Origin of the sequence: Aliagarivorans marinus DSM 23064 (genome assembly GCF_000429485.1) — a bacterium.
Classification (GTDB): Bacteria; Pseudomonadota; Gammaproteobacteria; order Enterobacterales; family Celerinatantimonadaceae; genus Aliagarivorans; species Aliagarivorans marinus.
On sequence record NZ_KE386908.1, the window covers coordinates 229,847 to 287,517 of the forward strand.

Here is a 57,671-nt window from a genome sequence, read left to right on the forward strand (position 1 = left end):
TCGTTGGCCTCTACTACTCCTTGAGCCAAAGTTTGCAAGCCGACAACAAGCTCAGCCACTATCAGGCGCTTAAGCTGGAATTTAGTCGCGACCTGATGAGTTCGATCCACTCCTACCTTGATACTGGCGATGCTATTAAGCTCAGTCAGGCAGAAGATCTGGCCATCTCGCTTGGCGAGCGCAGCCGCGACATGGGGCTTATCGAGCTGAGTGTGCTGCTTAATGAATTTGTTGAGGCCCTGCAGCAGCGCTACCGGGCGCTCGGAAAACTCAGTGGTGATGAGCAGGGCTTGCTGGTGAACGCGGAACGTGAGCTGGTCGCATGGACTGACAGCGCACTGGATTATGCCCAGCAGGCCGACCACCCCAAACGTATCGATTACTTTAGTTCGGCCGGTAAACTGCTCACCGAGCTGGCTATGTTAGCGCAGCAGCGTCAGCGCTATTTCGATAACCCCGGCGAGGCAAGTCAACAAAGCTACTTGGCGACCGTTAAACGGGTCGAGCAGTTGGCGACCAAGCTCTCCAATCTACCCTTACTCGGGGTATTCGCAGAAGCGCCGGAAGATGACTTTGTTTTAGGTGAGCCAGAAGAGCCGGAAGACTTGGCTGAAGAGATCCAAGCCGAGCTACGTTCATTGGCGCGCCGCTACCCCATGGAGCTAGATAACTCCCTGCAGTTGATTGCCCAGCGCGAAAGTCTGCGCGAGGCCTTGCGCGATGAAGTGGCCAACTTGAGTCAACGGCTAGACAGCGCGGCGGCTGAGGTTGAAGTGTATCGACAAGAGGTGAATCAGCGCACCGAATGGAGCCTCTACTCTATCGCTGCGGTGCTGTTTGGTTTGGCAATCATGATTTGGGTGGTGACGCGCTACATCGTATTGCTGCCACTGCGTAACTTGCGCGATGGCTTTCGTGAGTTAGTGGAAAACGACCGGGTCGAGTTTCTGCAGGTGCGACAAAAAAACACCGAGCTAGGCGAGATTGCCAACTACTTCAACCACTTACTCAATGGCCAGCTAGAGCAGCAGCAGCGACGCAACGAGCAGTTGTCGGTGGTGTCTGACTCGCTTAGTCGCGTGACCACGCAGATCCAGTCCCTGCAGCAGCAGTCCCAAACAACTGATGAGCAGATGAGTGCATCGCAGTCGTTGATGGGCCAGCTCGAGGCCTTAGCGGCTCAGCTGAACCAGATCGCCACCAACCTGGAAGACAAAGCCCACGCCACCGAGCAGGCGATGGTCGATAGCTTGCAGGATGTGGAGAAGGTAATGGATGCCAGCAGCCAAACCCAGCAAGCGGTGGCTGCTGGACGAGAGTCTCTGGCTACCTTAGTGACCGCTGTGACCGACGTAAGCGCTATTTTGGATGTGATCCGCAGCGTCGCCGAACAGACCAATCTACTGGCCTTGAACGCGGCAATTGAGTCGGCGCGCGCTGGCGAGCATGGCCGCGGCTTTGCTGTGGTCGCCGATGAGGTGAGGAATCTGGCGATGAAAACCCAAGGCTCGCTGGAAGAGGTTACCGAGATCCTCAGCCAACTGAGCGAGTCCTCAACGAGCCTGCAAGGGCACATCAATGGGATTGGCGAAGCCAGCGAACACCAACGTGAGATCTCAACCCGTTTACTGCAGACCAGCAGCGACGTACGCGCGCAGGCGCAAAGCTCGGCCGAGGTGTCCGAGCAGGCCTCTCAGTGCATTCGTGAGCAAAGTAGCTGTATGGCTGATTTTGGCGGGCAGATGGCGCGGATGAAAAGCCAGATCGATTCCGCTTGTCGCTTGGCGGTGGATATTGAAGCAGATGTTTCCTCTCAGGCCAGCAATATCGTGAAAACCCTGCAGGTGGCCTAAAATGCGTGCTCTGCTAAAAAACACGGTTAGCTGAAAAAATACTAAAATCCAAGCATGTCGGGGCGGCTCTTGTTAGAATGCCGCCTTTTCCACCCCTGCTAATCGAGAGTATCGCCATGCTTGAACTCGGCCGAGTTAACCGTCTTCCTCTAGTCACTGACCCATCTGGTCAACCTTGTGTTGATGCCGGAGAGCTGGGGCTATTGAGCATTAAGCCCGAGGAGATGGAGCGAGTGAAGCCTGATAGCGACAGTGTCGATGCTTTCCTGTATCGCGATAATGACGCCGGTGTCGTTGCCACCCTCAAGCGCCCTAAGGCGCAAGTCGGTGAGTGTGCCAACCTGCGCGTTACCAGCATCACCCCGGTGGGCATCTTTATGGATTGGGGTCTGGATAAAGAGCTGTTTGTGCCCTACAACCAGCAGCAGCAACCGATGCAGGTTGACCACAGCTACGTGGTGCACCTTTACCTGGACAACGAAGAGCGTGTGGTAGCCAGCGCTAAGCTGGACCGCTTCCTCGATAAGACCGAGCACGACTACCGCGATGGCCAGCAGGTGAATATTTTGGTCGCCGGGCGAACCGAGCTCGGTTACAAGGCCATCGTTGAGAACCAGCACTGGGGAATACTTTATTACGACCAAGTGTTTCAGCGGGTGCGTGCCGGTGAGCAGCTAAAAGCCAAGATCGCCAAGGTGCGCAGCGACGGTAAGTTAGATCTGAGCATGGGCGCGGGTGGCAAAAAGCAGAGCGACGAACTGGGTGAACGGATTCTGGCTAAGCTTCGCCAAGAAGATGGCTATCTGGCGATTAGCGACAAAAGCTCGCCTCAGGTGATCTCGGCGGTATTTGGCGTGAGCAAAGGGGCCTACAAAAAAGCCATTGGTGCGCTCTACAAACAAGGCCTGATTACTATCAGTAAAACAGGCCTTGTGCTGAACGACGAAGACTAAGCAGATCTCAAAGCGAGTAGCGTAGCCTCAGTGCCATCGGGTGCGGGTTGAGATAAACCTGCGCCGAGAGATAGTCGTTGGGGTGCTCGCGCAGATAGTGTTGCAACAGCACCACCGGTGCGAGCAGCGGCAGCATTCCCTTCTTGTAGTTAATAATGTGATCGGCCAACTCTTGGCGCTGCTCACTGCTAAGCTGCTTCTTGAAATAGCCCTGTAGGTGCTGCAGTACATTGCAGTGATTCTTACGGCTAATGTTGTGCTTCATAATCGCCATAAACTCAACGATATAGCGCTCAAACCCAGCTTGGTCATTCTCGCTAAGGTTGGCAACCACCGGCCCTAACTGGCGGTAACGCTCGGGGTTATGCGCCATCAGCAAGTACTTGTAGCGTGAGTGAAACAGCATGATCTTGGAGACGGTCAAACCGCTTTGCTGCATGCACTGCCAATCGTGGTAGGCGTACACCCGGCTAATAAAATTCTCTCGTAGGATGGCATCGTTGAGCCGACCATCTTCTTCGACGGGTAGCAGCGGATTGTTGGCCATCAGCTTGGCGGTGAACAGGCCGACGCCGTCGCGCGAGGCATTGTTCTTCGCGGGCGAGTAGACACTGACTCGCTCCATGCCGCAGCTCGGCGATTTTGCACAGACCACGTAGCCACTCAGATGGCTCAAACGCTTGGTTTGCTGCTCGCTAAACGCTTCCATGGATTCAGTCACATCGATACTGCCATCGCTGGCCTGCAGGCGGATGCGCTGGTCGTCTTCGACCAGGCGGATGGTTTTACGCGGCGTGCCCATGCCGATGGCCAACTCCGGGCAGATCGGCTGAAAGTCAAAATACTCGGTAAGCTCATAACGGCAGAAACGGCTCTGTTTATGGCCGCCATCATAACGAACTTCCTGTCCTAGCAGGCATGCACTGATGCCCACTTGAATGCGCTGCGATGAAAACTCAGACATTGCTACCTCGACTCTGTCGTGAAGGGTTAACAGGGGGCTTGAAGGATGTGTCCCAGCTAACATGTAACTCATTTAAGCATAGTAGAAGTCGCGCGGTAGCTCGGGGCAACTGCAGTTCCGTTTGCTCGAAGAGTGCTTGTCTTCTCATCGCCCTGTGACGGGGGAGCCATCGAAACTACCTGCGCAACATTTTCATACGCTAGCGAAGAGTGAATCGATCACGGCGCATATTTTTCTGCGATTTTCTGGCACAGATACTCGCCGATGGGGATCGCCGACGTGGCTGCAGGGGAGGGGGCATTGCACACATGCAGGCTACGTGGACTTTCGGCAAACAAAAAATCGTGCACCATCGCACCGTCGCGCATCACAGCCTGGGCGCGGATACCGGCTGGATAGGGCTTTAAGTCTCTGAGCGTGAGGCTGGGGCAATACTTGCGAACCAGTTGCAGGTAGCCGGGCTTGAACAGGGAGTTTTTCGCCTCGCGCAGCCCTGCACTCAAGTGGCTGCGGGTAGTCTTCCAGAAGCCTTCGAATGAGAGCATTTCACAAAGATCGCTACGATTGATGCTCAGCTTGCGGTAGCCCTCGCGTGACAGGCCCTGTACCGCGTTGGGGCCAACGGTCACGCTGCCATCAACCATCCGAGTCAAGTGCACGCCTAAAAATGGCAGTTTGGGGTCGGGGATCGGATAAATAAGGTGTTTGATTAACTGGTTGCGCGATTCGGGGAGCTGATAGTACTCGCCGCGATAAGGGATGATCTGAAACTCGGTAGGCAGGCCATGTAGTTTGCATAAACGGTCGGCTTGCAGCCCGCCACATACCACCAAAAACTGGCAGCTAAGCGCCTGCTCTTGGCATTGGACTTCTACCTCCTCGCGGCGCTCTTTGATGCCGACGACTTGCTGGTTAACTAGGATCTCGCCACCGAGTTCTCGGATCAGTTCCGCTATACGTTGGCAAATCGCCGGATAATCAGCAATGCCGGTATCAAAGACCTTAATCGCGCCTAAGCCAGTGATATTCGGTTCAGCCTCGGCCAGTTTGGCCGCATCCCACAGCTCGCAGGCAATCTGGTTATGTTTGCAGCGCTCGAAAAGCTGCTCCATCCGATCAAGCTCCTGATGATCGGTTGCCACCAGTAGCTTGCCGCATTGTTGATAGGGGATCTGATGTTGTTCGCAGAACGCGATGGTGGCCTTTAGCCCACGCTTGCAGAAATCAGCCTTAAGGCTGCCCGGCTCGTAGTAGACCCCGGCGTGGATAACCCCGCTGTTATGACCGCTTTGGTGCTGGGCGAGCTGGGATTCTTTTTCGAGCAGGACTAAGCGCTTACCCGGGTATGTTTGAAGCAGCTGCCATGCCGTGGACAGGCCAACAATACCGCCACCCACAACAATAAAATCAACATCTTGTCTCATTGACATCCTTATCCGAGCTTGTTGATCTTGAGTGTAACAGGCGAACAAGAAGATTTGGATAGTGGTGACAAGGATGCAATACAGATGACGGTGCTAGAGATAAGCGCATTGCTGGTGCTCGGGCTACTTGCTGGTGGTATCAACACCCTTGCAGGTGGAGGCTCCAACCTGACGGTTCCCGCGCTGATGGTCATGGGCATGCCTGCCGAAGTGGCCAATGCCACTAACCGGGTTGGGATCTTCCTGCAGTGCCTGACCGGAACCTTGGGCTTTAAACGCCACAATCAGCTGGATACTCAGGATCTCTCCGGTATTCTGTGGCCGATGTTTGTCGGTGGTCTGGCGGGCTCAGCGGCAGCGGCGTTCGCTCCCAGTTACTTGATCAAATACTTGCTGTTGGGCGCCATGCTTAGCGTCACCGGTTTGATGTTGCTGCGCAGTGAAGTGATGTCGCCGCAAGCGAATGAGCCAGTCAAGCGGGTCAATGACACGCCATCGGCTTGGCCTGCGCTATTGTTTGCGGGCTTCTATGGCGGCTTTGTGCAGGCGGGTGTCGGCTTTGTGCTGCTGGCCGCCCTGGTGGGCAGCCTGCGCTATGACCTGATAAAGGCTAATGCTCTTAAACTGGTCTGTACCCTCGGTTTTACCGCCGTCGCGCTGGTGATGTTTATCTGGCAAGGGCAAGTCAGCTGGCTGCCGGCGCTGGTATTGGCGGCCGGCTATATGGTCGGAGCACAGTTGGCCGTGAAGTTGGCCATTTCTGCTAAACCTCAGACTCTTAAGCGCTTTTTGTTTGCGATGACGCTGGTGGCCTGTGTTGCTGCCTTGTTCAGTGAGTGACTATGCTTTAGGTCAACGATCATTTGTTGCAACGATTTAGGGAGACGCTATGTGGGTGACGGGCAAGGTTAGGGAACGCATCGATTGGAACGACAGCCTCTTTACCATCAAGATCGAGGCGGACATTCCCCGCTTCAAGGCCGGCCAGTTCATCAAACTGGCAGAACAGCGCGATGGAAAGCGCTTGGCGCGCGCCTACTCTCTGGTCAATGCCCCCGATGACCCCTTATTGGAAGTGTTGGCCATCAAGGTGGAAGACGGTCAGCTATCGCCCCAGCTCCACCAACTACAGATCGGCGACAGCATCGAACTATCCAGTAATGCCGCCGGCTTTATGGTGGTCGATGAGGTACCTGAGTCCCGCGACCTGTGGCTACTGGCTACTGGCACTGGCGTCGGTCCCTTTCTTTCCATGATTGACGACCCGCTTACCTGGCAGCGCTTTGACAACGTGGTGCTGTGTTACGGGGTGCGCTTTGGCGAAGACCTCTGTTATCTGGAACGGATCCATCGGCAGGGGCAAGCCAAGCCCGGACGCTTCCACTTTGTGCCGCTGGTCACCCGCGAAGCTCATCCTGACAGCCTGCAAGCGCGCATTCCTCCGGCTTTGCTATCCGGTGAGCTAGAGTCTTTCGCCGGTCTTAGCCTTAGCGCCGAGCACTCCCATGTGATGCTGTGTGGTAATCCGCAGATGATCAGCGATGGCATCGAGGCGCTGCAGCAAAAAGGGCTACGCAAGCACCTGCGACGAGAACCCGGGCATATCACTGTGGAGCGCTATTGGTAGCGCTAACGCAAATCGGGCCAGGCCCACGGCGGTGTGTTCAATAGATCCTGTCCTTCAATTTCCGTCTGACCAAACTGCTTGCGTAGGCGAATGGCGTTGCATTCCGCTTGCTGCTCGAGGGCATCGATTAGTGCGGGTGCATGCGAGACCACCCACACTTGGGTAGCTTGGCTGGCTTTGATAATCAGCCGCGCTAATGCGGGAAGCAGTTCCGGGTGTAGGCTGGTTTCCGGTTCGTTGATGACCATCAAACTGGGCGGGCGAGGAGTCAGCAGGGCGGCCACCCACAGCAGGTAGCGTAGGGTACCATCGGAAAGCTCCTTACCGCTTAGCGGTCGCAGTAAGCCATGTTGGTTAAATTCTATATTAAATAGACCATTGTCAGAGACTTGTATGGTTAAGCGGGCGCCGGGGAAGGCATCTTCGATGGCCTCTTCAAGCCCTTGCTCGTCACCGATCTCGATAATAGTCTGCAGGGCCGCGGCTAAGTCACTTCCATCATGACCCAGTACCGTGGTGCGGGTACCGAGTTGGGGTAAGCGCGCTGGTGCCTCGGAGTCGGTTCGGAAATGGTCGTAGAAGCGCCAGTTCTTGATGAACTCCCGCAAGTTCAAAACTTCTGGGGTGTGCTGTGGGTCGGCGAGCTGAGTGAAGATGCTCTCGAACATCGGCATATGCTGAGTAATCACCTGCCATTGGCGTTTATCTCTGGCCTTCACCAGGCAATCCGTGCGCTCCACCAAGGCGGACGCCGGGCGGTACTTGCTACCTTGCCAGATGCTCTCGCGTTTCACTTCTGGGTCTAACTCAAAGGCGCTGGGGTAGGGCAGTGGCGGGGTAATCCCTAAAGACACCGAGTAGCTAAACTCACTTGCGGCAAAACCCAGGCGAAGGCGCTTGACTGCCTGCGAGTTGGTGGCTTGAATATCCTGCTCACCGTGGCGCATTGCCCGGGATATCTTTGCCGGGCCCGCCCAAAACGTGGATTCAATCCCACCTTCTTTAGCCAGCGAGTTAACCACACCGCCGCGCGCGGTTTCGGCGAGCAGCCTAAGCGCTTTGTAGAGGTTTGATTTGCCACTGCCATTGGCGCCAGTGATGAGATTCAGGTTGGCCAATGGGATGACAATGTTTTGCAGTGAGCGGTAGTTACTGATTGCCAGAGTTTCAATCAAGGTCGTGTCCCTACGAGTAACAAGTTGGCGGATTCAAGGTTACCAGTTTGCACTCAGGGCTTGAAGTTCAAGCCCACCGCGCGAGGCTAGGGACGGTTTACCGCCATAAACCAAAGGCTTCCCGAAGGAAGCCTTTCTATCAAGCTGTGCAGCACAGGATTAGTTTATACGCTTGTACTTAATGCGGTGTGGCTGCAGAGCGTCTTCGCCGATGGTTTCCTTCATCCAGGCTTCGTACTCGGTGTAGTTACCTTCGTAGAAGTTGACCTGACCTTCATCGCGGTAATCGATGATGTGGGTGGCGATACGATCCAAGAACCAACGGTCGTGCGAGATAACCAAGGCACAGCCAGCAAACTCCAACAAGGCGTTTTCCAGGGCGCGCAGGGTTTCTACGTCCAGATCGTTGGTCGGTTCGTCGAGTAGCAATACGTTGCCGCCGGCTTGTAGTAGCTTGGCCAGGTGCAGGCGACCACGCTCACCACCGGATAGTTCGCCAACCCGTTTCTGCTGGTCGGTGCCTTTAAAGTTAAATCGGCCAACGTAGGCGCGGCTTGGGATTTCAATGTTACCGATGCGCAGGATGTCCTGACCGCCCGATACTTCTTGCCAAACGGTGGCAGAGTTATCCATGGCATCACGGAACTGATCCACGCTGGCCAGCTCAACGGTATCCCCCAACTCGATGCTACCGCTGTCAGGCTGCTCTTGACCGTTTAGCATGCGGAACAGGGTCGATTTACCCGCACCGTTCGGGCCGATAATACCGACGATGGCACCTTTAGGAATACTGAACGACAGATCGTTAATCAGCACGCGGCCATCGTAGGCTTTGTTTAGGTTGGTTACATCGATAACCTTATCGCCCAAGCGCTGAGCTGCTGGGATAAACAGCTCATTGGTTTCGTTGCGCTGCGAGTAGTTCTGGTTGTTAAGCTCTTCAAAGCGTGACAGACGCGCCTTGCTCTTGCTTTGACGACCCTTGGCGTTGCTGCGTACCCATTCCAGCTCTTTCTGGATGGATTTCATGCGGGCTTTCTCTTGGGAGGCTTCTTGGGCTAGGCGAGCTTCTTTTTGCTCCAGCCACGACGAGTAGTTGCCTTCCCATGGAATACCTTCACCACGGTCAAGCTCGAGGATCCAACCGGCCACGTTATCCAGGAAGTAACGGTCGTGGGTAACCGCCACAACGGTGCCTTCGTAGTCGTGCAGGAAGCGCTCCAGCCAAGCTACTGATTCAGCATCCAAGTGGTTGGTCGGTTCGTCGAGTAGCAGCATATCTGGCTTTTCTAGCAGCAGGCGGCACAGTGCCACGCGGCGGCGCTCACCACCGGAAAGCACCTTGATCTGGGTGTCCCACTCAGGCAGGCGCAGCGCATCGGCGGCGCGTTCCAGTTGTGACTCCAGGCTGTGGGCGTCGTGGGTGGCCAGAATCGCTTCCAGCTCGCCTTGCTCTTGGGCTAGTGCGTCGAAGTCGGCATCCGGTTCGGCGTAGGCGGCGTAGACTTCATCCAAACGAGTCTGGGCGTTTTTTACGATGGCGACGGCTTCTTCAACCACTTCGCGAACGGTTTTCTCGAGATCTAGCTGAGGCTCCTGTGGCAGGTAGCCGATCTTGGTGCCCGGATGGGCGCGGGCTTCACCTTCAATCTCGGTATCGATGCCGGCCATAATCCGCAGCAGGGTAGATTTACCCGCACCGTTAAGACCCAATACGCCGATTTTAGCGCCGGGGAAAAAGCTCAGTGAGATGTCTTTTAGAATGTGTCGCTTGGGAGGAACGATTTTCCCTACGCGATTCATGGTGTAGATGAACTGGGCCATTTGGCTCACTCCTTAAACGTTGGCATTGGCAGGCGTTATCAATCGACACTTTAGTGTAGCGTGGCTGAATTTACGGCTGCCGGAAATTTGCCGCCAATCATACTGAGTAAGTGGCCGCTTTACAGCCTCTTTACCGCGTGAGTGGTGAGAAAACCCCCATAAGCTTTGAGCTGCAGCACATTTTTTGTTCGCTAAACAAATTTTTTTCGCTGTTAAGAGAACTTTTGCCAGAACCCTAACTCATAAGGGGTAGTAAACAATTGAGGTAGCAGGGAAGGAAGCTACCGATTCAGGAAGAATTTTAGGGGACAACATGGGATTTCACTGGCTTAGTTTGATCGTATTTATCTGGGGCGCACTCACCTACCTAGTTGGCGTTGCTGGGATCATCTAACACACCCGACTTAACAGTGGCGGGCGACAGTGCTATGTTGGTGGCATGTATCAACCAGCTCACTTGATCCAATGTTAAAGTTCGTCGCTAGTGCGCTAGCATTTTTAAGCACTTCCGTTTTTGCTCTCACCTACCAGCTACCGGACGATGCGTCTCGAGTGGTCGGCTATAACCAGCAGCATATCGTCGAGTCAGGCGAAAACATGGCGATGATCGCCGAGCGCTATGAAGTGGGCTTTTTACACCTGCTCGCCGCCAACCCCGGTATCGACCCCTTTGTGCCCGGTGCAGGTAATACCCTACTGATTCCCACCCAGCTGCTATTACCCGATGAGCCTCGCGAAGGCATCGTCATCAACCTCGCTGAGCTGCGCTTGTATTTGTACCGCCCAGACGCCGGTGAGGTGGATGTCTTCCCGATTGGTATTGGTCGAATTGGCCGAGCCACCCCCGAGATGACCACCCACATCAGCCAGATGCGCGAGAATCCCAGTTGGGTACCGACCCAGAAAACCCGCGATGAGTATGCCGCGCGCGGTGAGCCACTGCCATGGAAAGTCCCACCCGGTCCGGATAACCCACTCGGCCTGTTTGCGATGCGTCTGGCTTACGGGCGGGGCGAGTACCTGATCCATGGCACCAATCAAAGTTTTGGGGTGGGCCTGCGGGTGAGCGCCGGCTGTATCCGCTTGTTCCCAGAACATATTGAGTATGTATTTGGTCAGGTGGGGGTTGGCACGCCGGTGAAGATCATCAATCAGCCGGTTAAATACGCCAACGAGCCCGATGGTCGGATGATGCTGGAGATCCACGAGCCGCTGAACCGCAGCGAAGAGGAACGTAGCGAGCCGAGCAACCTGCGCCTTAGCCGCGAGCAGGTGCAGTTTATCTCACAAGATGGGGTGGACAGTCGCTTGGTTAATCAACTGCTTAGACAGCAGCAAGGTATTGTGTTTGAGGTGGGCGCCCAAGGATAGAGACTTGCGGGGCTGATGTGCAGACAACAAAAAGCGATGCCAAGGCATCGCTTTTTTACATCGCAGCTTTTCTTATTTAGAGAAAGAGCTAGATGCCATGTTGTCAATGCGCTCGTTAGCACGCATAGCTGCAGACAGAGCTTTGTCAGCAGTAGCTTGAGCTGCGTCTACGTCGCCCTTGATAGAGCTGTGCTCAGCACGTAGAGCTGCAACTTCGCTAGAAAGTGCGTCAACTTGACCTTGTAGGGTGCTTACTTCGTTTTCCAGCGCGGTAGTGTTACTACAACCAGCCAAAACAACAGTAGAAGCGATGGCGCCAGCAACTAAAAACTTTTTCATGTGGATGTCCTTCATTGTGATCATGCAAACAAGCGTATGATTATGTTCCGATTTGCAATTACTCTGTGAGTCGCAGTAATGATTATGGCGTATTCATTCTTGACTGCAAGCCTTTGCATGGCAAAAGTGACGAAAAAACCAACATTTTCAGTGTGGTTGCTTTGATATTGATTAGATAAACACTAAAGGTTTGCTCATTCGAGTGCCGTGGGCTGGGCATCGAGCTGACAGTTCGCAGTATTGTGTGAAATATGTCCCCATTGCTGAAATTGCCGTTGCGGGTCGACATATTGAATAGGCAAGGCCTTCACCACCAGTAAGTATTCACCCCGCAGTTGCCGCTGGGCTAGATTCAACTCGCGGAATTCTTGCTCAGTGACCACCACTACGCTGGCAATCGATAGGCTTGGATCACGCCATTTAACCCGTGCATACGTACCTTGGCGATAATCGCTGTGGAAGTTGCCCACGGTGAGTACCACCAATGAATGCTGCTCGGCTTGCCTTACCACCGATTCGGCCATGGTCTCGTCCCACACCAGCATGGCCTGAAAGTGACGCTCTTGGCTTTGATCGTTTGGCTCGCCGCCATGATGGCCGTTGCCCAGCAAGCGGCTGCGATACGCTTCATCGTCCATGAAAAACTCAGAGGCCACCCACGCCCGCTGCTCATCGCTTAGCGTGTCTAAGTAATCGAGCCCATGTTGTCCCACACAGCGGGTCGCCAGTGTTGGTGCATTGGCCGCAATGACGGGCTGGCGTTGTGCTTTAGCAAACTCTACCAAAGGGCGGTAGCTAGATGGGTAGTTGCCCCAGGCATCGGCTTCGTGGCGGAACCACGCCTCACCTATCTCACCACGTAGATAGCTGTCGACGGTGGCTTGATGGTTGCGGCTGAACTGCTCCATCGCCAATACCCAATCTGGCTGTGGGGCTGTCAACCCCACCAACAGCTGCATCTGCGCCAGATGAATCGCTGGGTGGCCGTGTAGCTCGCCCAAGATCACTACCTGATGATCGGATAACTCAGCGGCGGCCTGCTCTGTAGTTAACTGGCGTTGATCGGCAGTGCTATAGAGCCGGTATTGATAGTAATGAGCAAGCTCTGGTGCTGGTTGCTCCTTTATGGGGGCGTCGCTGGGGGAGGCGGAGTTCGCGGGATCGGCTATCTGACTGCAGCCCAGGCAGAGGCCACAACTCAGGCTAAAGGCGAGCAAAGGTTTCATTGAGGACTCCTGCAAAAGGTGCGCTGTTTAAGTCTAACGAATTCAAACCTTAGTCAGGCTTTTTTAGTTGCAACTTTATTTTCACATTGGGGCTGAGTTATCTGGGTAACTGGGGTAGAATCCCTGCTTCATCACCCACCAACATGATTTACAGGTACAGGAGAGACTGATGTTAAAGCGTGATTTGAATATTGCCGATTACGATGCCGAACTATGGCAGGCGATGACCGATGAGACGGTTCGCCAAGAAGAACACATCGAGCTGATTGCTTCAGAGAACTACACCAGCCCACGAGTAATGGAAGCGCAGGGCTCTCTGCTGACCAATAAATACGCTGAAGGCTACCCGGGCAAACGCTACTACGGCGGTTGTGAGTATGTCGATAAAGCGGAATTCCTGGCTATCGAGCGTGCTAAGCAGCTGTTCGGTGCCGACTATGCCAACGTGCAGCCACACTCTGGCTCGCAAGCTAACTCAGCCGTATACATGGCACTACTGAACGCCGGCGATACCGTATTAGGTATGAGCTTGGCCCACGGTGGCCACCTGACCCACGGCGCCTCAGTGAGCTTCTCCGGTAAGATCTACAACGCCGTTCAATACGGTATCGACCCAGAGACTGGCAAAGTGGATTACGCCGAGGTTGAGCGTCTGGCCCTTGAGCACAAGCCGAAGATGATCATCGCTGGCTTCTCCGCTTACTCGGGTATTCTTGACTGGCAGGCCTTCCGTGATATCGCGGATAAAGTGGGTGCTTACCTGTTTGTCGATATGGCGCACATTGCTGGCTTGGTGGCTGCTGGCCTTTATCCAAACCCAGTACCGGTGGCTGACGTGGTTACCACTACTACTCACAAAACCCTAGCGGGTCCTCGTGGTGGCTTGATCTTGGCGCGCGCCAATGAAGAGATCGAGAAGAAACTGAACTCTGCGGTATTCCCGGGCGGTCAGGGTGGCCCTCTGATGCACGTGATTGCTGCTAAAGCCGTGGCCTTTAAAGAAGCCATGGAGCCTGAGTTTAAGACCTACCAGCAAGCGGTTATCGACAACGCCAAAGCGATGGTAGCAGTCATGCAAGAGCGCGGTTACAAGATCGTCTCTAACGGCACCGACAACCACCTGTTCTTGGTCGACCTGATCGATAAAGACATCACCGGTAAAGATGCTGATGCTGCCCTTGGCCGTGCCAACATCACTGTGAACAAGAACTCGGTACCGAACGACCCGCGTTCACCGTTTGTGACCTCTGGTCTGCGTATTGGTACGCCAGCGATCACTCGCCGTGGTCTGGACGTTGCAGCGGTTCAACAGCTGGCCTCGTGGATGTGTGATGTTCTGGACAATCTGGAAGATGACGCGACAATCGACCGTGTGAAACAGCAAGTTTTGGAACTGTGTAAACGCTACCCGGTTTACAAATAAAACCAGTTTGAAACTTTTCCGTCGGTAAGACGGTCTGAATATAGGAGGCTATGCCTCCTTTTTTAGTATTTGCAAAAGGAAGTGCGGTGTTGAAATAATCGTCAATACTGGCATCTAGATTGCTTGAGATCAAAGGATTGAATAACAGGTCAGTTAGACTCTGCGCAACCTCAAGGGCTTGGCGCGATCTGACCGACAACTCTGATGGAGTGTGTAATGAATCCTTTAAGTAATGCCAAGCGACTGCTGTTTATCCAGGTAATCGTCTGGGGCAGTGTGGCAGTTGTCGCCATCACCTAAGCTAACTTGCCGCAAGGCTGCCGATGCGCAGCCAGCGTAACCGCGGTCTTTGAACCATCGTGACGGCAACTCGCCGCCGTTAAGCGGCGCGTTTTCTCCGTAATTTCTGATTTAGCAGCGGCGGAAGTTGTGTCGCCCCCCGCTAACCAGCTAAAATTCCGACATATTCACTAGTGGGTACCCCTGATGTATTGTCCTTTCTGTGCCGCACACGAAACCAAAGTAATCGATTCGCGATTGGTCGCTGATGGCCATCAGATCCGTCGCCGTCGAGAGTGTCTGGAATGTCATGAGCGCTTTACCACCTTCGAGATCGCCGAACTGGTAATGCCGCGGGTAATTAAAGGCAACGGTACCCGTGAGCCCTTCAACGAAGAGAAGATGCGCGCCGGGATGATGCGAGCGTTGGAGAAACGCCCGGTTAGCGTCGATGACGTCGAGCAGTGCGTCAACAAGATCAAGTCTGCACTGCGGGCAACCGGTGAGCGCGAGGTGGAAACTGGCCTTATTGGTAATCTGGTGATGGAACAGCTCAAAGCGCTGGATAAAGTCGCTTACGTGCGCTTTGCCTCGGTATATCGCAGCTTCGAGGATATCCGAGAGTTTGGCGAAGAGATTGCCAAGCTGGAGAAGTAATGGCCGAGTTTTCCGCCCAAGATTGTCGCTGGATGGCCCGCGCCATCCAACTCGCTAAACGGGGTCGCTACACCACCGCACCTAATCCCAATGTGGGCTGTGTGATTGTCCGTGATGGGCAGCTATTAGGCGAGGGCTTCCACCGTAAGGCCGGCGAAGGCCATGCCGAGGTCAATGCCATCGCTGATGCCAAAGCCAAGGGCCATTCACTGCAAGGCGCCACCTGTTACGTCACCCTTGAGCCCTGTGCTCACCAAGGCCGAACCCCTTCTTGTGCGCGAACGCTTGCGGCTGAACAAGTGGCCGAGGTGGTGATGGCAATGGTTGATCCCAACCCGCTGGTGGCCGGAAAGGGTGTGGCGATACTGCAAGAAGCGGGAATTGCGGTGCGCAGCGGGCTAATGTCCGATGCGGCCCGGGCCCTTAACCCCGGTTTTTTAAGTCGGGTTGAGCGAGCGCGTCCCCAAGTTAAGCTAAAACTGGCCTGCTCCATCGATGGTCGAACTGCGCTGGCCAATGGCGAAAGTAAATGGATAACCGGCAACTTGGCGCGCCAAGATGTGCAGCGCGAGCGCGCTTGCAGCCATGCGATTCTTTCTACCGCCGCGACGGTGATCCGCGATGACGCCTCGCTCAATGTCAGACATGGCGAGCTGGGCTCTTTGCGCGAGCACTACTCAGAGCAGTCGCTGCGTCAGCCGGTGCGGGTGATCATCGACCGCCAGGGGCGACTGGCGCAGGCGGGAAGTGAACTTAAGTTGTTCAACAGCCCCGGCGAGGTGTGGCTACTAAGCTATGCTGAGCAGGCGCTGCCCGCCGAGATGAGCGCCAAGGTTAAGCAACTGATAGTCCCAGCCGGTGACAACTGGCTGATGCGGGCGATGCAGCTGCTGAGCACACATGAGATCAACGATTTGTGGGTGGAAGCAGGCGCAGCCCTGGCGGCCGCGCTGTTAGACGCCGAGCTGGTGGATCAGCTGATTAGCTACCAAGCGGGTGTATTGATGGGGCAAGATGCTCTGCCACTGTTTGCCTTGCAGGGGTATACCGAGATGGCCAGACTGAGCCGCTGGCAGCTTTGCGAGCAACGGGTGGTCGGCCCGGATATCAAGACCACCTGGCGGCAACGCAGCTAGCTTAAAAGGCCCTTGGCCCAATGCATGCCTACTTAGCTAAGTGGGTTTAACCGAATAGAGTATTAGAGCAACGCGACATGTTTACCGGAATTATTGAGGCCTGTGGCCAGATCAGCGAGATGCGTCGGGTGGGTGGAGATATCGCCCTGTCGATCAGCTGCCCTGAGCTGGATATGGGCGATGTCAGGCTCGGCGACAGTATCGCTGTCAACGGCGTATGTCTGACTGTGGTCCGCTTTGATGCCGAAAGCTTTGTGGCTGACGTGTCCCACGAGACCATCGCGCAAAGTGCCCTGTCCAAACTCAAGGTGGGCGCTAAGGTCAATCTGGAAAAGGCGATGCTGGCCAGCTCGCGTTTTGGCGGCCATATCGTTAGCGGTCACGTGGATGGCGTGGCAACCGTGGCGCGCATCGAAAAACAGGCGCGCGCCATCGATTTGTGGATTAAGCCACCGGCCGAGCTGCAGCGCTACATTGCCCACAAAGGCTCCATCACGGTGGATGGTATCAGCCTGACCGTGAACCAGTTAGACGGCGATTTGTTCCGGCTAACCATTATTCCGCACAGCGCGGAGCAAACTACCATCGTCCAGTGGCGCCAAGGTGACCCGGTGAATATCGAGGTCGACGTATTGGCGCGTTATCTGGAGCGTTTGATGCAGTTTCCTGCGCAGCCCGATGCACCGGCCAGCGGTGGCATCGATAAACAGTTTTTAGCTCAACACGGCTTCTTTAGATAAATCAGCCTACAACACAGGTGAACTATGGCGCTTAGTAGCATAGAAGAGATTATTGAGGACATCCGCCAAGGTAAAATGGTGGTGTTAATGGATGACGAAGATCGCGAAAATGAAGGCGATCTGATTATGGCCGCGGATCTGGTCACGCCGGAGGCGATCAACTTTATGGCCACCTATGGCCGCGGTCTGATCTGCATGCCGATGACTCAGGCGCGCTGTGAGCAGCTCAAGCTACCGCTGATGGTGGAAAAGAACACCGAGCAGTTCCAAACCAGCTTTACCGTCTCGATTGAAGCGTCCACCGGGGTGACCACCGGTATCTCGGCAGCCGACCGTGCACGCACCGTACAGGTGGCCGCTTCGGTGAATGCCAAGCCAGCTGACATCGTGATGCCGGGCCATATCTTCCCGCTAATGGCTAAAGAAGGCGGGGTATTGAACCGCGCTGGCCATACCGAAGCGGGTGTCGATTTAGCGCGTCTGGCCGGTCGTGAGCCTTGCGGGGTGATTGTTGAGATCCTCAACCCCGATGGCACCATGGCCCGCCGCCCGGACCTGGAAAAGTTCTGTGCCGAGCATGGCCTGAAGATGGGCACCATTGCCGATCTGATTGAATACCGCAATCTGCACGAAACCACCATTGAGCGGGTTGCTGAGTGTCAGATGCCAACTCGCCATGGCGATTTCAAGCTGATCACCTACCGTGACACCATCGACAACAAGGTGCATTTCGTGATGCAGGCTGGTGAGGTGCAAGCTGACCAAGCCACCGCGGTGCGGGTGCACCTACACAACCCGTTTAGTGACCTGCTGGGCAGTGACCGCCTTGGTAAGATGAGCTGGCCGTTGGACCAAGCGCTAAAAAAGATCGCCAATGAGAAGGGCGTGCTGGTGCTGCTGAGCACCGATGACAGCGCCGATGCGCTGATTGAGCAGGTTAAAGCCTTTGCCCGGGCAGACCGTGGCGACACCATCAAGGCCAAAGGCGCCGAGCCGGTCTCGCGCACCGTCGGTGTAGGCTCGCAGATTCTGGCCGACTTGGGCGTGGGCAAGATGCGCCTGCTTAGCTCACCGAAGCGCTACCATGCGCTGTCGGGCTTTGGTCTGGAAGTGGTCGAGTACATCGATTGCGACGGCTGCTAAGCAGCCACTAACAGAAACTCAACCATCGCGCCAAGCTTGTGATAGAATGGCGCGTTTTTATCGAATAACTAGTATTAGTGCGTAACTAAGCGAATATGATAACAGAGCAGAATATGAAGGTAATCGAAGCTAGTCTTGCGGCCCCCCATGCGAAGGTCGCCATTGTAATCGCCCGTTTCAACAGCTTTATTAACGAAAGCCTGCTGTCTGGTGCGGTTGACACCCTGACTCGTCAAGGTTCAGTGAGCGAAGATAACATCACCGTTGTTCGCGTACCGGGCGCGGTAGAGATCCCACTAGCCGCCAAGCGTTTGGCAGCCAGCGGTAACTACGATGCCATTATCACTCTGGGAACCGTTATCCGTGGTGGTACTTACCACTTCGAGATCGTATCTAACGAATGTCACAAAGGCCTGGCGCAAGTAATGATGGAGTACAACGTGCCAATTACCTTTGGTGTATTGACCACCGAGTCTATCGAGCAAGCCATTGAGCGTGCCGGCACCAAGATGGGTAACAAGGGTACGGAAGCTGCACTGAGTGCCTTGGAGATGATCAATCTCGTACCACAGCTTGACGCCTAATTGAGGAGACTCCAGTGAAACCAGCTGAGCGCCGCAAGGCCCGTCAATTTGCTACTCAGGCGATCTATCAGTGGCAGATGACCAACGACAATATCGCCAACATTGAACACCAGTTCATGACCGATCACGACATGAGCAAGGCCGACGTGCCTTACTTCTCATTGCTGATCGCCGGTGTGGCTGCCAATGCCAACAAACTCGACCAAGCGATGGCTTCATCGCTGTCTCGCAAGCTTGAAGAGCTGGACATGGTTGAGCACGCTATCCTGCGTATCGGCATGTATGAACTGCTGATGGTTGATGGCATTCCACCGAAAGTGGTAATCAACGAAGCCATCGAACTGGCTAAGTCGTTTGCCGCAGAAGACAGCCATAAGTTCATTAACGGCGTGATGGACAAGGTTCTGCGCCTGCAAGATCTTAAGTCAAAACCAAACTAATATGAGCAGCGTCCCCCTCGATGAGTTCTCGCTCATCGAACGCTTCTTTACCCGTGAAGAGCAACGCGCCGATATCGCCCTCGGTATTGGTGATGACGCGGCGCTGCTAACGCCACCAGATAACCATCATCTGGTGGTGTCCACCGACACCTTGGTGGAAGGCATCCATTTTCTCCCCGATATTCCTGCCCACGCCCTTGGACATAAGTCTTTAGCGGTTAACCTCAGCGATCTCGCCGCGATGGGTGCAGAGCCGCGCTGGGTAACGCTGGCCTTGACCTTGCCCGAGGTGGACGAGCAGTGGCTGAGCGAGTTCAGCCGTGGCTTCTTTGAGCTGGCCGAGTTCTACAACGTTAGCTTGGTAGGCGGTGATACCACCCGCGGGCCGCTGAGCATCACGGTGACTGTACATGGCGTGGTGCCGCTGGGTAAGGCGCTGACCCGCCATGGCGCAGCGGCTGGCGATGGCATCTACGTGACCGGTACGCTGGGCGACTCGGCACTGGGATTTGCAGCCTTGCAGCAGCGGCTATCGCTGAGTGAAAGTGCTCGGTATCTGCTGATTGAGCGCCACTACTACCCTCAGCCTCGGGTGTTGGCCAGTTATGGTCTGCGCGATGTGGCCAGTGCCACCATCGATATCTCCGATGGCCTGCTGGGCGATCTCGGTCATATCCTCAAGCGCAGCAATTGCAGTGCCAATCTGGAGCTGGAGCGCTTGCCGCTCTCTGACTTGATGCGCGAGCTGGTCTCGGTGGAGCAGGCAATTCATTTCGCGCTGACCGGTGGTGAAGATTACGAGCTGTGCTTTACCGTACCGGAAGCCAACCGCGGGCAGATTGAAACCGCCTTGTCGTTTAGCGGTGTGCCGTACCACTGTATTGGCACGGTGGGAGTGGGCAGCGGAGAAGTGAACCTGCAACTGAACAACAAGCGCTATCAGTTAGAGACGAGCAGCTGGAACCATTTCGAGTCCTGATTGTGAGTTGGCGCTAAGACCCCTAATTCGAGTGAAGAGTACTATGTCAGAGAGCCCTCGCGCCGCCCTAAAAGCCCTTAACCTAAGCAACCTTTGGCACCTTAGCGCCGTGGGGTTTGGCAGCGGCTTAGCGCCCAAGGCGCCCGGCACCTTCGGTACCGTGGCAGCCATTCTGCCTTACTTCCTGATTGCCCAGCTGAGTACTCCTTGGTACTTGTTGGTGCTGGCACTGACTACTTGGTTTGGCATCGTCTGCTGTCAAAAAGCCACCGATGCCATGGGGGTACACGATCATGGCGCCATTGTGTGGGACGAGTTTGTCGGCTTTTGGATCACCATGCTGTGGGTGCCCTTTAGCTGGACCAATTTGCTGCTGGGCTTTGTGCTATTCCGCTTTTTTGACGTACTCAAGCCATGGCCAATCAAGGCCATCGACAAGAAAGTGGATGGCGGCTTAGGCATTATGCTCGACGATGTGTTGGCGGGGGTATTTGCCTGCGCCAGCTTGCATTTAATTCTGCACCTTCTGGGCTGATTCCGGCCCGACCAGACAATCCTGCCTGACAAGCTCAGCATTCCCCCAAATCATGCTGAGCTTATGCCATTCTATTTGCCATACAAAATGAATAGTTATATGAAAAATATGAATTCACTTTCATATTTTATCTCTTCAAAGCTACGCTCATTAGCTTAAAGCAGCAGAGAAGCTAGACATTTTCAGTTAAAAATACTAATTTAACCCTCGCAGTAGCGTATCCTGCTAAGCGGTGTTTGAATAAATATTGCTATCGATCAAGGCTTTGATCTCGGGCTTTCGCTTAGCAAGTAGTGCACGGAACACGCAAACTACAACATATGGAATGCGATAGATAATCGCATACGACACGATGTCATTACGGAGAAACACAATGAAAAAAGGACTGACCAAGCTGTCTCTGGCTTTGGCGGCCAGTGCTTTCGCGATGAGCGCCCAAGCACAGACCTTCGTTTTCTGTTCAGAGGGTAGCCCTGAAGGCTTTAACCCATCTCTTTACACCGCCGGCACCACCTTTGATGCCTCTTCAAAAACCATCTTTAACCGTCTGGTTGAGTTTGAAGTTGGTACCACCAATGTTGAGCCGGGTCTGGCTGAGTCTTGGGAAGTATCTGAAGATGGCCTGGAATACACCTTCCATCTGCGCAAAGGCGTGAAGTTCCACTCTCAGAAGAAAGGCTTTAAGCCGACCCGTGACTTCAATGCCGATGACGTAGTGTTCAGCTTCTTGCGTCAGGACGACCCAGAACATCCTTACCACAAAATCTCTGGTGGCTCTTACGAGTACTACAACGGCATGGGCATGCCTGAGCTGGTTAAGGAAGTGGTTAAGGTTGACGACTACACCGTTAAGTTCGTACTGAGCAAGCCTGAAGCGCCGTTTATCGCCAACCTGGCGATGGACTTTGCTTCTATCTTCTCTGCCGAGCAAGCCGACGCGCTACTCGCTGCTGGTACCCCTGAGAAACTGGACCTAGACCCTGTGGGCACCGGTCCGTTCCAAAAAGTGCAGTACCAAAAAGATTCAATCATTCGTTATTTGGGTAACCAAGATTACTGGAAGGGCGCACCTCAGATTGACCGTCTGGTATTCTCTATCACCCCGGATGCCTCAGTACGCTACGCCAAGCTAAAAGCTGGCGAGTGTCATGTAATGCCATATCCAAACCCTGCTGACGTGGCGCAAATGGCCGAAGACAGCGAGATCAACCTGATGAGTCAGGAAGGTCTGAACGTGGGCTACCTGGCATTCAACACCCAGAAAAAACCGTTTGATGACGTACGTGTTCGTCAAGCCCTTAACCTGGCCCTGAACAAGCAAGCGATTATCGACGCGGTATTCCAAGGCGCAGGTAAAGTTGCCAAGAACCCACTGCCACCGACAATTTGGTCTTACAACGATGCGACCGTTGACTACCCATACGATCCAGAGAAAGCCAAAGCGATGCTGGCCGAAGCGGGTGTTACCGACCTGAAGACCAACATCTGGGCGATGCCAGTACAGCGTCCTTACAACCCGAATGCCCGTCGTATGGCGGAAATCATTCAGGCTGACTGGGCCAAAGTGGGCGTAGACGCAGAGATCGTTAGCTACGAATGGGGTGAGTACCTCAAGCGTTCTAAAGAAGGTCAACACGACACCGTACTGCTGGGTTGGACCGGTGACAATGGTGACCCGGATAACTTCCTGTCAGTACTGCTGAGCTGTGATGCAGTAGGCGGTGGTAACCGTGCAATGTGGTGTAACGAAACCTTCAGTGACCTGCTAGAAAAAGCCAAGCAGATCAGCGACCAAGGCGAGCGTGCCAAGCTGTATGAAGAAGCACAGCTGGTATTCAAAGAGCAAGCGCCTTGGGTAACCGTTGCCCACTCAGTGGTATACAAGCCAGTACGTAAAGAAGTACAAGGCTTCAAGATCGACCCTCTGGGCGGTCACCACTTCTATGAAGTTTCACTCAAAGACTAGTGTGAAGACAGGGGGCAGCTCGCTGCCCCCTATATTCGCTGACAAGCACTCCTATGTTTCAATTTATATTTAAAAAGCTGATGTTGGTGGTACCGACCTTCATCGGTATTACTTTATTGACCTTTACCCTGATTCGCCTGATTCCCGGTGACCCGATTGAGGTGATGGCCGGTGAACGCGGGGTGTCGCCTGAGCGACATGCCCAGCTGCGCGCTGAGTTAGGTTTGGATCAACCGCTGCTGATCCAATACAAAGACTACGTGGTCAATATTTTCCATGGTGACTTGGGTAAGTCCTTGATCACCAAAACGCCTGTAATGGAAGAATTTGCCAGCCTGTTCCCGGCAACCGTGGAACTGGCGACCTGTGCCGCGCTGTTTGCAGTGCTGGTGGGGCTGCCTGCGGGGATTATCGCGGCAGTCAAACGAGGGTCGATATTCGACCACTCAGTGATGACCTTTTCGCTCACAGGCTACTCCATGCCGATCTTCTGGTGGGCGCTGCTATTGATGCTGGTGTTCTCGGTTAACCTCGGCTGGACCCCGGTCTCCGGGCGGCTCGATGTGACCTATTGGATTGATGAAGTCACCGGCTTTATGTTGATCGACACCCTGCTCTCGGGTGAAGAGGGGGCGTTTGCCTCTGCGCTGCACCACTTGGTGTTGCCAAGTATTGTGTTGGGCACCATTCCGATGGCGGTGATAGCCCGAATGACCCGTTCGTCGATGCTGGAAGTGCTCAGCGAAGACTATATTCGTACCGCGCGCTCCAAAGGCATGGCGCCATTGCGGGTGATTGTGGTGCATGCCCTACGTAACGCCTTGATCCCGGTGATTACGGTGATCGGCTTGCAGGTCGGCATCTTGCTGTCTGGTGCGATCCTGACTGAGACGATCTTTGCCTGGCCGGGCATCGGCAAGTGGCTGATTGAGAGTATCGCCCGCCGCGATTACCCCGTAGTACAGGGCGGCATCATGATGGTGGCGACCATTATTATTGTGGTCAATCTGATCGTCGACATCCTCTATGGCGTGGTGAACCCGCGCATCAGACACAACAAGTAGGGGGCGATATGTCAGATTCTACTAATACCGAAACGCTGAGCCCCGAACAAGTTGGGCCTCAGCCACAGACTCCGCTGCAGGAGTTCTGGAGCTACTTCTCTGCCAACACCGGTGCGGTAATTGGCTTGGTGTTTATTGTCACCATGATTATCGTGGCGCTATCGGCCAACTGGCTGGCGCCGCACTCGCCGATTGAGCAGTACCGTGATGCGCTGCTGATGCCGCCGGCCTGGGTTGAGGGCGGCAGCTGGACCTATGTGCTTGGCACCGATGATGTGGGCCGCGATATCTTATCGCGACTGATGCATGGTGCGCGCCTGTCGCTGTTTATCGGCTGCTTGGTGGTCACCTTGTCACTGGGCATGGGCATTTTGCTCGGTCTGGTTGCCGGTTACTTCCAAGGCGCCGTCGATACCGCAATTATGCGTGCGGTAGACATTATGCTGGCGATGCCCAGCCTGCTGCTGGCGATTGCGATTGTGGCCATCTTGGGCCCAAGCTTGATCAATGCCTCGATGGCGATTGCGATCGTCTCCTTGCCACACTACGTGCGCTTAACCCGCGCCTCGACCATTGCCGAGCTAAGCAAAGACTACGTGGTGTCCTCGCGGGTAGCTGGTGCTTCGCACCTGCGCCTGATGTTTATCACTATCTTGCCGAACTGTTTAGCGCCGCTGATCGTGCAAGCCACCCTCGGCTTTTCCAATGCCATCCTGGATATGGCGGCACTGGGCTTCTTGGGCTTAGGTGCTCAGCCACCTACACCGGAGTGGGGCTCTATGCTGGCCGATGCGCTGCAGTTTGTGCAACGCGCTTGGTGGGTGGTGACCTTCCCCGGCTTGGTCATCCTGCTGACCGTACTGGCCTTTAACCTGATGGGTGATGGCCTGCGTGATGCCCTCGACCCCAAACTAAAACAATAGGAGGACGCTGATGGCCTTATTAGAAGTAAACACGCTCAGCGTCGAGTTTGGTGACGGACCGAATCCTTTCCGCGCGGTTGACCAAGTCAGCTACAGCGTGGAAAAAGGCGAAGTGGTGGGTATTGTTGGTGAGAGTGGCTCGGGTAAGAGTGTGAGCTCGCTGTCGATCATGGGCTTGATTGAATACCCCGGCCACGTAAAAGCCGAAGGGCTGACCTTTGATGGTCAGGATCTGCTGTCGATGCCGGTGAAAAAGCGCCGTGCGCTAACCGGTGCCGATATCGCAATGATCTTCCAAGAGCCGATGTCGAGCCTTAACCCGTGCTATACCGTTGAGTTCCAAATCACTGAAGCACTCAAGATCCACCAAGGCGGCAGCAAGAAATGGCGTCGCGAGCGGGCTATTGAGCTGCTTGAGCAAGTGGGCATTCCTGACCCAACTTCACGCCTCAAAGCCTATCCGCATCAGTTATCCGGCGGGATGAGCCAACGAGTGATGATCGCCATGGCAATTGCCTGCGACCCGAAACTGCTGATTGCCGATGAGCCAACCACTGCCTTGGATGTGACCATTCAGGCACAGATCGTGGACCTGCTGCTCGAGCTGCAACGCGAGAAGAACATGGGGCTGGTGCTGATTACTCACGACCTGGCCTTGGTGGCCGAAGCCGCCGACCGGGTGATCGTGATGTATGCAGGTCAGGTGGTGGAAACGGGCCCGGCGGAAGAGATCTTCTCAACTCCGCGCCACCCCTACACCCAAGCCTTGCTGCGTTCACTGCCTGAGTCCTCTCAGGGTAAAGAGCGCCTTGAAGCGCTGCCCGGTGTAGTACCCGGTGCCTTCGACCGGCCTAAGGGCTGTATGTTAGCGCCGCGTTGTCCTTATGCCAGCGAGCGTTGTCAGCGTGAAGTGCCCATGGTAAGTGGCGATAGCCTGCGTCAGGTGCGCTGTTTTACCCCCCTCGATTTGCAAGGAAAACCCGCAGCATGAGTGAAGCGAAGTTAACATCATCGACCGCAGCTGGGCAGGTGGAATCCTTGCTGAGTGTGGTGGATATTAAGAAACACTATCAGGTGAAAACCGGCTTTATGAAGCCCGAGGCCAATGTGAAGGCCCTCGATGGCGTCAGTTTTAACCTGGATAAAGGCAAGACTCTGGCCGTAGTAGGGGAGTCGGGCTGTGGTAAATCCACCCTGGCTCGGGTTCTGACCATGATTGAGCAGCCCACTGCCGGCGAGCTGCGCTTCGATGGCCAAGACGTGCTGGGCCTCGGCGCGGAAGCGGCCAAGGTGCTGCGCCAGAAGATCCAGATTATCTTCCAAAACCCCTACGGCTCGCTCAACCCGCGAAAGAAGGTGGGCACCATCTTGGAAGAGCCCTTGGTGATCAACACCAGCTTGAGCAAGCATGCGCGCAAGCAAAAGGCGCTGGATATGCTGGCCAAGGTGGGGCTGCGTCCGGAGCACTACGACCGCTACCCGCATATGTTCTCCGGCGGTCAGCGCCAGCGTATTGCAATTGCCCGCGGCCTGATGCTCGACCCTCAGGTGGTGGTGGCCGATGAGCCGGTATCGGCACTGGACGTATCGGTACAGGCTCAGGTACTGAACCTGATGATGGATCTGCAACAGGAGATGGGGCTGAGCTACATCTTTATCTCCCACGATTTGTCAGTGGTGGAGCACATCGCCGATGAAGTGATGGTGATGTATCTGGGCAAAGCGGTGGAGTATGGCAGCTGTGAGGCGATCTTTAACGATCCCAAGCATCCCTATACCCAAGCGTTGCTCTCCAGTACTCCGCGTCTTGACCCGGCCCACCGCCGCGAGAAGATCAAGCTGCAGGGCGAGCTGCCATCGCCGCTCAACCCTCCACAAGGCTGTGCCTTCCACGCCCGTTGCCGCTACGCCAACGAGCGTTGTGCCCAGCAGCAGCCGCAGTTGGTGAACGAGTCTGGCACTCAGGTGGCCTGTTTTGCTCGGGAAGAAGGGCGGCTCTAAGCGCTCTACTTACCCCTGTAACAACCAAAGCGAGCCCTCTACTAAGGCTCGCTTTTTTATTACCAGTGGAGACTGTGCCCTGTTTAGCCCGCTGGCGAATATGGTAAGCTTGCGCGGTCTTAACACAGGGAGAACCGGGTGAGATCACAACTGTTTGCGCTGCTGCTGCCCCTTCTATGCAGCTTTTCCCCCAAGGCCGAACAACTCGTTTGGGGCACCGCCTATCCCTTGGCGATTCATCCGGTGGTCGACCCCAGTGTGCCCGGCAGTTTGCTGATTGGAAACCTAGCCTTCGACTCATTGTTTCGCTTTGATACCGAAGGCAAGCTGGAGCCGCGGCTGGTGGAGAGCTGGCAGGCTGAGTCGCCCACCCGCTACCGTTTTCGCCTGCGCGAAGGCGTGAAGTTTCACTCCGGAAATCCCCTGACCAGCGCCGATGTTGCCTGGACCTTTGAGCAGCTCAAAGCCTCGCCCAACTTTGAGCGCTGGTGGTCACCGATTACCACGATTGAAGCCCTGAATGAGCGCGACTTTGTGGTGGTTACCGACTATCCCTTCTCAATGCTGTTTGTCAGGCTGAGTTTTCTGTTTCCGGCCGATAGCCAGTTTGTGCCGAACGCGGCGCAGCGCCTGTCTGGCACTGGCCCGTTTATGCTCAGCGACTACCTGCAAAACCTGCATGCACGCTTTGAGCAAAACCCCCAGTACTGGGGCGGGATCAGCGGCAATGTCGAACAGCTCAGCTTGATCCCGATTGCCAACAAAGAAGCCCGCGTTGCCAGCTTGTTCTCCGACGATGTGCACTTGGTCGACCATGTTCCGCTGGAGTACGCCCACCTGTTTAACGAAAAACAGCATGTGTTACTGCACCCGGTTAACGGCCAAGACTGGACCGCAATTCAGCTCAATCCTCGCAGACCTTATATTGAGCAGGTGTCGGTGCGCCAAGCGCTCAACTTTGCTATTAACAATCAGGCCTTGGCAGAGTCGATGGGGCCGATGGCCGATACTGCCACCCAGCTTAGCGATCCAGCCTTTCCCAGTTACAACAAGAGCCTGACGCCGCGTTACAACCCCATAGTCGCCAACCAACTGCTGGAAGAGGCAGAGGTGCCCGATGGTACCCGCTTAACGCTGATCTTGCCGCAAAGCTATCAAGAGAAGTACCGGCGATTGGCCGGACAACTGCAAAAGATGCTGCTTAGAACCGGCTTCGAACTGCAGGTCGAATGGCTAGATGATAGTGGCTATGTGCAAGCGTTGGAGAGTTGTCGCTACGATATGGCGTTGGTGTCACGCCACAGCCTCTCAGGCGATGTAATGACCTTGATGCGGACCATGAAGGTGAGTGACAGCCTCTATCCTCATGTAGGCCGCTGTGGGCCCTATGTTAGTGAGCGCGGCGAGGTGTTGCTGCGCGCTGCTGAGGCTGAATGGCGCTCAGCGGAGCGTGACTTACTGATGCGACAGCTCGAAGAGCAGCTCTATGATGACGCCCTGCTGGTCCCTCTATACTGGGAGCAGCGGCTGTGGGCTGCCAGCGCTGAGGTGAGTTTGGGCCCGGTCGGTTTTGCCATGGCCTATCCGCATTTCGATAAGCTGTCGCTGCGCCAAGCTAGCGCAGCGGACAAGGCTGACTAGTCGGCTTTAACTTTCAGTGGGGTAGAGTGGCTGGGCGCGCTAAAGGCGCGGGCAGTGGCGGTGATACCAGCAGTATCAAGGCCTAAACGCGCGTGGATCTGCGCTTGCGTGCCCTGTTCGACAAAACGATCCGGCAGGCCGAGGGCCTTAAACTTCACTGCTAAGCCTTGCTCGAGGATAAACTCCGCTACCGCAGAGCCTGCACCGCCCATCACCGCATTGTCTTCCACGCTGATAAAGAGGCTGTGGCTTTGCGCCAACTGAACAAGCAAGGCCTCATCCAAAGGCTTCACAAAGCGCATATCCACCAAGGTGGCATCGAGCTGTTCGGCTGCGTTACGCGCTTCGGTGAGCAGGGTGCCAAAGCTAAGGATGGCCAGCTGAGAGCCTTCGCGTAGCACCCGCGCCTTGCCGATTTCCAGTGCCTGCATCGCTTGCTCGATAGGGGTGTTATCCGCACCGCCGCGAGGGTAGCGCACCGCGGCGGGCGTAGTCATCTGATGGCCAGTGAACAGCATCTGGCGACACTCGTTCTCATCCGCCGGACACATAATCGTCAGGTTAGGAATTGGTCGCAGGTAGCTTAAGTCAAAGGCCCCTTGGTGGGTTTGCCCATCGGCGCCCACCACGCCCGCACGGTCAATGGCGAACAGCACTGGCAGGTTCTGGATCGCTACATCGTGGATCAGCTGATCGTAGGCGCGTTGCAAGAAGGTAGAGTAGATCGCCACCACCGGGTGATAGCCACCAATTGCTAAGCCAGCGGCAAAGGTCACCGCATGTTGCTCGGCAATCGCCACATCAAAGTATTGCTGTGGGTACTCTTTGGAGAAGCGCACCATGCCTGAGCCTTCGCGCATGGCCGGGGTCACCGCCATCAGCTTCTCATCTTGGGACGCCATATCGCACAGCCAGTCGCCAAATACCTTGGAGAAGGTGGGAGCAGTGGCTTTGGCCTTTGGCAGGTCATGCTTGCTTGGATCGAACTTGGATACCGCGTGGTAGCCAATCGGGTCTTGTTCGGCGGGGGCATAGCCCTTGCCTTTTTTGGTCATCACATGCAGTAGCTGCGGCCCTTTCAGGCTGCGCATGTTCTTCAATGTTTTGACCAGACCTTTTACATCGTGGCCATCGATGGGGCCGATGTAGTTAAAACCGAATTCTTCAAACAGGGTGCCCGGCACCACCATGCCTTTGAGGTGCTCTTCGGTGCGTTTGGCCAGCTCTTTCAGTGGCGGCATGCCGCTGAGTACCTTCTTGCTGCCTTCGCGCAGGTTTGAGTACAAGCTGCCCGAGAGGATATTGGCCAGAGAGTTGTTCAGTGCGCCAACGTTCTCGGAAATCGACATCTCATTGTCATTGAGGATGACTAGCATGTCGTTATGGATATCACCGGCATGGTTAAGCGCCTCAAAGGCCATCCCGGCGGTCATCGCGCCATCGCCAATGACTGCGGCAACCTTGCGCCCTTCGCCTTCTTTTTGCGCAGCGATGGCCATACCCAAAGCGGCACCAATCGAGGTCGACGAGTGGCCTACGCTCAGCACGTCGTACTCACTTTCGTCGCGCCACGGGAAGGGGTGCAGGCCATCGAGCTGGCGAATGGTCGACATACGCTCGCGGCGGCCGGTGAGAATTTTATGTGGGTAGGCCTGGTGGCCAACATCCCATACCAGCTTGTCAAACGGCGTGTCGTAGACATAGTGTAGGGCCACGGTCAGCTCGACCGCACCCAAGCCTGATGCCAAGTGGCCACTGGATTGGCTAACACTGTTGAGCAAATAACGGCGCAACTCCTCACACAGCTCTGGGAGTTGTTGTTTAGATAGTTTTCTAAGTTGCTCCGGGTAATCCACCTCGGCGAGCAGCGGGTAATGCTTAATGTCCAGTGTCATAAATTGAGATATGGCTCTTACTGTGATTTTTGCTTACTTATCGCGGTATACGATGTAATCGGCCAATTCGGCGAGCATGGCGCTATTGTAGGGCAAAGTCTCTAAAGCTTGAAGCGCCACAGCCCGCAAACTCTGGGCTTTATCGCGCGCGCCATCCAGTCCTAGTAGAGCAGGATAGGTGCTTTTCTGGAGCTCTGCATCGGAACCTTGGGGTTTGCCTAAGGTTTCGGTATCGGAAGTCAGATCCAGAATATCGTCTTGCACCTGGAATGCCAGCCCAATCGCTTGTGAGTAACGCAGCAAGGCTGCACGCTGGTCCGCTGGCAAATCAGCACTGATCGCCCCCATGGCAACCGCGGCACTGATTAGCGCACCAGTTTTATGGCGGTGTATCTGCTCCAAAGCTTCCAGGCTAACCTGCTGCTCGGTGGCGGCCATATCCAAGGCCTGACCACCCACCATGCCCGCATAGCCAGCGGCTTTGCTTAAGGTGGCAACCAGCTCAATGCGCAGCTCAGCGCTCAGGGGCGCTTGGCTTAGCTGCTCAAAGGCAAAGCTTTGCAGGGCGTCGCCGGCCAAAATTGCCGTGGCTTCATCGAAGGCGATGTGACAGGTCGGCTGGCCGCGGCGCAGCTCGTCGTCGTCCATCGCGGGCAAGTCGTCGTGGATCAGCGAATAGGCATGGATCGCCTCGACTGCTGCCGCAACCGGGTCTAAATAGGTCAGCTCCAGTCCCGCTAACTCTCCCACCATATATACCAGCGCCGGGCGCACCCGCTTACCACCCAGCAACAGGCCGTGATGCATGGCGGATTTTAGGCGCGGTTCTAGGTCTGGCTGGCGTGTTAGCTGCTCAGCCAAATAGTCGTTGATCCGCTGCTGGTAGGCACCGAGGGCGTCAGCGAGAGAGGCGTGCACAGATTACTCCTGTTCGAATGGGGCTAAGTCTTCGCCGGCTTGTCCCTGACGAAGTATCTTGATCTGCTGTTGGGCGGTGTTCAGTTTACTCTGACTGGCATTGGCCAGACTGATACCTCGTTCAAAACTTTTCAGTGCTTGTTCGAGACTGAGCTCTCCTTGCTCGAGTTGCGAGACAATCTGTTCAAGTTCGTTGAGGTTTTCTTCGAAGCTCATGTTTTCGGGCTTTTTGGCGGCCATCAGTTGATCCTGGCGTGATGATTGCTGGCGCCACGTTAACTCAGGGCGGTATACAGGTCAAACTCGCCACTCAAGTATTTTTTTATTGGTCGATATAAAGTACAACGAAGAGATTCATCTCAAGGTCTTGAATCTTTGAATATAATCACCTTCAACTCCAGCGCTGTACTGGAGTAGTATTAAGGTTTGGGTGGGTTTATCTTTCGGGTTCAAATTATGTTCAGGTTAGACACCGCCAACCTGCGCTTTACTGGCTACAAGGATTAGATTGTGGATTTAGCAACGCTGATAGGCCTGCTTGGGGCTTTTGCCTTCGTCGTGATGGCGATGGTAATGGGGGGAGGAATCGGGATCTTCATCGATATCCCCTCGGTACTGATTGTATTCGGTGGGTCACTGTTTGTGGTGTTGATGAAGTACAACATCGGCCAGTTTATTGGCGCCGTGAAGATTGCGGTGAAAGCCTTTATGTTTAAGGCCGACAAACCGGAAGACTTGATCCAGCGCTCGGTTGAAATGGCCGACTCGGCGCGTAAAGGTGGCTTCCTGGCACTGGAAGAGGCAGAGATCACCAACTCCTTTATGCAAAAGGGCATCGACATGCTGGTGGATGGCCACGACGCCGATGTGGTGCGCTCCACCTTGGAAAAAGACATCCTGCTTACCTCCGAGCGCCACGAGTTCGGTGCCGGTATCTTCAAAGCGCTGGGCGATGTGGCGCCGGCGATGGGGATGATCGGTACCCTGATTGGTCTGGTAGCGATGCTTTCCAACATGGATGACCCTAAATCGATTGGTCCCGCGATGGCGGTGGCCTTGTTGACTACCCTTTATGGTGCGATGTTGGCAAACATGGTGGCGATCCCTATCGCCGACAAACTGCTGCTGCGAGCCGGTGAGGAAAAGCTTAATCGCACCTTGATCCTCGATGCGGTGCTGGGCATCCAAGATGGCCAAAACCCGCGTATTATCGAAGCCATGCTGAAAAACTATCTGCATGAAGGCAAACGTAGCTTGGGTACCGCTGAAGAGTAATCGCTATGGAAGAACCCTGCAAATGTCCCCCTCCCGGGGCGCCGTTATGGCTGGCAACCTTTGCGGATCTGATGTCGCTGCTGATGTGCTTCTTCGTACTGCTGCTGGCGTTCTCAGAGATGGACGTATTGAAGTTCAAGCAGATCGCCGGCTCGATGAAGTACGCCTTTGGTGTGCAAAACCTGCTTGAGGTAAAAGACATTCCCAAGGGCACCTCGGTGATCGCCCAAGAGTTCCGTCCGGGGCGCCCAGAGCCGACCCCGATCGAAACCATCATGCAGCAAACCATCGATATCACCCAGGCCAAACTGGAGTTCCAGGACGGTGAAGATGCCGATGCCGGTGGCGAGCAAAAAGACTCTGGCGATCAAAGCGGTGGCCGCTCACAAGCCCAGTCGAGCAGTCAAAGCCAAGAGTCGCAAGCCCAAGAGATCCAGAACCAGCAAGCCAAGCGGATTGCCGAGCAGTTGCGCGATCAGGTGGAAGATGGCGCCATTGAGGTGGAATCGCTAGGCCAGCAGATCATCATTCGTATCCGTGAGAAAGGCGCATTCCCGGCCGGTTCGGCCTTCTTGCAGCCGCGCTTTAGACCAATTATCTACCGGGTTGGCGAGTTGATTAAGGATATCCCCGGGGTGATTACCGTATCGGGTCACACCGACAACCAGCCAGCGCTGTCTGAGCTGTATCGCTCCAACTGGGATCTCTCCAGTCAACGTGCTGTTTCGGTGGCTCATGAGTTGGTCAAGGTGCCCGGGTTTGAGCAGCAGCGACTACGGGTGCAGGGCATGGCCGATACCCTGCCGATTGCGCCGAATAATACTGCGGCAAACCGCAGTAAAAACCGCCGTGTAGAGATTGGCATTATGCAGGGCGAGGCGATGATGTCTCAGGAGGTCTCGGTGCAGCCTCAGGCTGATGCCAACTAATACCACCTATATCACGTAGCAGGGAGGCAAAGGCCTCCCTCTTTTTTGCATCAAGCTTTCTCTGAACCATATGTATTATCTCGGTTGACCTACCCAAAGCGCTGCAAAAGTCTACAGGCGTAGCAGGCAAACTAAACTCAGGGTATAATCCGCGGCCAAATTTACCGGAGCCGATCCCATGAAGTTTAAGTTCATCGTTAAGTTATTCCCCGAAATTACTATGAAGAGTAAGTCGGTGCGCAAACGCTTTAGCAAGATCCTGCAAAGCAATATTCGCAATGTGCTGAGCAACTTAGAGATGGATATCCGGGTAAAACTGGAATGGGACCGACTGATCGTTACTGCCCGTAATGTAGAAGAATCGGACCGCGAACCGCTGGTGGATGCGCTGGGCTGTATCCCGGGTATCCAACACTTCTTGGAAGTGAGCGAGTTCGAGTACACCGACTTGCACAACCTCTATGAGATTACCCACGAAGTCTGGAAAGATCGCCTGCAAGGCAAAACCTTCTGTGTGCGCGTCAAACGCAGCGGTAAGCAGGACTTCACCTCCATCGAAGCAGAGCGTTATGTGGGTGGCGGCATCAACCAGTACTGTGAAACGGGCGGCGTGAAGCTGAAGAACCCAGACGTAACCATCCGTTTGGAGATCGAAGACAACAAGGCCTTCTTGGTGAAACACCAGCATCCGGGTCTGGGCGGCTTCCCTATCGCCACCCAAGAGAGTGTGCTGTCGCTGCTATCCGGCGGCTTCGACTCTGGGGTATCCAGCTACCAGCTGATCAAGCGCGGTACCAAGGTGCACTACTGCTTCTTTAATCTGGGTGGACGTGCCCATGAGATCGGCGTGAAGCAAGTGGCCCACCACCTGTGGAAACGCTATGGCTCCTCGCACCGCGTGAAGTTTATTGCGGTGGACTTCGACCCGGTTGTCGATCAGATCCTGCAAAACGTTGAGAACGGCCAAATGGGCGTAGTGCTTAAGCGGATGATGGTGCGCGCCGCATCGAGTCTGGCGCAGCGTTTGGATATTCCTGCCTTGGTCACTGGTGAAGCTGTGGGTCAGGTCTCCAGTCAGACCTTGGTAAACCTTGGAATGATCGACAAGGTGTCAGAGACGCTGATTCTGCGCCCACTGATTGCCACCGATAAGCAAGATATCATCGACACCGCCCACCACATCGGCACTGGTGACTTTGCCGAGACCATGCCGGAGTACTGTGGCGTAATCTCGCAAAAGCCTACGGTTAAAGCGGTTGAATCGAAGCTACTCGAAGAAGAGCAGAAGTTCGACTTTGGCGTGCTGGATAAGGTGGTGGAAGAGGCGCGGATTATCGATATTCGCGATATTGCCAATGAGAGCGATGAGCAGGTGCATCAGGTTGAGACCGTGACCGAAGTGCAGCAAGAGCATGCGGTAGTACTGGATGTGCGCGCTCCGGAAGAGGAAGAAGTTGCGCCTCTGGAGCTCGACGACGTGGAAGTGGTGCATCTGCCGTTCTTTAAACTGGCTACCCAGTTCGGCGATCTGGACCAAAGTAAGCAGTACTTGCTGTACTGTGATCGCGGCGTGATGAGCAAGCTACAAGCCTTGTACCTCAAAGAGCAGGGCTTTGATAACGTTGGCGTTTACCGCCGCTAAGCCACCTTACCTGCGCTCTGTTATCGGGGTGTTGCGGCGATGTTTAGGACTCGCTAGTCAACACTCCGGGTTTAGCCAACTGGCTCAAGCTTTTAGGGATTTCTCCTGCCGCCCTCCAGCCCTCGGGTTACACTTTTAAGTGAACCACACTGCCAAGTGAACCATATTTCGCGTGAACCATTAATTCGTGTGAGCTAGGAGGGACTGGACTATGAGTGCAATGTTTATGGTAACCGTCAGTGGTGCTGAGCATCCTGAACGACTGCGAGACCTCGCCACACTAACCCACCAGCACCAAGGAAAGTGGGTCAACAGCCGGGTCATTAATCTCGATGGCTATTTTGCCACCATCTTCAAGGTCGAACTGCCCGAAGACCAAGCCGAGCCGCTGCAAGACAAGCTAATCGATTTCCCCGATGTGAACCTGCAGATCCTCCCTTGCCTGGATACCCCAGAAGTGGCCCGTCATACCGTCGCACTGCATGTCGATGCCGAAGACCGCGCCGGTTTGATTCAGGACATCACCTCCTGTTTGGCGCAACACGATGTGGTGGTGGACAAAATGGAGTGCCATCGCTTTCAGGTCGCCGATGCCGCGAGTCTGGTGTTCTCAGCAGCGTTCGAGTTATCGGTACCAGCAAGCCTGGATATCGGCATGATCAAATCCGAGCTGGAAGAGCTCGATGCGGGGCTGAAAGTTAAGTAGCTCAGTGAAACCGCCAGAGCTGGAAGATAGAGCCGCGCTGAGTCGGCTCTATGTTGTGTTAGGCGAGAGAGCTTTCGCTATTGAACTGGGTCACCGCTTTTAGGATGCTGCGGGCGCTGTATTGGCCGACAAACTTGCCATTCTCGACCACCGGGATGCGGCGGCGTTTGTCTTTTAACAGCTTCTCTGCCACCGCCAGAATGTCCACATCGGTGCCTAAGGTGTCGACTTCTTCCGTCATAAACTGACCTACATTGCCACCCAAGTGACCGTGATAGGTGCCTTTCAAGATGGCCTGCAGGCAGTCAATCTCGGAGATAACGCCCACTACCTCTTTTCGCTCATTCAGTACCGTCGCGCCCGACACCTTGGCTGTGATCATCAGGTCGATCGCTTCGAACAGCGACGTCTTTGGAGTAACCGTGACCGGGTTAAGGGTCATGTAGTCGATCGCTTTGATAGAACGCAAGGGCATAGTTGCCTCGGCTTTTTGTTGTTAGTGATAACTAATGGTATGCAGAAGAATCGGGTGCTTGTCCAGCAAGTTGTGAAGAATTTGTTATTTTTCTACCGTTTTCAATATGGTTAGGAACATGAAGTGGGTTGGGGTTGTGGCTTGGGTATCACGCTACACTAAAGCCAACGCCTCGTAATGCACGCTCAATCTGCAAGGATCGACAATGAGTTTAGGGAAGCTACAACGCTTGTTCGCGCCACGCTCGGTGGCGGTTATTGGCGCTACCAGCCGGGCCAATAGCGCCGGACGCTTGGTGATGTCAGGCTTGATGAACGGTGGTTTTGCTGGACCGGTGATGCCAGTTAACGCCAAAGAGAAGGCGGTGCTGGGCGTTTTGGCCTACTCACATATCTTGGAGCTGCCACTCACTCCCGATTTGGCGATTGTCTGTTCTGAGTCTGAGCAAGCCAAAGCGGAGTTGGCGCTACTCGGTCAGCTTGGCTGCAAAGTGGTGGTGCTGTGTAGCCGCCTCGATGAGCGCGATAAAGCCGAGGTACAGGAGCTGCTGCAGCGCTTCGACTTTCGCCTGTTAGGGCCCGATTCCATCGGGTTAATGATTCCGGCGATTGGCCTGCACGCCTCGCTCGCCCACTGTCCGGCCAAGCCCGGTAAGATTGCCTTTGTCTCGCAATCTGCAGCGGTGTGCACCACGGTGCTTGATTGGGCCAACTACAACCAGATTGGCTTTTCTTCGTTTATCTCGCTTGGCGAAGCGCTCGATATCACCTTTGGTGAGCTGCTGGATTATCTGGGGCGCGATGGCAAAACCCAGGCCATCATGCTGTATGTCGACTCGATTCAAGACAAGCAACGCTTTATGTCGGCGGCGCGTGCGGCCTCGCGCAACAAGCCAATCTTGGTGATTAAGTCCGGGCGCAGCCAGCAAGGCGCGCAAGCCGCTGCGCTGCACAGCGGTGGTGAAGTGGGGCTGGATGCAGTATTCGATGCCGCCTTCCGCCGCGCCGGTATGCTGCGGGTCAAAGACTTACATGAGCTGTTTGCGGCGGTGGAAACGCTAGCCTACTCCAAGCCGGTGAAGGGCGAGCGACTGGCGATTATCAGCAACGGTGGAGGCCCCGGTGTGCTGGCCCTCGATACCTTGCTAGAAAATGGCGGCAAGTTGGCGGAGCTGTCTGCCGATACCCTGGCTAAGCTTGACGCTATCTTGCCCACCGGCTGGTCCGGGCAGAACCCGGTGGATATGCTGGGCGATGCCGATCCTAAACGCTATACCCAATGCCTGGATGTGTTGCTGGAAAGCGGCGACGCCGATGCGGTGCTGGTGATGCATGCCCCGGCCTTGTTCGCCTGTGGCGAAGACAGCGCCCAGGCAGTGATCGACAGCTTTACCCGCCACCGGGCGAGTGGGCGTTGTAACCTGCTGACCAACTGGATGGGGGAGCACAGTGCCTATGCCGCGCGCGAGCGGCTGAGAAACGCCGGGATCCCCACCTATCGTACCCCCGAGGCGGCAGTGGGCGCGTTTATGCATATGGTGGAATTTCGCCGCAACCAAAAACTGCTGCAGCATACCCCGCAAACCGTCAGTGAGCTGATCCCAGCTGACGCCGCGCTACAACGCCAAGAGCTCCAGGGCTACCTCAACAAGGGCCGGCAAGTGTTGGAGACCCATACCGCCAGTGCACTGCTGCAGGCCTATGGGATCAACACCATCGATACCTGGCTGGTGAAAAACAAGGCCGAAGCACTCAGTCAGGCCGAGCGAATTGGCTACCCGGTGGCGCTGAAGATCCAAAGCCCAGACATCTTACACAAAGCGGATGTGCACGGCGTCTCGCTCAACCTAAACAACGCCCAAGAGCTGGAGATTGCCGCCGATTCGATGCTGGAGCGGGTGCATCAGGCGTATCCAGAGGCGCAGGTCGATGGCATGCTGCTGCAGCGCATGGCCTTAAGTGCTGGTGCCCAGGAGCTAAGGATTGCGGTGATCTGCGATCCGGTGTTCGGGCCGGCGATCTTTCTCGGTGAAGGCGGCTCGGAATGGGATGAAGCGAAAGATGCCGCCGTGGCGTTGCCGCCTTTGAATATGGCGCTGTCCCGCTACCTGCTGATTAGCGCCATCAAGATGCAGAAGATCCGCGAACGTAATCTGCCGCAGAGCATGGACATGCAGGCGGTCTGTGCGCTGCTTACCCGCATCTCTCACTTGGTGATCGATTGCGCCGAGATCTACCGCCTCGACCTGAATCCGGTGTTGGTGGCGGGCGACCAGGTGACAGTGCTTGATGCCAACATCCAGCTGCGCGCCAACGACCAGAGCACCCAACAGCGCCTTGCCATTCGCCCTTACCCCAAAGAGCTTGAGCAACGCTGTAACCTAAAATCTGGGCTCGAGGTGCTGCTGCGGCCTATTCTGCCAGAGGATGAACCACGCCACTTAGCCTTCGACTCCTCGCTTAGCGACGAAGACCGCTACAAACGCTATTTTGGCGCACGCGGCCAGATGACCCACGAGGAGATGGCCCTGCTCACCCAGATTGATTACGCCCGGGAGATGGCTTTTATCGCTGAAGATCGTCAAGCACCGGATGACCGCGCCATTCTCGGAGTGGTGAGAGCAACCATCGACCCCGACAACATCGAAGCCGAATTCGCCATGGTGGTGCGCAGCGATATGCAGGGGCAGGGGCTCGGTTCGCGCCTGCTCAGCAAGCTTATCGATTACTACCGCGCCAAGGGTACCGAGCGAGTTAGCGGTATCACCATGATCCAAAATCGCGGGATGGCGGGGCTGGCCAAAAAGCTGGGGTTTAAGGTACGTATGGACTTGGAAGAAGGGGTGATCGAGATGAACTTGCAACTGGTGGAGTAGCGGCTACTCGCGCCAGCTGTTTACTCAAGGCTGCGGCGAACTTGGGCACTAACTCTTGGTGACGCTCATGCAGCAACATGTAGGAAGAACGGATACTCAGAGGCCGCTTCAGGCAGGTTTTAAGGTGCTCGCGCTGTAACGAGAACACCCGCTCAACCACTTCCAAGGGGGCTGGAAAGTAGTCTGCCCGGCCGCGTCGTAACATATCGAATATTTTGGTCGGCTCAATGACCTGCTCATGACCGACTCGAGACAGCGCATACATCTGCTCGAAATACTGCCAACCGATAATGCCCACCGGCTTGCGATAAGGGAGCTGATCCGGTTTAGGACAGTGGTTGTTCTTATTAGTCCAATACCAGACCTCGGACTGAAACAGTGGCTGATCAACTAACAGTAAGTTGGCTGAAGGACTTTTGCCGGGCGTGCGCACGCGCAGTGCCTCGCCATCGAGGTCTCCGGCATTGGCTTGGCGGGAGGCCCGCGCCGCGGGCAGATCGACAAACTCGATCTGGTAGCCAAGTTCCAGCCCGGCGTTAGAAATCGCTTGATGCGCGTGCGGGTAGAGCGCCCGTAGCTGCTTGATGCTGGCCAGTCGCAAGACCGGCAGCTCGGCACTCAAGCTCGCTTGCGAGGTGATCAGCAAAGTAATAATAAACAGGCGCTTACAGTAAGCGAACCACGACAACAACAACGTCCCCTTGTGATCTCTGTGGTTTATCGACTTTAGTCCAATAGCTGAGGCTTAAGCTTAGCCACTAAGCTAAGCCAAACACGATGATGCAGCCCGGCCATACCGATGTATTGCTATCGTTATTTACAGAGTGATAGCGGATCACCACTGTAGAGAGCTGATTTCTAATAAGCAACCACTCAATAATGTCGGTGTGATGCCGCGAAACCGCTAGTCAGCCCGCGTGTAGTGGGTGTAACCAGCAAGAACTAACCCTGAGAGATGTGCAGATGGACATGCCCAGTGAACACGACCTAGCTGATACCCCCACCAACCGTGACGACGCCTACCAGCAGCTTGAGCAGATGCTGCTGCAGAGCTTTGAACCGGAGCAGGTGCTGAGCGGCGAAACCGAAACCTTGGCCTTTGGCACCGACGCCAGTTTTTACCGGTTGATCCCCAAGCTGGTGGTCAAGTTGCGCTCCTTGGCCCAGCTAAAATGGGTGATGGCTTGCTGCCGTGACCTGTCGTTGCCCTTTACCTTTCGCGCGGCGGGCACCAGTTTGTCGGGTCAGGCGATCAGCGATTCGGTATTGCTGTTGCTAAGCGATGATTGGACTGGTCATCAGATCCTTGAAGAGGGGCAAGCCATCCGCCTCCAGCCTGGTGTGATTGGCGCTGATGCTAACCGCTATTTGGCGCCCTATCAAAAGAAAATCGGCCCGGATCCGGCCTCGATTGCCGCCTGTAAGATTGGCGGGATTGTTGCTAATAATGCCTCGGGGATGTGCTGTGGCACTGCCCAAAACAGCTACAACACGCTGAAAAGCATGCACCTGGTGCTGGCTGATGGTAGCGAGTTGGACACCGCCGACCCGCTTAGCGTGCAGCGTTTTCGCTTTTCTCACGCGCGCTTTCTGCATAGGCTCAAGCAATTGGCTGAGCAGACTGTGGCTAACAGCGAGCTAAAGTCGCTGATTCAGCATAAGTACCGCCTGAAGAACACCACCGGCTACAGCCTGAATGCACTGATTGATTATCAAGACCCCATCGATATCCTGACTCACCTGATGGTGGGCTCGGAGGGTACCCTCGGCTTTATTGCCAGCGTGACCTACCAAACCGTCGATGAGCATCCCCACAAGGCCTCGTGTTTGTTGGTCTTCGACAATAACCAACAAGCCTGTGAGGCGGTGAAAACCTTGGCCGCTAAGCCGGTATCGGCGGTGGAGTTGATGGATGGACGGGCGCTGGCCTCGGTAGCCGATCAGCCCGGTATGCCAGATTTTATCCAACATTTGGACAAACAGGCCTGTGCTCTATTGGTGGAAGCGCGCAGCAGCAGCGCCAGCGGCCTGACCCAGCGTTGCAATGCGTTAATCAAGAGCTTGGAGCCGCATCCGCGCCGCAACGAGGTGGCGTTTACCCCGCTGGAGCAGGAATACAGCCGCCTATGGGCAATCCGTAAAGGCTTGTTCCCGGCGGTGGGGGCGGTGCGCGCCACTGGTACCACGGTGGTGATTGAGGATGTGGCCTTCCCGATTGAGCATCTGGCTGAAGGGGTCGAGGCGCTGCAACAGCTGTTCGTTGAACATGGCTACCAAGAGGCGCTGATCTTTGGTCATGCACTGGCGGGCAACCTGCACTTCGTGTTCACCCAGAGCTTTGATACGCCGGAAGAGGTGGCGCGTTACGACGGCTTTATGCAGGCGGTCAGTCAGCTGGTAGCGGTGGATTACAAGGGCTCCCTAAAAGCGGAGCATGGCACCGGGCGCAACATGGCTCCTTTTGTGGAGTTGGAGTGGGGCGAGCAGGGCGTGGCCTTGATGCAGCAGATCAAGCAGCTGTTTGACCCGCAGGGCCTGCTCAACCCAGGGGTGATCCTCAACCCTGACTCGCAGGCGCACATTCGAAACTTAAAGCTGATGCCCGCCGCCGACAGCTTGGTGGACAAGTGTATCGAGTGCGGCTTCTGTGAGGCGGTCTGCCCCTCGCGCAAGCTTAGCCTGACTCCTCGCCAGCGGATTGTTATCTACCGTGAGATAGCTGCCCTGCGGCGCAGTCAGGATCAGCCGGAGCGCTTGGCGCGAATGGAAAAAGACTTCAAGTATCAGGGCATCGATACCTGCGCGGCGGTAGGCCTGTGTGCCGATCGCTGCCCGGTGGGGATCAACACTGGCGATCTGGTGCGCAAGCTTCGGGCCGAGGCGCAGCAAGGGGGGCGCGGCGAGACTATCGCGCGCTGGAGCGCCAAGCACTTTGCTGGTCTTGCCAGTGGTGGCCGGGTCGGTCTGCAGTTGATGGATTTCACCCAGCAGCTACTGGGCGAAAAGGTGATGGGCAAGCTCACCCATGGAGCCGGCAAGCTGACCAAGCAGCCGGCGCTGCAACAGTGGAGTCCGGCCTTCCCTAAAGCGGCGGCCAGCTTCAAGCCCAAGCGGGTATTCCACCCCGACAAGGTGGTGTACTTTCCTTCCTGCGCGTCACGCACCATGGGGCCGCCGGCTGATGCGCTTGATCAGCGCTCACTGCAAGAGGCCACCTGCTCGGTGCTGGAAAAGGCTGGCTTTGAGGTGATTGTTCCCGAGGGGATTGGCGGTAGCTGCTGCGGCTTGCCCTATCATAGCAAAGGCTTTGCCGAGCAAAGTGAGGCGAAATCCAAGCAGCTGGAAGCGCAGTTATGGCAGGCCAGTGAGCAAGGCCGCTGGCCAGTGTTGATGGACACCAGCCCCTGTGCCAAACGCAGCCAAGAGCAGTTCACTCAAGATATGGCTATCTACGAGCCGGTGGGCTTTATCTACCAGCACGCCTTGCCGCGGCTGGAAATCTTGCCGTTGCAGCAGCCCATCATGTTGCATCTGACCTGTAGCTCGCGGCGGATGGGGGTTGAACAGGCCTTTATGGGCTTGGCCAAGGCCTGTGCGCCCGAGGCGGTACTGCCAGAGCAGATCTATTGCTGCGGCTGGGCGGGCGACAAAGGCTTCAGCCATCCCGAACTTAATGCCAGTGCACTGGAGCGCTTACGTGAGCAAGTGCCGGAAGGTTGCTCGCGGGGCTACAGCAATAGCCGCACCTGTGAGATCGGCTTAATGAAACACAGCGGTATTCCCTATCAATCGATTGTCTACCTGGTCGACGAGGTCAGTCTATGAACCCACAGGCACTACTTAAGCCTATTAAGTCACAGCAAAAGGCAGAACAAGCACTTAGCTCATCGCGCAATAGCAAGTGGCTGGCGAAACGTCGACGGCGGCGCGAGCCAGCCAGAGAATCGGGAGAGCTCACCTTGGACGTGAACCTCCCCCAAATTCAGGCTAATTAATAAAGTACTAACTTTACATAATCCTCATCGCCCTCAATAATGACGGAGATGAAAAGTAGCGAACAAATCTTATTTACCATTAAGCGCCACGGTCAGCAGAGCGTAAAAATGCTGGCCAATCAGCTGAGCATGACCACCATGGGGGTGCGCCAGCACCTGCACCAGCTAGAGCAGCAAGGCTTAGTGGAATTCCATGAGCAAAAGGTGAAAGTGGGTCGACCGACCCGCTTTTGGCGTTTGACCGCCAGCGGCCATGCGCGCTTTCCCGACTCGCACAGCGACCTTAGCGTGCAGCTACTCAGCGCCGTTGAGCAGGTGTTTGGTGATGAAGGGCTGGATCAGCTGGTTGCACAACGCGAACAGCAAAGCCTGAGCAACTATCAGCGGCTGCTAAGCCCGATTGAGGATGTCGAAGCCAAGCTGGATGCCTTTACCCGCCGCCGCAGTGAGGAGGGCTACTTGGCCAGCTGGGCTGCCCATGACCAAGGCTACCTGTTTATCGAAGACCACTGCCCGATCTGCGCCGCCGCCAGCGCCTGCCAAAAGCTGTGTCGCTCCGAGCTGGCGATGTTGGGCTACCTGTTCGAGGGCTATCAAGTGTCACGCCAAGAACATATTGTGCAGGGAGCGCGGCGCTGTGCCTACTATCTGGTTAAGTCCTAGCTGGCACTTATCAAAGAGTTTTGGAGGAGCGTGTGCAGTGCTAGCTGCTTGCCTGCTGTTCCCCGTTGCTAATGCCCAAGCCAGCGACTGCCAACTCAATCCGATTCCCGCGAATCAGCAATACTATGGCTGCGCGTGTAGCTTCTACCTGCCCACCGTGGCTGGCAACCCAACCCGCATTCTGCTGCAGACCCAGCTCGATGGCTCCGATCCCATCCTAAACCGCGATGGACGCGCACAACCTATATGGGGCAGCCGCAGCACAGAGCTACTCAGTGAAGCTGGCCAGCAGCAGTTGCACCGTTGGCGCTGGCATAATCAAGCCATCAACTTAAAGGTGGTGGCTGCCCCGCGCTGTGAGTGGGGTAAGGCCGGCTGTGAGGTGGTGCACTATGTGGCCCAGCTGGCAATTGCCGGTAACTACCAGCAATGTGAGTGGCTATTGCAAGGGGATTGTGGCTGCTAGCATTAAAGCCAAGGAGTGAAGGGGGAGAGAGCAATGCATTACATGGACGTACTGAATTTTTGGTTCTCAGAATGCCGACCCGCCCAATGGTTTGAAAAAGACCTAGCTTTTGACCGAGAGGTGGAGCGGCGCTTCGCAGCATTTCACCGGGCTGCGGCCGCCGGAGAGCTCGCCCATTGGCGGCTGCGACCACAGGGCTCACTGGCTGAGGTGATTGTGCTGGACCAGTTCTCTCGCAATATCTTCCGCGATAGCCCGCAAGCCTTTGCCTATGATTCCGTGGCGTTGGTGCTAGCCCAGCAGGCCATCGCCAACTATCAGGACAAGGTACTTGCGCCCATCCAGCGGGCTTTTTTGTATATGCCATTTATGCACTCGGAGAGCCGAGTCATCCAGCAGCAAAGCGTAGCCTTGTTCTCCCAGCCGGGACTGGAGCAGAATTATGACTTCGCGCTGCAGCATGCGCGGATTATCGAACGCTTTGGTCGCTACCCGCACCGTAATACCCTCCTTGGGCGCACTAGTAGCTCGGAAGAACGCGAATTTCTTAACACGCCAGGCTCGTCGTTTTAGTGGTATACCTGATGAAGCTCTGAATCCTGCATCTTGAGGTTATTCGGGTATCAGCCCGCACGGCGACTGACATGTCGCCATCGTAGATGATAGGTTTTTTATGGTTTTTAGTTGTAAATAAAACCTAAAGCACCTGTCTAAAGTTTCGCCTATTCTCTCTTTCCTAAAATATTTCACTAACTGTCATGTGGCTGTCACATTGACTTGTTTTAATCTGCGTCGAGTCACAGGAGACGTGACCCCCAATAAACAACTTTAGAGAGTAGTATCGTGAAAAACCTAATCATCTCATCTATCAGCGCTGTATCGCTAATGTTTGGTGCCTCTGCTTACGCTGCTAGCACCGTAACTGTTTCTGGCTCTACCTCTGTAACCGGTGTTATGGAAGTACTGGCTGAGAAATACCAAGCTGCACAAGCTGATGCTGTAGAAGTACAAGGTACTGGTTCTGGCGCAGGTATACGTGCTGCCAACGACGGTACCAGCATGATTGGTATGTCTTCTCGTGCAGTTGCTGACGACGAGCTGAAAGCTGGTGTTAAGCAATTCACTATGGCGATGGACGGTATCGCAGTAGCAGTGAACAACGCTAACGGCGTTCAAGACCTGACTGCTGAGCAAGTTAAGAAAATTTACATGGGTGAAATCACTAACTGGAGCGAAGTGGGCGGTGCCAACATGCCAATCGTTGCAGTAACCCGTGAAGTAGGTTCAGGTACTCGTGGTGCATTCGAAGACATCATGGGTCTGATTCGCAAGATTAACGGTCAGAAAGTGACTGCTATCTCTCCACGCGCACAAGTACAAAGCGGTAACGGTGCAATCAAAACCTTGGTTGCTAACAACCCTGCTGCAATCGGCTACATCTCTCTGGGTTCAGTAGATGAGTCTCTGCGCACCGTTAAAGTAGACGGCGCTCCAGCAACTAAAGAAGCTATCCGCGCTGGTGAGTACGGTGTTGCACGTCCTTTCGTACTGATGGTTCAAGAAGACACTGCAGCTGAAGCTCAGCGTTTCATCGACTTCATCATGGGTGAAGAAGGTGCACAAATCATCGAAAGCGAAGGTTACATCGACGTTCAGTAGTTCCTATAAAAAACAGGGATTTACTTAAAAGGAAGGGGCGGCCAGTAGTGGTTGCCTCTTTGTTGCGTTTAAAACGAAGTGAAGATTATGAGTGACGTAGTAACTGTAAACCACGCCCCCACTGCTAAGCAGTCAGGGCAGGTAGTGAAAGCACTAGAGGCATCAGCCAACCGAGTTGACTGGGCCAATCACCTATTCAAATACTTGTTCATGCTGAGCGCCTTTATTGGAGTGTTCTCAGTAGGGCTTATCGGCTACTTCTTGATTAAAGAAGGCATGCCAGCGCTGAGCTATGCCGGTGTAACCAATTTTGTATTCGGCATGGAGTGGGTGCCACCGGTACTGTTTGGTATTGCCCCAATGATCGTGGCCTCGCTAATTTCAGCACTAGGCGCGGTGGTTATTGGTGTTCCGGTTGCCCTGCTAACCGCTATCTTCCTGGCCGAAGTGGCGCCTAAGCGAGTAGCTGACGTGGTACGCCCAGCGGTAGAGTTGCTGGCCGGTATTCCTTCGGTGGTTTACGGCTTCTTTGGCCTGGTGATTATCGTACCGATGGTGGAGAAGGTGTTTAACATTCCTGCCGGTAACACCCTGATGGCTGCGATAATCGTTCTGGCGGTGATGATTCTGCCTACCGTGATTGCCATCTCAGAGACTGCGCTGCGCGCCGTGCCTCGCAGCTACAAAGAGGGCTCACTGGCGCTGGGTGCATCACCGATGTTCACCATCTTTAAAGTGCTACTGCCTGCGGCTCGCTCGGGCATCTTGGCCGGTGTGGTACTGGGTATTGCCCGCGCCATCGGTGAGACCATGGCGATTATCATGGTGATGGGTAACTCGCCGGCAATGCCGCGTCACTTGCTCGATTCTGCTCGCTCGCTTACCGCCAACATCGCGATGGAAATGGCCTACGCAACCGGCCTGCACTCTAGCGCGCTGTACACCACCGGTATCGTACTGCTGGTGTTTGTTATGGTGCTTAACGCCACCCTGTTATACCTCAACCGAGAGAAGGCAAGATAATGCGTCGAACGATTGAAGATAGAATTGCCCTGTCACTGATCTGGGGCGGAGCCAGCCTGACCATCATCTTCCTGGTATGGATGTTGTGGCATATCCTGGCGAATGGTTTGTCGTATGTAGACTGGACCTTTATCAGCGCTAACTACTCGGTGACTGATAAAGAGAACTCCGGTATCTGGCCGATGATCGTATCGACCATCTACATGGTGATTCTGTCCATCGCCATTGCCGCGCCAATCGGCATCATGACCGCGCTGTTCTTGACTGAATACGCCAAGCCCGGCAGTAAAGTGGTTAAGGTTATCCGCTTCTGTACCGAGTCGCTGGCCGGTATTCCGTCGATTATTTACGGCCTTTTCGGTATGACCTTCTTCGTGGTAACCCTAGGCTTAGGCTTCTCGATCTTGTCGGGTGCTTTGACCCTGACCATCTTGATCCTACCTGTTATCATCCGTACCACTGAAGAGGCACTGATTGCGGTGCCGCTGGCCTACCGTGAAGGCTCTTACGGACTGGGTGCATCAAAGATCTACACTATTTGGCGAGTGATTTTGCCATCGGCGATGCCGGGTATCATCACCTCGGTAATCCTAAGTACCGGCCGTGTTATTGGTGAATCTGCACCGGTATTCTTGACCGCCGGTATGGTGGCCCGTATCCCTGATTCAGTACTTGATTCTGGTCGTACCCTAACGGTACACCTGTACAAACTCACCACAGAGCTATACACCGTTCACGACTGGAACCAAGCCTATGCAACGGCAACGGTACTGATCGTACTGGTACTGGCTATCAACCTTGTGACCAAGCTAATTGGTCGCCGTCTAAACAAAGCGACCTACTAAGAGACAGTTATGAATAAGTTTGATGTTAAAGACTTAAACCTATACTACGGTGAAAACCACGCGCTAAAAGGCATTAACCTGCCGATCCCTGAGCGTAAAGTGACTGCACTGATTGGCCCGTCGGGTTGTGGTAAATCTACCCTGCTGCGCACCTTGAACCGTATGAACGATCTGATCGAGAACGTGAAGATCACCGGTAACGTGTCTCTAGATGGCAACGATATCTACCAAGAGCGCAACGTAGGCGGCCTGCGTATGAAAGTGGGCATGGTTTTCCAAAAGCCCAACCCGTTCCCGATGAGCATCTACGAAAACGTGGCCTACGGCCTGCGCGCCCAAGGCATCCGCGATAAGAAGGTTATCGATGAAGCGGTTGAAAATGCGCTACGTGGTGCTGCGTTGTGGGATGAAGTGAGCGATCGACTAGACGGCCACGCCTTTGGTCTGTCGGGTGGCCAGCAGCAGCGTCTGTGTATCGCGCGTGCGATTGCTATCCAGCCAGAAGTGATCTTGATGGATGAGCCGACCTCGGCACTGGATCCTATCGCGACCCACAAGATTGAAGAGTTGATGGAAGAGCTGCGCAAAGACTACACCATCGTGATCGTGACCCACTCTATGAACCAAGCTAAGCGTATCTCGGACAAGACCGCGGTATTCTGGATGGGTGAGCTGGTAGAGCACGGCGAAACCGCGCAGATCTTTAACTCTCCTCAAGACGAACGCACCAAAGGCTATGTAAACGGTGACTTCGGTTAATCGTAAGTAACCCTCTACTCTCGAAAAAACCAGGCAAGGGACTGTCTGGCTTTTTCACGTTTAGGATTTGGGAGAGTTTTGCGAGCTAAGCTTGCGCCTTTAAGCGCTTTCTGATGCCAAAGATTTTGCTGCCCAAGGCTAACCAAATCAGCGCAATCAATAGCAGGTAGCGGGCATCCGGCTCGTTGACCGAGGCGAAACTGGCCAAGCGCAGCGGCTGAGATTCAACATACACATCGTCAATCAGGTTGCCCAAGCGGCCGCTGGTAAGAGATTGAAAGTGGATAGAAGCCCCTTGGCTGTCAGCGGTGAACTGTGCATCCAGGCTGTTCCACATACGACGAGTGTGGTCATCAAACTCGCGGTAGTAGAGCAGCTCGCTCAGGTCATTGATGATGCTGACGGCAAAGCGTTCATCCTGTTTGGTGCGTGCGCGGTAGTCAAAACCGAATTGATAAATCTGTCCGGGGTTGGTGTCGAACGCTTGAAATATCTGGTAGTTACCTTCGGGGCAGGGCTTGCCTTTGTTATTGCAGTGAGCGTTGAGCTCGATGTGCTGTTGCCCGTCGGTGGCGTCAATCGAGAACATGTTGTGCCAGATCTCGATGTTATCGCCCGACCAGCCTTGCACATCATCGCTGTTAAAGTAGGCCCACTTTCCTTGTTTGAGGCTGTTGTCTTCAAAGCTGCCGTTGAGCAATAGGTTGGCGTTGGCAGAGGTCATTGTTACCGTGCAAATCAGCGCCAGAATAAATCGTTGCATAGCCTGTTCCCCAAATCCGGTGAAAATGAATCGATGTCAGTGAGCAAAAGTGGTTATCACTAATATAGACATCAATAATCGGGCCAGTATGGGAAATAGACTAATTTACAGATGCTTATAAGAAGTAGCGAGGAGCATTCGCATTTTGCAAACGCCCTATCGAGTGGGCACTCGCAAAATGCAACGTGAGAACGCTGAAGGCGATGGGTTATACCAATCTGGATAAGTTCATGGTCAGGTATTGCGCAGGGAAAATTATTGAGGGCGAGGAGGCGCTTGCCGTAACTAGTGGACTAATTACACAAGCGCTGACGCTGTCATCAATGATTTTAACCAGCAAGAATGAACGGTTACTTATGTAGATTGGTATTACAACTGCTTAGGCTTGGTCCCGGTGCGAAAACTGCCGTTCGCTAAAAATTGAGCGACCTCGGTGCGGCGCTTACCAAGCAGCAGCGCGCCGTCGTCCATAAACAGGAAGTTCTTCCAGCAGCGCTTGAAGGTGCCCCAAGTGGTTTCAATCACGCTGTATTGGTCGTTACAGTAGTAAACGATGGTGTTGTCTTCCCACTGCAAGGTATCGAGCAGTAGCTCGGGCAGCGCCGCCTGCTCGCTGTCCCACACTTCTTCCCAGTTCCCTTGCTCCTGCCAGGTCTCCACATTAAAGGCCCAATCACCACTGCGGAAAAAGTCCGGGTGATCAACCTGGCGACTGACCATTTGCTTCCAGAGCTCTTGCGCGCGCGGCTCTGTCATCGGCTTGATGGCCTGCTTGTCATTATCGTTGATGGGTAGATCCTGGCGACGAAAAATCCACGCTTTTTTATGCTGCTCGAGAGGGAAATAGTTCATGTAGTGACCAACTTTTGAGATAAACGCCGCCATTGTAACAGCAGTGGCCGCGCGGCTAAATCTACTATCTGCGCTAGGCTTGTTTGTTGTGTGGGCATGCCGTATGCTCCGCCACCGAAAAGATGCCGCTTGGGCATCGCATGTTTACTATCGAAGAGCTTTGTCTCAGAGGACACCCATGGAAATCATCTCCATCCCCAACTACTTCAAGCCTGAAGTAAAGCGCCATCACAAGCACCGCCATATGAAGAAAATGGCGATTGGTCCTTATGCCGTAGACTGTCTGGAGCTGCGTTTTGCCGCCGACGTTGAGCGTTTCGAAGAGCTAGACGATGCGCTGGTTACGCTGGAAGCCGATAACGGCTGGGATATCTTCCACGCCTACTTTGATAATCAGGACCATGTAGCCGTTAGCTACTTCGCCGATCTGGAAGAGCGTGACCAGGTACTGTCCAAAGTGAAGGCGGTAGTTGAAGGCTTCTTCCCGCTGGATGAGGCCAAGGTATACCACGGCGACGCCAACTACGGCGATTGGCCATCGATCACCTAGAGCATTCTGGGCGAGCCGCGCTGGTTAGTCAGCCAGCGCTTGCAGCTCGGCTAAGCGGTGTAAGTCGGCGTTCTCCATAATAAACTGGGGGGCGTCGCTTAAGGCGTTGCTTAGCATGGCCAGCGCCAAGTAGTCCGAGGCTATCCCCATATCCGGGAACAGGGTGCTCAAAGGCGGATACAACTGACGCATTAGGCGATAGCCGATATGTGGCTCCTGACGACGCACCACCGGATAGATATAGCCGGGACGATAGCAGCACAATCGAGTATCCAACACCTCTTCTAGCTGCGCTTCTGCGTGACCCAACACTTTACCTGGTAAAAATCCGCTGCTTTGGCTGCGATCGGCGCCGCGGCTGCTAAGAAAATGAAACTGGGCATGGGGGCTGACCTCTGCCAAAGGGCTCGCCACCCGTAGCGCGTAATTACCGGCAATCTCTTTGTACTGGGCTCGGCCAACCTGACCAAGATAGACCCCCACACAGTAGAAACAGATATCCACACCCTGCAGGTAATCCTTAGGCTGTTGCGGATTCATCCACTGAGTATCAATGACTTCCTGAAGTTTGGAGTGGCTCCTGCCGGTCGCTTTGCGCACCACGATGGTTACTTGGCTTACTTGCGGCGAGTTCAAACATAGCGATAGCAGCAGGCTGCCAACCATTCCACTTGCACCAAACAGTAATATTTTCATCCCGTTTCCAATTGTTGGTGGTGTCTCAGGGAAGCGACTCTCATCGCGCTTAGTTGATTGCTGTTATGCGAGGCAAAACCTCAGGCCTGGCAAGGGATTAGCGATAGTTGTTAATTCGCGCATCCTTACCTTCAATAGTACCCCACCGTTTGGCAAAGGTCATTGCGAGTTATCTTTGGCAACTTTAGCTATGTTTTGTGATCTGCTAGATAATCGTCCTGCAAAATCTGTGAAGCGACTAGAAATATTTCGAAACCACCACCTAATTGTCATTTTGGTTATTTGTTTTTGTAGTCGAAATAATGCTCTAATTGTGTTGCTAGTATGTAAAGGGTAAATAGCATTCCTGTGTCGGGAAGTGAATTTGCCTTTTTTAATTGGTGAAAATGTAACCGGTTTCAGTTGTACGGTACTCGGCAACAACCAGACATGGAGAGTGACAATGTCAGTACTTGCAAGCCGAACACGCGCGGGCTCGCGCAGGCTGCTGCTCAGCTCAATGGTGGCAGCCATTTCTTTCACCGGTGCCAGTGGCGCACTCGCAGACCAAGGGATAGAGGTTAGCGGCGGCCAGGCAACGGTTTACTTTGATGATCAGGGCTGGACAGGGAGTTGGAACTACCTGTGCGTCGATAACTACTGCGTCAGTGGCGCATTGGTCGACGGCCGCTGGCAGCGTGCGGTGACCGAGCAGTCGGTGGAGCTGGACGCCAGTTACAACATCAAAATCCAGATTCAAGATAATGCCACCGGGCAATATATCTCGCAGGATATCCCGGTGGTTGCCAGCGGCAGTGGTGGCACCACGCCACCGGAGAACCAGCCGCCCACAGTAAGCCTCTCAGCCCAGCCAGCATCGGTCGTGGTGGGTGAGTCTGTGAGCGTGACTGCCAGTGCCAGCGATAGCGATGGCAGTGTGGATACGGTAGCCCTTTATCTCACTGAGCCGGGCAGTGGCGAGTCGCTGGTGAGTACGTTCAGCGTAGAACCTTATCAATGGCAGATTACCCCCGCGCAAGCGGGCGATTACCTACTGCGGGTGGTGGCCAGCGATGATGATGGCGCCATCGCCGAAGACAGCATCAGCGTTGCGGCAGTCGCGGACACTGGCGGCGATGAGAACCAAGCGCCTACGGTCAGCTTTACCAGCCTCCCCAGTGGCCTGAAAGCCGGTGACAATGCGGCGATTAGCGTAGTGGCCAGCGATGCCGACGGCCAGATTGAAGGGGTCGAGCTGCTGTATACCGAACCGGCGGGCAGCGAGTTGTCGGCCGGCGTGCTGCAAAGCGCTCCTTATCAGTGGTCTATCGGAAACTTGGTAAAAGGCGACTACGCCTTACGTACCGTTGCCACCGATGACCAAGGCGCTACCGCCAGCGCCACCGCCGCGTTCTTTGTGGGCGACGACAACACCTGTGGCGAACCGCCGGTAGAGGTCGACCCGGGTGCTGAGTATGGCGATGGCTTTGTGTTTGGCCTGACCAATGGCGGGGTGGTTTATCACCGGGCAATGGCCGGTCACAACCCCGGTTTTGCCATCCTGGGCCTGCAAAACAATGCGCCGAACCTACCAGAAACCGGGCCGTTTGATCACACCGAGCAAGCGGGGGCTTACTATCAGCGCTATCAAACCGAGCTGGCCTCGGTGGATGCAGCCACCACCTATGACCTAGAGATCCGCTTGCAAGGTGGTCAGTTCAACGGTGGTCAGTGTATCTTCAGTACCCAACTGAAACCCGGAGAAGGCCTGAGCGAGTCGCCTTGCTTTATCGCAGGGGGCGACGGTGGTGATGGCGGCCCAAGCGAGCCGGTCAAAGTGGCCATTGGCTCGGTGGTACACAGCCCGGAGTTTGGTCCTTACCTAAAAGCGGGTACGGCAACCGCGCAGCCCGGCTTTACCCTGTACACCTTCGATGATGATGGTTACCTGAGCAGCGCGTGTGATGAGGACTGCCTGAAAACCTGGCCTGCACTGTTGGTGGATAGCCCGGATAGCTTTGCGCCTGTGGGCGGTGTAACCGGCGAGTTTGCCACCATCGAACGTGTGCGCACTGAGGTGGATGACTGCGGTGAACCGATTGAGATCATCGAGTATCAGGTGACCTACGACGGCCGTCCGCTGTACTTCTACGTAGGTGATGCGGAGGCTAGTGATACTTCAGGCCATGGCGTGAATAACGCTTGGTGGGTCGCTTCTGTGGAGTTGATTCCTCAGCTGCCACTGGTGGATTACCCCGCTCCGGCGCTGAAGACGCCGATCCTTGGCAAGAAGCCTCGTCTGTATGGTTTCACCTTCGACCTGGATGGCCGCACCATCACTTGGCACCCCGGTCATAACTCAGCGATGGACAACGGCTTGATTGCCCAGTTCTCACCCTGGGGTGGTTATGGCGCGCCGCGTCAGGCCAAGGATCCAAACCTGGAGTTCTACTGCTCCAACAACCAGATCCAGTTCCACAAGGCGGATATGCCTGGCACCTTGGCTGGGCCGTATAAAGCCGATATCCCCGGTGCCTGTTATGGCGAGTACTACTACTTCTTCCGCTACCGCAAGTACGGCGAAGTGAACCTCGACCCCGACGGTAACTGGGAATACTCGGCGCTGTTCGTCTATGACGAGGCTAAGCCAGACGATCGCGTCGACCCAGACCAGCGCGGCAAGACGACTTATCACAGCGCCAACTGGATGCGTCACGGTCACCCACACTCACGGGATCGTACCGAAGAGTCCATCTTCGACGCGCTACCCTACAACATGTCGCCACTGTCTGGCCTGGAGCGTTACGCCACTCACTTTATCGATGAGCCGGGTAACATTGCCATCCAAGCCGATGCCAGCGTTGCGCCGATGCGTATCGAGCTATTGGAGAGGGGCGCCGGTAACTGTCAGGGGCCCCAGTACACGGTGAACGCCTACCCGATCCCTGCCGATGTCTGGGACTACGGGCAGATCATGAGCTGGGAGGCAACCTTCCCAACGGCCGATAACTCCAAATACGGCGGCGACCGCATTAGCTCGCAGGTCTACAACACCATGCAATACACCACCCCGGGTGCTGGCTTTACCACCTCCACCGGCGATCCTCGCTTGAACTCCTCGGGTCGTGCTGGTGTGCGGATGGTTCACTCTGACGGCTGTAACCCCGTGGAAAACGACGAGCGTGATGCGGCCTTTACTCAGCATCTGACCACCGTGGTCGACCCTGACTTGGTGAATGACTTCTTGCTCGGCCACCACCTATTCCATGGTGTGAGCGATGAGTTAGGCGCCCGTGAAGGCAGCACCGGCTTCCCCGGCTCGGTTGAGCTGGCCGACGTAGACGGCAACGTGATCCAGCCTGAGGGCAATGCCAGTTGCGGCGACTGCCACGTGCGCGATGGCCGTAGCCCGTTTGTGGCGAATACGCCAAAAGGTCCGCTGATTGCGCCGCCTACCTACGGCAGCGGTCTGCTGAGCTGGATCGAAGGCGCTGAAGTGGGCCTGACCTGGGATGGTTCGGTGGCAGATGTACGTCAGCAAACCACCAATGCGCTGTGGAATGACCACGGCCTACTTCCTGAAGACATCGGTCTGGAAGAGTTCGAACGGGTGGTGAACTACACCGAGCTGCTGCACGTGCCAGTGCGCAAGTACAGCTCATACACCGATCCGGAAGTGGCGGAAGGGGAGGTTGCCTTCCACAATGCTGGCTGTATCGATTGTCACCAGCCGACTCAGAAAACTCGCAGCGATGCGCCGGAGTCACTGCGTGATATCTACATCCGCCCCTACACCGATATGAAGCTGCACGATATCGGTACCGGCAGCATGTACCGTACACCGCCGCTATGGGGCATCGGCCGTAACATCGAGATCCTCAACCGCCGCGGTTTGCCGACTCTGTTTATGCATGACGGTCGCGCCAGCAGCTTGGAAGAGGCTATCTCGCTACACGAAGAAGAAGCCATCGAAGAGCGCACCGCGCTTGAGCAAAGTGGTGATCTGGACAAGGTCATCAAGTTCTTGAACAGCTTGTAAGGAAACAGTGGGCAGCCTTCGGGCTGCCCACTTTAGTTAAGGATAACTTTATGAAACGTAATCACACCACGCCATGGCGCAGGCATACTCTTGCCTGCGCACTGGCGTTTTCTGCATCTACCGTTTGGGCGGGCCAAGGCATTGAGGTCGGCAGCAGCGCCACTCTCTACTTCGATGATGAAGGGTGGACCGGTGGCTGGAGCTACCTGTGCCTTGACTACAACTGCACCGCTGGTGAGTTGGTCAATGGTCGCTGGCAGCGCGATGTGACCGGCTTGGTAAGCGCCGGCAGCGACTACCTGATTCAGCTCAAGATCCAAGATAACGCCACCGGCCAGTATATCTCGCCGGAGTATACGGTGACCGCGGGCGATGGAGGCACCACGCCACCGCCTAATCAAGCGCCTAGCCTGAGCTTAACTCCGCCCAGCGGCAGCCTATTCGAGGGCGACAGCTACACCTTACAAGCCAATGCCAGCGATAGCGATGGCGAGGTGGTCAGCGTTGATTTCTACCTAAGCCTTCCCGGCGCGGGCGAGCAGTTATACAGCTCTCTCTCCCAAGCGCCGTACCAAGCCACGGTGCAAGATGCAGCAGCTGGCAATCACAGCTGGCGCGTGGTGGCAACCGATGATGGTGATCTGAGCACTGAGCAAACTGCTGTGGTCAATGTCGCTGAAGTACCCACCGGTAACCTGCCTCCGCAGGTGAGCATTAGCCTGCCGGATGGCGAATTTGTGATTGGCGACAGTATCACGGTTGCAGCCAGTGCTAGCGATAGCGATGGCAGCATCGCCAGCGTGGCCTTGACCATCAGCGAGCCGGAAGGTGGCCAAATCGATGCAGGTAGTTTAACTGCTGCGCCTTATCAGTGGCAGGTAGCGCTGACTCAGGCGGGCACTTACAGCTTTAACGTGGTTGCAACCGACGATCAGGGCGACAGCCGCCAGCAGCAGGCCGAGCTTGTGGTTGCTGATGACAGTGAGCCGCCCCAAGGCGACTATGGCGCCGAGGTCATCGATAACAGCACCGCACTGTACTGGGCGACCAACCAGCCGGATTGGCCCGGTGGCGATTACTACATGTGTAAGGATGATGATGCCGATTGCTATCGCGCCGAGCTGGTCGGCGGTCGTTGGCAGGCACAGCAAAACAATATGCGGGTCGGCCAAACCTACAATGCGGTGCTGAAGATCCCCGGCTATGGCACCGATGCCTTCCCGCGTTGGGAAGTCTACTGGGAAGGCGATGGCAGCACCCCGGGCGGTGGCGGCCCCGGCGGAGCAGGTAGTAAAGACCCGCAAGTAGTGGCGCCAAGCACCCCAGAAATACTGCCAGCGTGGGATGTGGGCTTTGACGCCAGTGTCGGTAACTTCCTGGTAGCCGGTATTGGCGCAGGGGCTGAGTACTTCGGCTATACCCTGTATACCTTTGCGGCAGACTCAGAAGGAGTCAGCAACTGCATTGATTGCGCGACCTGGCCGGCACTGAAGGTTGAAGACCCGGCAGCCTTGGTTGATTCCTCACGCCTGTCTGGCAGCTTGGGCACCATTACTCTCCCTGACGGCAGCCTGCAGGTCACCTACAACGGCATGCCGCTCTACTTGCGCGCGGCCGATAGCGAGCCGGGCCAATTGGATGGCGTGAGTGAAAGCTGGCCGCTGGTGGCGCTGAACTTGGCACCGGTGCCGCAGGAGCTTTATCAGCGCGCCTTGCTCACCCCGCTTAGCATGAGTGCGCCGAACAATGGCTTTGCCTTTAATATCGATGGCAATCAGGTGAGCTGGGAGTTTGGCGCGACCTTAGGCGCAGTATCAGGTTCAGCGGTCAGTATGTTCTGTACCCTCGATCAGGTTAGTTTCTACGAGACCGACTTAAGCAGCGGCTCTGCGGCCATTCCCGAGGTCTGTACCACTGCTAGCCGCTACTGGTACTTCTTCCGTTACGAGATGACCAATCCGGGAGCGGGCAAGTACGTGATCGATAACAACGACGACTTCGATCCGGCTTCGGCCTATCGTTACACGGCGTTGTTTATCAACGATGGTCAGCGTATCGACCTGTCGACCCGCGAGGTCTACACCGACACCGGCGCTAACTGGATGCGCTTCCGCCATCCACGTGCCTACGACGGTGTGACCGAAGCCATTCGCGATGCCACCCATAACTCGTCACGGGTCGCCGATCTGGCGCGCTACTCCATCGATGCGATTGAGACCACCGAAGCCGATGGCTCGATAACCCTGACCCTCGATCTCAACATGCCGATCTCCTATACCGGCACAGAGCAAGGCTTGGTGCGTCTGGAAGGGCTACAAAACGGAGCCGGCGATGCCAAGTTGCCGACCTGGGTCTACAACTTTGAGCCCTCCAACAACCAGACCACTTACACCCAAGGCG

At 55.3% G+C, this 57,671-nt stretch carries 50 protein-coding genes (2 of these 50 running past the window's edge); 36 read left to right on the top strand and 14 right to left on the bottom strand.

All coding sequences use genetic code 11. The features are described 5' to 3' along the window. Together G461_RS0118650 and G461_RS24820 are read left to right on the top strand one after the other, a co-directional pair. Positions 1 to 1,853, top strand: the 3' portion of a protein-coding gene (locus tag G461_RS0118650; protein ID WP_026972983.1) for a methyl-accepting chemotaxis protein. 64 nt of this gene lie to the left of the window's left edge; 1,853 of the gene's 1,917 nt are visible here — the last part of the coding sequence; its start codon lies beyond the left edge, outside the window; it ends in the stop codon at positions 1,851 to 1,853. 116 nt (positions 1,854 to 1,969) lie between these two features. Beyond that, positions 1,970 to 2,806 (top strand): CvfB family protein, encoded by an 837-nt coding sequence (locus tag G461_RS24820; protein WP_035480826.1) that lies wholly within the window; start codon positions 1,970 to 1,972, stop codon positions 2,804 to 2,806. 7 nt (positions 2,807 to 2,813) lie between these two features. Here G461_RS24820 and G461_RS0118660 read toward each other — a convergent pair whose 3' ends face one another. Next, the gene (locus tag G461_RS0118660; RefSeq protein ID WP_026972984.1) at positions 2,814 to 3,770 is read right to left on the bottom strand and encodes a YbgA family protein; all 957 of its coding nucleotides are present in this window, start codon (positions 3,768 to 3,770) and stop codon (positions 2,814 to 2,816) included. A gap of 218 nt (positions 3,771 to 3,988) precedes the next feature. Continuing rightward, the gene (lhgO, locus tag G461_RS0118665) at positions 3,989 to 5,194 is read right to left on the bottom strand and encodes an L-2-hydroxyglutarate oxidase (RefSeq protein WP_026972985.1); all 1,206 of its coding nucleotides are present in this window, start codon (positions 5,192 to 5,194) and stop codon (positions 3,989 to 3,991) included. A gap of 84 nt (positions 5,195 to 5,278) precedes the next feature. Here lhgO and G461_RS0118670 point away from each other — a divergent pair, with 84 nt between their 5' ends. After that, positions 5,279 to 6,034 (top strand): sulfite exporter TauE/SafE family protein, encoded by a 756-nt coding sequence (locus tag G461_RS0118670; RefSeq protein ID WP_035480699.1) that lies wholly within the window; start codon positions 5,279 to 5,281, stop codon positions 6,032 to 6,034. Between the two features lie 49 nt (positions 6,035 to 6,083). Continuing rightward, positions 6,084 to 6,821, top strand: a complete 738-nt coding sequence (locus G461_RS0118675; protein WP_026959133.1) for a ferredoxin--NADP reductase — start codon at positions 6,084 to 6,086, stop codon at positions 6,819 to 6,821. A gap of 2 nt (positions 6,822 to 6,823) precedes the next feature. On the opposite strand, the gene G461_RS0118680 is transcribed toward G461_RS0118675, so the two are convergent. Beyond that, positions 6,824 to 7,996 carry an AAA family ATPase gene (locus G461_RS0118680; RefSeq protein WP_026972987.1) on the bottom strand — a complete coding sequence of 391 codons (1,173 nt, stop codon included), beginning with the start codon at positions 7,994 to 7,996 and terminating at the stop codon, positions 6,824 to 6,826. Between the two features lie 159 nt (positions 7,997 to 8,155). Then, on the bottom strand, positions 8,156 to 9,820 hold the full coding sequence (gene ettA / locus G461_RS0118685) for an energy-dependent translational throttle protein EttA (protein WP_026959131.1): 1,665 nt from the start codon (positions 9,818 to 9,820) through the stop codon (positions 8,156 to 8,158). A 465-nt stretch (positions 9,821 to 10,285) separates the two neighbouring features. Between ettA and G461_RS24825 the strand changes: the two genes are divergently transcribed. Further along, positions 10,286 to 11,191 (top strand): L,D-transpeptidase family protein, encoded by a 906-nt coding sequence (locus G461_RS24825; protein WP_035480703.1) that lies wholly within the window; start codon positions 10,286 to 10,288, stop codon positions 11,189 to 11,191. A gap of 72 nt (positions 11,192 to 11,263) precedes the next feature. Here the strand turns inward: G461_RS24825 and G461_RS0118695 are convergent, their stop codons facing one another. Beyond that, entirely contained in the window at positions 11,264 to 11,530 is a 267-nt protein-coding gene (locus tag G461_RS0118695; RefSeq protein ID WP_026958469.1) for an Lpp/OprI family alanine-zipper lipoprotein, read from the bottom strand. A 194-nt stretch (positions 11,531 to 11,724) separates the two neighbouring features. Then, the gene (locus tag G461_RS24830; RefSeq protein WP_051333691.1) at positions 11,725 to 12,756 is read right to left on the bottom strand and encodes a ChaN family lipoprotein; all 1,032 of its coding nucleotides are present in this window, start codon (positions 12,754 to 12,756) and stop codon (positions 11,725 to 11,727) included. Between the two features lie 169 nt (positions 12,757 to 12,925). Between G461_RS24830 and glyA the strand changes: the two genes are divergently transcribed. The 15 genes from glyA (at position 12,926) to G461_RS0118780 (ending at position 28,267) form a co-directional block, all read left to right on the top strand. Further along, on the top strand, positions 12,926 to 14,179 hold the full coding sequence (glyA, locus tag G461_RS0118705; protein WP_026958470.1) for a serine hydroxymethyltransferase: 1,254 nt from the start codon (positions 12,926 to 12,928) through the stop codon (positions 14,177 to 14,179). Positions 14,180 to 14,665: 486 nt separating this feature from the next. Then, a complete protein-coding gene (gene nrdR, locus G461_RS0118715) occupies positions 14,666 to 15,115 on the top strand; it encodes a transcriptional regulator NrdR (RefSeq protein ID WP_026958471.1) in 450 nt (149 codons plus the stop codon). Beyond that, positions 15,115 to 16,251, top strand: coding sequence for a bifunctional diaminohydroxyphosphoribosylaminopyrimidine deaminase/5-amino-6-(5-phosphoribosylamino)uracil reductase RibD (gene ribD, locus G461_RS0118720; protein WP_026972988.1), 1,137 nt, complete (start codon positions 15,115 to 15,117; stop codon positions 16,249 to 16,251). Before nrdR ends, ribD begins: the two co-directional genes overlap by 1 nt. A gap of 77 nt (positions 16,252 to 16,328) precedes the next feature. After that, on the top strand, positions 16,329 to 16,991 hold the full coding sequence (locus G461_RS0118725) for a riboflavin synthase (RefSeq protein WP_026972989.1): 663 nt from the start codon (positions 16,329 to 16,331) through the stop codon (positions 16,989 to 16,991). Between the two features lie 24 nt (positions 16,992 to 17,015). Beyond that, positions 17,016 to 18,134: a bifunctional 3,4-dihydroxy-2-butanone-4-phosphate synthase/GTP cyclohydrolase II gene (ribBA, locus tag G461_RS0118730; RefSeq protein WP_026972990.1), complete on the top strand. Its 1,119-nt coding sequence runs from the start codon at positions 17,016 to 17,018 to the stop codon at positions 18,132 to 18,134. Positions 18,135 to 18,247: 113 nt separating this feature from the next. Beyond that, the gene (gene ribH, locus G461_RS0118735) at positions 18,248 to 18,718 is read left to right on the top strand and encodes a 6,7-dimethyl-8-ribityllumazine synthase (RefSeq protein WP_026958475.1); all 471 of its coding nucleotides are present in this window, start codon (positions 18,248 to 18,250) and stop codon (positions 18,716 to 18,718) included. A 14-nt stretch (positions 18,719 to 18,732) separates the two neighbouring features. Further along, on the top strand, positions 18,733 to 19,158 hold the full coding sequence (gene nusB / locus G461_RS0118740) for a transcription antitermination factor NusB (protein ID WP_026958476.1): 426 nt from the start codon (positions 18,733 to 18,735) through the stop codon (positions 19,156 to 19,158). 1 nt (position 19,159) lies between these two features. Continuing rightward, complete coding sequence (thiL, locus tag G461_RS0118745; RefSeq protein ID WP_026972991.1) at positions 19,160 to 20,137, top strand: thiamine-phosphate kinase; 978 nt, start codon at positions 19,160 to 19,162, stop codon at positions 20,135 to 20,137. A gap of 43 nt (positions 20,138 to 20,180) precedes the next feature. Continuing rightward, positions 20,181 to 20,672, top strand: a complete 492-nt coding sequence (locus G461_RS0118750) for a phosphatidylglycerophosphatase A family protein (RefSeq protein ID WP_026972992.1) — start codon at positions 20,181 to 20,183, stop codon at positions 20,670 to 20,672. Between the two features lie 373 nt (positions 20,673 to 21,045). Further along, entirely contained in the window at positions 21,046 to 22,638 is a 1,593-nt protein-coding gene (locus tag G461_RS0118755; RefSeq protein ID WP_026972993.1) for an ABC transporter substrate-binding protein, read from the top strand. Between the two features lie 53 nt (positions 22,639 to 22,691). Continuing rightward, positions 22,692 to 23,702, top strand: coding sequence for an ABC transporter permease subunit (locus tag G461_RS0118760; protein ID WP_026958480.1), 1,011 nt, complete (start codon positions 22,692 to 22,694; stop codon positions 23,700 to 23,702). Positions 23,703 to 23,710: 8 nt separating this feature from the next. Then, positions 23,711 to 24,625: a dipeptide ABC transporter permease DppC gene (gene dppC / locus G461_RS0118765; RefSeq protein WP_035480706.1), complete on the top strand. Its 915-nt coding sequence runs from the start codon at positions 23,711 to 23,713 to the stop codon at positions 24,623 to 24,625. 10 nt (positions 24,626 to 24,635) lie between these two features. Continuing rightward, positions 24,636 to 25,616 carry a dipeptide ABC transporter ATP-binding protein gene (gene dppD / locus G461_RS0118770; protein WP_026972995.1) on the top strand — a complete coding sequence of 327 codons (981 nt, stop codon included), beginning with the start codon at positions 24,636 to 24,638 and terminating at the stop codon, positions 25,614 to 25,616. After that, positions 25,613 to 26,626 (top strand): peptide ABC transporter ATP-binding protein, encoded by a 1,014-nt coding sequence (locus tag G461_RS0118775; protein WP_035480709.1) that lies wholly within the window; start codon positions 25,613 to 25,615, stop codon positions 26,624 to 26,626. The genes dppD and G461_RS0118775 overlap by 4 nt, the downstream gene beginning before the upstream one ends. Before the next feature lie 138 nt (positions 26,627 to 26,764). After that, positions 26,765 to 28,267 (top strand): ABC transporter substrate-binding protein, encoded by a 1,503-nt coding sequence (locus G461_RS0118780; protein WP_026972997.1) that lies wholly within the window; start codon positions 26,765 to 26,767, stop codon positions 28,265 to 28,267. Here the strand turns inward: G461_RS0118780 and dxs are convergent. The 3 genes from dxs to G461_RS0118795 are packed head-to-tail and all read right to left on the bottom strand — an operon-like array spanning position 28,264 to position 31,320. Beyond that, positions 28,264 to 30,162, bottom strand: coding sequence for a 1-deoxy-D-xylulose-5-phosphate synthase (gene dxs / locus G461_RS24835; protein ID WP_051333692.1), 1,899 nt, complete (start codon positions 30,160 to 30,162; stop codon positions 28,264 to 28,266). The genes G461_RS0118780 and dxs overlap by 4 nt on opposite strands. A gap of 33 nt (positions 30,163 to 30,195) precedes the next feature. Then, complete coding sequence (gene ispA / locus G461_RS0118790) at positions 30,196 to 31,080, bottom strand: (2E,6E)-farnesyl diphosphate synthase (protein WP_026972998.1); 885 nt, start codon at positions 31,078 to 31,080, stop codon at positions 30,196 to 30,198. 3 nt (positions 31,081 to 31,083) lie between these two features. Then, positions 31,084 to 31,320 (bottom strand): exodeoxyribonuclease VII small subunit, encoded by a 237-nt coding sequence (locus G461_RS0118795; protein WP_026958486.1) that lies wholly within the window; start codon positions 31,318 to 31,320, stop codon positions 31,084 to 31,086. A 270-nt stretch (positions 31,321 to 31,590) separates the two neighbouring features. Here G461_RS0118795 and pomA point away from each other — a divergent pair, with 270 nt between their 5' ends. From pomA to G461_RS0118815, 4 genes are all read left to right on the top strand, one after another. Next, positions 31,591 to 32,355: a flagellar motor protein PomA gene (pomA, locus tag G461_RS0118800; protein WP_026958487.1), complete on the top strand. Its 765-nt coding sequence runs from the start codon at positions 31,591 to 31,593 to the stop codon at positions 32,353 to 32,355. After that, a complete protein-coding gene (locus tag G461_RS0118805) occupies positions 32,355 to 33,284 on the top strand; it encodes a flagellar motor protein MotB (protein ID WP_026972999.1) in 930 nt (309 codons plus the stop codon). Before pomA ends, G461_RS0118805 begins: the two co-directional genes overlap by 1 nt. A gap of 178 nt (positions 33,285 to 33,462) precedes the next feature. Next, positions 33,463 to 34,926: a tRNA uracil 4-sulfurtransferase ThiI gene (gene thiI, locus G461_RS0118810; protein WP_026973000.1), complete on the top strand. Its 1,464-nt coding sequence runs from the start codon at positions 33,463 to 33,465 to the stop codon at positions 34,924 to 34,926. A gap of 211 nt (positions 34,927 to 35,137) precedes the next feature. Continuing rightward, on the top strand, positions 35,138 to 35,632 hold the full coding sequence (locus tag G461_RS0118815; protein ID WP_026958490.1) for a glycine cleavage system transcriptional repressor: 495 nt from the start codon (positions 35,138 to 35,140) through the stop codon (positions 35,630 to 35,632). A gap of 58 nt (positions 35,633 to 35,690) precedes the next feature. Here G461_RS0118815 and G461_RS0118820 read toward each other — a convergent pair whose 3' ends face one another. After that, positions 35,691 to 36,107 carry a CBS domain-containing protein gene (locus G461_RS0118820; RefSeq protein ID WP_026958491.1) on the bottom strand — a complete coding sequence of 139 codons (417 nt, stop codon included), beginning with the start codon at positions 36,105 to 36,107 and terminating at the stop codon, positions 35,691 to 35,693. A gap of 205 nt (positions 36,108 to 36,312) precedes the next feature. Here G461_RS0118820 and G461_RS0118825 point away from each other — a divergent pair, with 205 nt between their 5' ends. Next, positions 36,313 to 38,982, top strand: coding sequence for a bifunctional acetate--CoA ligase family protein/GNAT family N-acetyltransferase (locus G461_RS0118825; protein ID WP_026973001.1), 2,670 nt, complete (start codon positions 36,313 to 36,315; stop codon positions 38,980 to 38,982). Here G461_RS0118825 and G461_RS0118830 read toward each other — a convergent pair. Beyond that, complete coding sequence (locus G461_RS0118830) at positions 38,921 to 39,673, bottom strand: hypothetical protein (RefSeq protein ID WP_026973002.1); 753 nt, start codon at positions 39,671 to 39,673, stop codon at positions 38,921 to 38,923. The genes G461_RS0118825 and G461_RS0118830 overlap by 62 nt on opposite strands. A gap of 272 nt (positions 39,674 to 39,945) precedes the next feature. Between G461_RS0118830 and G461_RS0118835 the strand changes: the two genes are divergently transcribed. From G461_RS0118835 to pstB, 8 genes are all read left to right on the top strand, one after another. After that, entirely contained in the window at positions 39,946 to 42,807 is a 2,862-nt protein-coding gene (locus G461_RS0118835) for an FAD-binding and (Fe-S)-binding domain-containing protein (protein WP_342664378.1), read from the top strand. Between the two features lie 218 nt (positions 42,808 to 43,025). Then, positions 43,026 to 43,640 carry a helix-turn-helix transcriptional regulator gene (locus tag G461_RS0118840; protein WP_026973004.1) on the top strand — a complete coding sequence of 205 codons (615 nt, stop codon included), beginning with the start codon at positions 43,026 to 43,028 and terminating at the stop codon, positions 43,638 to 43,640. A gap of 37 nt (positions 43,641 to 43,677) precedes the next feature. Beyond that, the gene (locus tag G461_RS0118845; protein ID WP_026973005.1) at positions 43,678 to 44,106 is read left to right on the top strand and encodes a hypothetical protein; all 429 of its coding nucleotides are present in this window, start codon (positions 43,678 to 43,680) and stop codon (positions 44,104 to 44,106) included. A gap of 33 nt (positions 44,107 to 44,139) precedes the next feature. After that, a complete protein-coding gene (locus G461_RS0118850; protein WP_026973006.1) occupies positions 44,140 to 44,679 on the top strand; it encodes a DUF924 family protein in 540 nt (179 codons plus the stop codon). Between the two features lie 270 nt (positions 44,680 to 44,949). Further along, the gene (locus G461_RS0118855) at positions 44,950 to 45,765 is read left to right on the top strand and encodes a phosphate ABC transporter substrate-binding protein (protein ID WP_026973007.1); all 816 of its coding nucleotides are present in this window, start codon (positions 44,950 to 44,952) and stop codon (positions 45,763 to 45,765) included. Positions 45,766 to 45,852: 87 nt separating this feature from the next. Continuing rightward, a complete protein-coding gene (pstC, locus tag G461_RS0118860) occupies positions 45,853 to 46,788 on the top strand; it encodes a phosphate ABC transporter permease subunit PstC (protein ID WP_051326602.1) in 936 nt (311 codons plus the stop codon). Beyond that, positions 46,788 to 47,633 carry a phosphate ABC transporter permease PstA gene (gene pstA, locus G461_RS0118865; RefSeq protein ID WP_035477175.1) on the top strand — a complete coding sequence of 282 codons (846 nt, stop codon included), beginning with the start codon at positions 46,788 to 46,790 and terminating at the stop codon, positions 47,631 to 47,633. Before pstC ends, pstA begins: the two co-directional genes overlap by 1 nt. Before the next feature lie 9 nt (positions 47,634 to 47,642). Further along, entirely contained in the window at positions 47,643 to 48,392 is a 750-nt protein-coding gene (pstB, locus tag G461_RS0118870) for a phosphate ABC transporter ATP-binding protein PstB (protein ID WP_026973008.1), read from the top strand. Positions 48,393 to 48,477: 85 nt separating this feature from the next. On the opposite strand, the gene G461_RS24840 is transcribed toward pstB, so the two are convergent. Together G461_RS24840 and G461_RS0118885 are read right to left on the bottom strand one after the other, a co-directional pair. After that, on the bottom strand, positions 48,478 to 49,155 hold the full coding sequence (locus G461_RS24840; RefSeq protein ID WP_084429381.1) for a DUF642 domain-containing protein: 678 nt from the start codon (positions 49,153 to 49,155) through the stop codon (positions 48,478 to 48,480). 369 nt (positions 49,156 to 49,524) lie between these two features. Beyond that, positions 49,525 to 50,007, bottom strand: coding sequence for a DUF2947 family protein (locus G461_RS0118885; protein ID WP_026958502.1), 483 nt, complete (start codon positions 50,005 to 50,007; stop codon positions 49,525 to 49,527). A 178-nt stretch (positions 50,008 to 50,185) separates the two neighbouring features. Here G461_RS0118885 and G461_RS0118890 point away from each other — a divergent pair, with 178 nt between their 5' ends. Beyond that, positions 50,186 to 50,557 (top strand): hypothetical protein, encoded by a 372-nt coding sequence (locus tag G461_RS0118890; RefSeq protein WP_026973009.1) that lies wholly within the window; start codon positions 50,186 to 50,188, stop codon positions 50,555 to 50,557. A gap of 24 nt (positions 50,558 to 50,581) precedes the next feature. Here the strand turns inward: G461_RS0118890 and G461_RS0118895 are convergent, their stop codons facing one another. Beyond that, complete coding sequence (locus G461_RS0118895; protein ID WP_026973010.1) at positions 50,582 to 51,253, bottom strand: NAD-dependent epimerase/dehydratase family protein; 672 nt, start codon at positions 51,251 to 51,253, stop codon at positions 50,582 to 50,584. 442 nt (positions 51,254 to 51,695) lie between these two features. On the opposite strand from G461_RS0118895, the gene G461_RS0118900 reads away from it, so the two are divergent. After that, on the top strand, positions 51,696 to 55,271 hold the full coding sequence (locus tag G461_RS0118900; RefSeq protein WP_026973011.1) for a di-heme oxidoredictase family protein: 3,576 nt from the start codon (positions 51,696 to 51,698) through the stop codon (positions 55,269 to 55,271). A gap of 50 nt (positions 55,272 to 55,321) precedes the next feature. Next, a protein-coding gene (locus tag G461_RS0118905) for an Ig-like domain-containing protein (RefSeq protein WP_026973012.1) crosses the window boundary here: on the top strand, positions 55,322 to 57,671 show its 5' portion. 1,226 nt of this gene lie beyond the right edge of the window; the window shows 2,350 of its 3,576 coding nt (coding positions 1-2,350); the start codon lies at positions 55,322 to 55,324; its stop codon lies beyond the right edge, outside the window.

Bases quoted from the DNA above. Each gene is read 5' to 3' on its own strand.
- ribD (WP_026972988.1), top strand. From the start codon at position 15,115: ATGGCCGAGTTTTCCGCCCAAGATTGTCGCTGGATGGCCCGCGCCATC.
- ettA (WP_026959131.1), bottom strand. From the start codon at position 9,820: ATGGCCCAGTTCATCTACACCATGAATCGCGTAGGGAAAATCGTTCCT.
- G461_RS0118820 (WP_026958491.1), bottom strand. From the start codon at position 36,107: ATGCCCTTGCGTTCTATCAAAGCGATCGACTACATGACCCTTAACCCG.
- G461_RS24820 (WP_035480826.1), top strand. From the start codon at position 1,970: ATGCTTGAACTCGGCCGAGTTAACCGTCTTCCTCTAGTCACTGACCCA.
- G461_RS0118660 (WP_026972984.1), bottom strand. From the start codon at position 3,770: ATGTCTGAGTTTTCATCGCAGCGCATTCAAGTGGGCATCAGTGCATGC.
- G461_RS24825 (WP_035480703.1), top strand. From the start codon at position 10,286: ATGTTAAAGTTCGTCGCTAGTGCGCTAGCATTTTTAAGCACTTCCGTT.
- G461_RS0118850 (WP_026973006.1), top strand. From the start codon at position 44,140: ATGCATTACATGGACGTACTGAATTTTTGGTTCTCAGAATGCCGACCC.
- dppD (WP_026972995.1), top strand. From the start codon at position 24,636: ATGGCCTTATTAGAAGTAAACACGCTCAGCGTCGAGTTTGGTGACGGA.
- G461_RS0118885 (WP_026958502.1), bottom strand. From the start codon at position 50,007: ATGAACTATTTCCCTCTCGAGCAGCATAAAAAAGCGTGGATTTTTCGT.
- pstC (WP_051326602.1), top strand. From the start codon at position 45,853: ATGAGTGACGTAGTAACTGTAAACCACGCCCCCACTGCTAAGCAGTCA.
- dppC (WP_035480706.1), top strand. From the start codon at position 23,711: ATGTCAGATTCTACTAATACCGAAACGCTGAGCCCCGAACAAGTTGGG.
- G461_RS0118670 (WP_035480699.1), top strand. From the start codon at position 5,279: ATGACGGTGCTAGAGATAAGCGCATTGCTGGTGCTCGGGCTACTTGCT.
- thiI (WP_026973000.1), top strand. From the start codon at position 33,463: ATGAAGTTTAAGTTCATCGTTAAGTTATTCCCCGAAATTACTATGAAG.
- G461_RS0118825 (WP_026973001.1), top strand. From the start codon at position 36,313: ATGAGTTTAGGGAAGCTACAACGCTTGTTCGCGCCACGCTCGGTGGCG.
- G461_RS0118895 (WP_026973010.1), bottom strand. From the start codon at position 51,253: ATGAAAATATTACTGTTTGGTGCAAGTGGAATGGTTGGCAGCCTGCTG.
- lhgO (WP_026972985.1), bottom strand. From the start codon at position 5,194: ATGAGACAAGATGTTGATTTTATTGTTGTGGGTGGCGGTATTGTTGGC.
- G461_RS0118675 (WP_026959133.1), top strand. From the start codon at position 6,084: ATGTGGGTGACGGGCAAGGTTAGGGAACGCATCGATTGGAACGACAGC.
- G461_RS0118835 (WP_342664378.1), top strand. From the start codon at position 39,946: ATGGACATGCCCAGTGAACACGACCTAGCTGATACCCCCACCAACCGT.
- G461_RS24830 (WP_051333691.1), bottom strand. From the start codon at position 12,756: ATGAAACCTTTGCTCGCCTTTAGCCTGAGTTGTGGCCTCTGCCTGGGC.
- ribH (WP_026958475.1), top strand. From the start codon at position 18,248: ATGAAGGTAATCGAAGCTAGTCTTGCGGCCCCCCATGCGAAGGTCGCC.
- pstA (WP_035477175.1), top strand. From the start codon at position 46,788: ATGCGTCGAACGATTGAAGATAGAATTGCCCTGTCACTGATCTGGGGC.
- G461_RS0118725 (WP_026972989.1), top strand. From the start codon at position 16,329: ATGTTTACCGGAATTATTGAGGCCTGTGGCCAGATCAGCGAGATGCGT.
- G461_RS0118890 (WP_026973009.1), top strand. From the start codon at position 50,186: ATGGAAATCATCTCCATCCCCAACTACTTCAAGCCTGAAGTAAAGCGC.
- ribBA (WP_026972990.1), top strand. From the start codon at position 17,016: ATGGCGCTTAGTAGCATAGAAGAGATTATTGAGGACATCCGCCAAGGT.
- G461_RS0118900 (WP_026973011.1), top strand. From the start codon at position 51,696: ATGTCAGTACTTGCAAGCCGAACACGCGCGGGCTCGCGCAGGCTGCTG.
- G461_RS0118840 (WP_026973004.1), top strand. From the start codon at position 43,026: ATGAAAAGTAGCGAACAAATCTTATTTACCATTAAGCGCCACGGTCAG.
- G461_RS0118775 (WP_035480709.1), top strand. From the start codon at position 25,613: ATGAGTGAAGCGAAGTTAACATCATCGACCGCAGCTGGGCAGGTGGAA.
- G461_RS0118795 (WP_026958486.1), bottom strand. From the start codon at position 31,320: ATGGCCGCCAAAAAGCCCGAAAACATGAGCTTCGAAGAAAACCTCAAC.
- G461_RS0118815 (WP_026958490.1), top strand. From the start codon at position 35,138: ATGAGTGCAATGTTTATGGTAACCGTCAGTGGTGCTGAGCATCCTGAA.
- G461_RS24840 (WP_084429381.1), bottom strand. From the start codon at position 49,155: ATGCAACGATTTATTCTGGCGCTGATTTGCACGGTAACAATGACCTCT.
- G461_RS0118750 (WP_026972992.1), top strand. From the start codon at position 20,181: ATGTCAGAGAGCCCTCGCGCCGCCCTAAAAGCCCTTAACCTAAGCAAC.
- pstB (WP_026973008.1), top strand. From the start codon at position 47,643: ATGAATAAGTTTGATGTTAAAGACTTAAACCTATACTACGGTGAAAAC.
- dxs (WP_051333692.1), bottom strand. From the start codon at position 30,162: ATGACACTGGACATTAAGCATTACCCGCTGCTCGCCGAGGTGGATTAC.
- G461_RS0118695 (WP_026958469.1), bottom strand. From the start codon at position 11,530: ATGAAAAAGTTTTTAGTTGCTGGCGCCATCGCTTCTACTGTTGTTTTG.
- G461_RS0118755 (WP_026972993.1), top strand. From the start codon at position 21,046: ATGAAAAAAGGACTGACCAAGCTGTCTCTGGCTTTGGCGGCCAGTGCT.
- thiL (WP_026972991.1), top strand. From the start codon at position 19,160: ATGAGCAGCGTCCCCCTCGATGAGTTCTCGCTCATCGAACGCTTCTTT.
- nrdR (WP_026958471.1), top strand. From the start codon at position 14,666: ATGTATTGTCCTTTCTGTGCCGCACACGAAACCAAAGTAATCGATTCG.
- glyA (WP_026958470.1), top strand. From the start codon at position 12,926: ATGTTAAAGCGTGATTTGAATATTGCCGATTACGATGCCGAACTATGG.
- G461_RS0118760 (WP_026958480.1), top strand. From the start codon at position 22,692: ATGTTTCAATTTATATTTAAAAAGCTGATGTTGGTGGTACCGACCTTC.